Below are 57,671 nucleotides of genomic sequence, written 5' to 3'. Positions count from 1 at the left end.
TCCGCGTCCAGCGGCCGGTCGCGGTCGTAGGCGGCGTCGCCGCCGGGTTTCAGCTCCAGCAGGCGGTGCACGGTCGAGGCCTCGGCCCCGGTCAGCTCCGCCAGGCGCTTGGCGGCCCGCCCGGTCGGCGCGGCGAGCACCACCTTGGCCTTCTTGGCCCGCGCCAGGGCCACCACCGAGCGCACGGTGAAGGACTTGCCGCAGCCGGGGCCGCCGGTGAGGACCGCCACCTTCTCGGTCAGCGCCAGCCGCACCGCCTGCTCCTGCTCGGGTGCCAGGTCGGCGCCGGTGGTGCGGGTGAGCCAGGCCAGGGCCTTGTCCCAGTCCACGTCGGCGAAGACCGGGAGCCGGTCCTCGGGACCGCGCAGCAGCCGCATCAACTGGGCGGCCAGGGAGATCTCCGCCCGGTGGAACGGCACCAGGTAGACGGCCTTGGCCGGCTGCCCGTCACCCTCCCGCGAGGGGACGTCCTCACGGACGACGCCCTCCTCGTCGGCGAGCTCCCCGAGGCAGTCGATGACCAGGCCCGTGTCGACCTGGAGCAGTTTCACCGCGTCGGCGATCAGTTGCTCCTGCGGCAGGTAGCAGTTGCCGCTGTCGGTGGCCTGCGACAGGGCGTACTGCAGTCCGGCCTTGACCCGCTCGGGGCTGTCGTGCGGTATCCCGACGGCCTTGGCCAGCCGGTCGGCGGTCAGAAAGCCGATGCCCCACACGTCCGACGCCAGCCGGTAGGGCTGGTTCTTCACCACCGAGATCGACGCGTCCTGGTAGGTCTTGTAGATCCGCACCGCGATGGACGTCGAGACGCCGACGCCCTGCAGGAAGACCATGACCTCCTTGATCGCCTTCTGCTCCTCCCAGGCGCCGGCGATCAGCTTGGTCCGCTTCGGGCCGAGTCCGGGCACCTCGACCAGCCGGGTCGGCTCGCTCTCGATGACGTCCAGGGTCCCGACGCCGAAGTGGTCGACGATGCGCTCGGCGATCCTCGGTCCGATGCCCTTGATCAGCCCCGATCCGAGGTAGCGGCGGATGCCCTGGATCGTGGCGGGCAGCACGGTCGTGTAGTTCTCGACGGTGAACTGCTTGCCGTACTGCGGGTGGGACCCCCAGCGGCCGTGCATCCGCAGGGACTCGCCCGGCTGTGCTCCCAGCAGCGCGCCGACGACGGTGAGCAGGTCCCCGGAACCGCGCCCGGTGTCCACCCGCGCGACGGTGTAGCCGTTGTCCTCGTTCGCGTACGTGATCCGTTCCAGGACGCCTTCGAGCACGGACAGGTGTGCCGACTCCCCCATCTCCGGCCTCCCTTCCCGGCTGCGGCGGTTGGACGATTCGAAGGTACCGTCCGCCGCGGACAGCGCGCCGGGGCCGCTCCACGAGCCTGTGGACAACCCGCTGCCGCTGCGTCCGTCCCCGGCCCCCGCTCTGCCGCCGGCCGGAGGAGAGCGTCCCGGCAGCGCGCGTCGGGACCCCCGCGTTCAGCGCGGGCGCGAGAGCGGCGGTCCGGGAATGCGCAAGGGGTCCGGCACCGGCCGGACCCCTTGCGCGTTCCCCCCCATACCCCCGAAGCCCCCCTCGGGCGTACTTACCCTCCTGGCCCCCTGAACCCCTCCCTGGAGCCGTGATGCCATGTATGACCGACCACCACCGGCAAGGGTTGTACGCCCAACCAGAAATTTTCCGGGGAACTTTCAGAGCACGTGCCGCCGGTAGCGGTCGACGACCTCGGCCAGGACCTCGCGGCCGTTCCTGGCCCAAAGCGCGGGACTGAAGATCTCGACCTCGATGTCGCCCGCGTAGCCGGCGCCGTCGACCAGCTCACGGAATCCGCGCAGGTCGACGCATCCGTCGCCGAGCTGTCCGCGTCCCAGCAGCACGCCTTCGGGCAGCGGCGTCACCCAGTCGGCGACCTGGAAGCAGGCGATCCTGCCGCCCGCCCCGGCCCTGGCGATCGCCTTGGGCGCCCGGTCGTCCCACCACAGGTGGTAGGTGTCGACCACGACGCCGACCTGGCCGGCGGGGAACAGTTCGGCGATGTCGAGGGCCTGGTCGAGGGTGGAGACCACGCAGCGGTCCGACGCGTACATCGGGTGCAGTGGCTCGATCGCGAGGCGCACGCCGCGCCCGGCCGCGTAGGGAGCCAGTTCGGCGATGGCGTCGGCGACCCGCTGCCGCGCCGCCGCGATGTCACGGTCGCCTTCGGGCAGGCCGCCGGAGACCAGCACCAGGGTGCCGGTGCCCAGCGCCGCGGCCTCGTCGACAGCCGCACGGTTGTCGTCCAGGGCCGCCGCCCGCGCCTTGGGCTCGGACGCGGTGAAGAACCCGCCGCGGCACAGGGACGTGACCGTCAGTCCGCTGTCGCGCATGAGGCGTGCGGCCCGCTCGACGCCGTACTCCTGGACGGGCGCCCGCCACAGGCCGACCCGGGTGACGCCCGCGGCGGCGCACCCGTCGACGAGGTCGGGCAGCGACCACTGCTTGAGGGTCTCCTGGTTGAGGCTGAGGCGGTCCAAATCCCCGCCGGCCGGGGCGCTCACGCGTCCACCCCGTACACCGCGAGCAGGCCGCGCATCCGGGACTCGGCGAGCGCGGGATCGGGGAACAGGCCCAGACGGTCGGCCAGTTCGTAGGCGCGCGCCAGGTGCGGCAGGGAACGCGCGGACTGCAGACCGCCCACCATGGCGAAGTGGTCCTGGTGTCCGGCCAGCCAGGCGAGCAGCACCACACCGGTCTTGTAGAAGCGGGTGGGCGCGCCGAACAGGTGCCGGGACAGTTCCACGGTGGGGTCGAGGAGGGCGCGGAAGCCCGCGCTGTCGCCGGTGTCGAGGGTGCTGACGGCGGCGGCCGCGACCGGTGCGAGCGGGTCGAAGATGCCGAGGAGGGCGTGACTGAATCCGTGCTCGTCACCCTCGACGAGCTCGGGGTAGTGGAAGTCGTCGCCGGTGTAACAGCGCACCCCTTCCGGCAGACGCCGCCGCAGTCCCACCTCCCGTCCGGCGTCCAGCAGGGAGATCTTCACACCGTCGACCTTGTCCGGGTGGGCGGCGATGAGCTCGAGGAGTGTCTCGGTCGCCGCGTCCAGGTCGTCGCCGCCCCAGTAACCGGCGAGCGCGGGGTCGAACATCGGACCGAGCCAGTGCAGGATCACCGGCTCCGCGGCCTGCCGCAGCAGACCCCCGTAGACCTCCAGGTAGTCGTCCGGGCCCTTGGCCACGGCCACCAGCGCCCGGGAAGCCATCAGCACGGCCTGCGACCCGGCCTCCTCCACCACGGCCAGTTGCTCCTCATAGGCGGCGCCGACCTCGGCGAGGGTGGCTGCCGGGGCCGTGAGCTGGTCGGTGCCGACACCGCAGGCGATGCGCCCACCCACGGCACGGGCCTCGGCGGAGGACCGCCGGATCAGCTCGGCCGCGCCCGCCCAGTCCAGGCCCATCCCGCGTTGCGCGGTGTCCATCGCCTCGGCGACGCCCAGTCCGTGCGCCCACAGGTGCCGCCGGAAGGCGAGGGTGGCGTCCCAGTCCACCGCCGCGGGCGCGTCCGCGGCTGTCCGCAACGGGTCGGCCACGACATGCGCCGCGGAGTACACCACGCGGCTGCGCAGCGGCAGTTCCGTCGCACAGGTGACGGGTTCGGTCCTCGGCACATAGGTGCGGGGCTCGCCGGACTCACCGGGCAGCAGGATGCTCACAGCGCCAGCTCCGGGACGTCGAATCGGCGGCCCTCGGCCGCGGATCTCAGGCCGAGTTCGGCGAGCTGCACCCCGCGGGCGCCCGCGGTCATGTCCCAGCGCCAGGGTTCGTCGAGCACGACATGGCGCAGGAACAGCTCCCACTGGGCCTTGAAGCCGTTGTCGAACTCGCCGTTGTCCGGCACCTCCTGCCACTGGTCGCGGAAGGCCTCGGTGGCCGGCAGGTCGGGGTTCCACACCGGCTTCGGTGTGGACGAGCGGTGCTGGACGCGGCAGTTGCGCAGGCCGGCGACGGCCGAGCCGTGGGTGCCGTCGACCTGGAACTCCACGAGTTCGTCACGGTTGACGCGCACGGCCCAGGAGGAGTTGATCTGTGCGATCACCCCACCGTCCAACTCGAAGATGCCGTAGGCGGCGTCGTCGGCGGTCGCGTCGTACGGCTTGCCCTGCTCGTCCCAGCGCTGCGGGATGTGCGTGGCGGTGACCGCCTGCACGGTGCGCACGCGGCCGAACAGCTCATGGAGCACGTATTCCCAGTGCGGGAACATGTCCACGACGATGCCGCCGCCGTCCTCGGCGCGGTAGTTCCACGACGGCCGCTGGGCGCTCTGCCAGTCGCCTTCGAAGACCCAGTAGCCGAACTCGCCGCGCACCGACAGGATCCGGCCGAAGAAGCCGCCCTCCACCAGCCGTCGCAGTTTCAGCAGCCCGGGCAGGAAGAGCTTGTCCTGGACCACGCCGTGCTTGACACCGGCCGCGTCGGCGAGCCGCGCGAGCTCCAGGGCACCGGCCAGGGTGGTGCCGGTGGGCTTCTCGCAGTAGATGTGCTTGCCGGCTGCGATGGCCTTCTTCACCGCCTCCTCACGCGCGGAGGTGACCTGGGCGTCGAAGTAGATCTCGATCGACGGGTCGGCGAGCACGGCGTCGAGGTCGGTGCTCCAGCGCTCGACCCCGTGCTGTTCCGCCATCGCACGCAGGGCGTGGTCGCGCCGTCCGACGAGCACCGGTTCCGGCCACAGGGTGGTGCCGTTCCCGAGGTCGAGGCCGCCCTGGCTCCGCAGTTCGAGCAGCGACCTCACCAGGTGCTGCCGATATCCCATCCGCCCGGTGACGCCGTTCATGGCGATCCGCACTGCTCTGCGTGTCACGGGGAGTCTCCTCGACAGACGGTCGCGGGAAGGCGACATGGCCAGGGGTGCAGTAGAGGGTGTAGCAAGCGCTTTCTGCGCGCTTCACGCTAGCCCGTGGGCGGCCTGTGCGGCAAGGTGCCATCCATAGCCCACCGCGAGTAAGCGCTTTCTGGCTACTGATGAGTCACTCCCCACACCTGCCCCAGGACCGCTCCCGCTCGGGGCCGCTCGGTGAGAGCATGAGCGGCTACAAGCGCGGTCCGCGGGCGGGCGCCGACCGCCGTCGCGCACGCAGTGGCGCGGCAGTGCAGGAGAGGACCGGATCCGGATGGCAGTGACTCTGGCGGACGTCGCCGCGCGCGCCGGGGTGTCCTCGGCGACGGTCTCACGTGTGCTGAACGGCAACTACCCCGTGGCGGGCAACACCAGGGAACGGGTCAAGCGCGCGGTCGAGGAACTCGACTACGTCGTGAACGGGCAGGCCCGCGCCCTTGCCGCCGCCACGTCCGACCTGGTCGGCGTGCTCGTCAACGACGTCGCCGACCCCTTCTTCGGCCTCATCGCGAGCGCGCTCCAGGCGGAGATCGGCGCCGGAGGCGCGGGCCCGGTCGGTGGAAAGCTCGCCGTGGTGTGCAACACCGGCGGCTCACCCGAGGCCGAACTCACCTATCTGACGCTCCTCGAACGGCAGCGCGCCGCGGGCGTGGTACTGACGGGCGGGGCGGTCGAGGACGACACGCACACCGCCGCGGTCGCCGCACGCCTGGCCCGGCTCGCCACCTCTGGAACGCACGTGGTGCTGTGCGGGCGGCCGCCGCTGACGCTGCCCGACGATTCGGGTCAGGTGACGACCGTCGCCTTCGACAACCGCGGCGGCGCCCGGCGGCTGACCGAGCACCTGCTGTCCCTCGGGCACCGCCGGATCGGCTGTGTGACCGGCCCGGTGGAGCGCAGCACGACCCGGCACCGGCTGGAAGGCCATCGGGCCGCGCTGGAGGCACACGGCATGGGACCGGGCACCGGCGAGGGCGACAACGCGCTGCGGCTCACCGTTCACGGCGGCTACGACCGCGCGTCCGGCTACGACGCCACGCTGGAACTCCTGCGGAGGGACCCCGGCGTGACAGCGATAGTGGCCGCCAACGACACGGTGGCGCTCGGGGTGTGCGCGGCACTGCGGGACCAGGGGCGGAGCATTCCGGGCGACGTCTCGGTCGCCGGCTTCGACGACCTCCCGTTCAGCGTCGACGCCGCGCCGGCCCTGACCACGGTCCGCATCCCGCTGCAGGAAGCCGGCGCACGGGCCGGGCGGCTCGTGATGGGCCGGCAGGCCCCGCCGCCGGGCGGTCTGTCCACCATCCCGACCGAGCTCATGGTCCGGGCCTCGACCGCCCCGCCGAGCAACCGTCCCTGAGTTATCCACAGCCTGCTCCCACCCCCTTCCCTCCAGCCCCGCCACCCGCCTACCTTTGACTTAGGCAAAGAAATTCCGCAAGGCCGCGCACCACCGGAGGGGGACATGGCCGTCAAGGAGATCCGCGAGTTCAACCGCTTCTACACCAATCTCATCGGCGCGCTCGACTACAGCCGCCACCTGCACACTCCGTTCACGCTGACCGAGGCGCGCGTGCTGTACGAACTCGCGCACGCACCCCACACGGACGCCGCCGACCTGCGGGTCGAGCTGTCGATAGACGCCGGGCACCTCAGCCGCATGCTCGCCAAGTTCGAGCAGCAGCAACTGGTCACCCGCAGGCCGTCGGAACGGGACGCGCGGCGGCAGCGGATAGAGCTGACGTCACACGGCCGGGAAGCGGCCTCGTTGCTGGAGGAACGCTCCCAGGAAGCTGTGGGCACTCTCGTCGGCGGCATACCGCGCGAGGAGCGCGGCCGGCTGACCGACGCCATGCGCACCGTGCGGGAGATCCTGCGCGAGGACCACCCCCGCGGCGCGGAGGCCCACCCCGCGGTACTGCGGGCTCCCCGCCCCGGCGACCTCGGCTGGACCATCGAGTGCAACGCCGCCGTGTATGCGGAGCAGTTCGGCTGGAACGAGGAGTACGAGGCGCTCGTCGCCACGATCGTCGCCGGGTATGCGACCGACCACGACCCGCAGGCCGAAGCCGCCTGGATCGCCGAACTCGACGGTGAACGCGTGGGCTGCGTGTTCTGCATGCGCGACGACCAGCCGGACACCGCCCGCCTGCGGCTGCTCGTCGTCGACCCCGCCGCTCGCGGCCACGGCATCGGCCGGATGCTGGTGGACACCTGCATCGCCTTCGCCAAGGAGGCGGGGTACCGGCAGATGGTGCTGTGGACCAACGACATACTCGGTGACGCCCGCAGGATCTACCAGCGCGCCGGATTCGAACTGGCCGCGGAGAAGCCGCACCACAGCTTCGGACACGACCTGGTCGGCCAGGACTGGCGCCTTTCTCTGGACGCCACCGCGCCCGGCAGGGACGGCGAGCGGCCCTCGGCCGGCGCAACGCACAACGACGCCTGAGGCACGGCGACGACAAGGGGGAAAAGGATGCCCATCTCACTGGAGAAGGTGGAACAGGCGGCGCCCGGCCTGGTCAGCCTCTACAGGCACGCCGCGGTCAGTCTCGACAAGCACGGGCTGTCCGGGGAGCGCGCCGCCGTCTACCTGGTGCTCGACCGCTCCGGCAGCATGCGCAACTACTACCGCGACGGCTCGGTGCAGCACCTCGCCGAACAGACCCTCGGCCTGGCCGCGCACTTCGACGACGACGGCACCGTGCCCGTGGTGTTCTTCTCCACCGGCGTCGACGGCATCGACGAAGTGTCGCTGACAGCGTACGCCGGACGGATCAGCGCCCTCAACGACAGCTATGGGCACATGGGCCGCACCGACTACGCGGCGGCCATGACCGCCGTCATCGAGCACTACCAGCGGTCCGGCACACAGGCCCCGGGATTCGTGGTCTTCCAGACCGACGGCGGCCCGAGCAGCAAGAGCGCCGCCACCCAGGTGCTGTGCAAAGCCGCCGAGCTGCCCCTGTTCTGGCAGTTCATCGGATTCGGCGACGACGAGTTCCGTTTCCTGCGGCGCCTGGACGACCTGCCGGTGCCCGCCAAACGAGTGGTCGACAACGCGGGATTCTTCGCGGCGGGCAAGGATCCGCGCTCCATAACCGACGCCGAGTTGTACGACCGTCTCATGGCAGAGTTCCCCGAGTGGCTGACGGCAGCCCGCGCCCAGGGCATTGTCAGCGGCTGATCCCGGTTGACCCGGCCGGGAGGGGTGCCTAGCGTCGGCCGAATGAGACTCGCCTTCTCCACCCTCGGGGTCCCCACCATGCCGGTCGACGAGGTCCTCCGGCTGGCATCGGAAAACGACTACCACGGCGTCGAACTGCGTGCGAGCGCCGAAGGCCCGGTGCACACCGGGCTGCCGGCAGCCGAACGCGCCCATATCGCGGAGCAGTTCGGCAAGGCCGGGATCGACGTCCTGACGGTCGCGGCCTACGCCAAGGTCGCCGCTCCCGGTGACGACGGCCCCGTACTGGAGGAGATCGACGCGGCTCTCCAGTTGGCAGCCGACCTCGGGGCCTCGTTCGTGCGGGTATTCCCGGGCGGGGGCGACCAGCCCGCCGAGGAAGCCGATGCCCTCGCGGCGCGCCGGCTGGCCGCGGCGGCGGAGTCGGCGGACCGCCTCGGGGTGCGGGTGCTGCTGGAGACCCACGACTCGCATCGCGCGGGAGTGGACGTCGCCCGGGTGCTGGGTCTGGTCGGTCACCGGGCCACCGGGGCCATCTGGGACGTCATGCACACCTGGCTGGCGGGCGAGCAGCCGTCGGTCACCTACGCGGCGCTGGCGCCCTACCTGGGCTACGTCCAGGTCAAGGACATCGCGTCGGCCGCCGACCCCACCCCGCTGCCGCTGGGCGCCGGTGTGCTGCCGCTGGCCGAGACCGTCGAGGTGCTCAGCCGCGCCGACTGGGACGGCTGGCTGTGCTGGGAGTACGAGAAGCGCTGGTACGAGGCAGCGGCGGACCTGCCGGGTCTGCTCGGCCCTGCCCGGGAGCATCTGACCCGGCTGCTGTCCGAGTCCGCCTGAGGCCGGGCGGCGGGACGTACCGCGGAACGGCAACAGGGGGGCGGGGAGGGGGCGGGGGGGGAGGGGCCCCCAGGGGAGGCTGAGAACGGAGGAGCGGACATGCTGGATCTCGCCCGGCTCAGGGCACTGCATGCGGTGTACACGCACGGTTCGGTGGGCGCCGCGGCGATGGCCCTCGGCTACACCCCCTCCGCGGTCTCGCAGCAGATCGCGAAGCTGGAGCGGGAGACCGGCACGACGCTGCTGGAGCGTCAGGGCCGTGGGGTGGCGCTGACGGACGCCGCCCATCTGCTGGTGTCCACGGCGCAGAAGCTGATGGACATCGTGGAGTCGGCCGAGGTCGCCCTGGAGGAGCAACGAGGGCAGCCGACCGGCCAGTTGACGATGGCGGCGTTTCCGACAGCGGCCTGCGGGCTGATGCCGCCGGTGCTGGCACGGCTCGCGCGGGAGCACCCGGCGCTGAACCTGCGGCTGACGGAGGTGGACAGCCGGCAGTCCGTCGACATGGTCGCGCGCGGCGCCGTCGATCTCGCGGTGACGCACGACTGGGACATCGCGCCCCTGCCCGCCACCGAAGGCGTGGAGCGGCAGGTGATCGGCGAGGACCGGTGCGATGTGCTGGTGCCTGCCGGGCATCGACTGGCCACCCGGACGTCGCTGGTCCGGTCGGACGTGGCGCGGGAGCGGTGGATCTGCCAGCCGCCCGGGTCGACGTGCCACGCCTGGCTGGTGCGCACCCTGCGGGAGGTGAGGACGGAGCCGGACCTGGCCTTCCAGTCCGGGGAGTACGCCACGCATCTGGCCCTGGTCGCGGCGGGTCTGGGGATCGCACTGGTGCCGCGGCTGGGTCGTGGGCCGCTGCCGGAGGGCGCGGTGATGGTGCCGCTGGAACCGGCACCGACGCGGACGCTCTACGCGCTGTGGCGGGCAGGGGCGGCGCGGCGGCCGTCGATCGCGGTGGCCGTACGGATGCTGCGGGAGCAGTGGCAGACCTCGGGAGGGGCACCCGCGCCCGCCTCACCCGGGCACGCGGCGCCTCCCCCTCTCTCGGCGTCCGAGCCCACCTCTGCGCCCGTGGCGGTCTCGGGCTGAGCGGGAGACTGGGCCGTTCGCGTGACTGCCCCGCCCCCGCGGAACCGTGCGGCGGCCGGGCTCGTCCAAGGGGCATGGCGAAGGCAACGGGGCGCAGGGCCGTGTCGGCTGTGGTGCTGGCCGTGTCGGTGGCGGTGACGGCCGCGGGGTGCGGTTCCGGTGGGTCCTCGCAGGGCGCGTCGTCGGACGATTCGGTGCCGGGGTCGCCCGGGTCTCACTCCCCCACGTCGGCCGGCGCCTCGAACCCGACCGGCGCGACAAGCCCAACCGACCCGCCCACGCCCTCGGGCACGCCGGACCCGTCCGGGACCGTAGGTGTGGCCTCCCGCGTGGCGTACTTCTCAGCCTCGGACGCGGCGCCCGGCGATCTGCGTGAAGTGGTGCGGTCGCGAGCTGCGTTGCAGACCCTGGTGGGCCGTGTCGCGGCGCGTGACGGGCGGGCGGCTGCGGCGATCACCGCGGGGACACGCACGACGGACTTCTCGCGTTCGGTGCTGGTGGCGTGGGTGCAGGTCACGGGGTGCAGTCGGGCGACGTCGGCGGGGCTGGGCGTGGTCGGTGACCGGCTGGTCCTGCTCGTGAACCAGCCGAAGCCACTGCCGGAGTGCTTCGCCGCGGACCGCGTGACGGTGGTGTTCGAGGTGCCGAAGGAGCGGGTGCCGGCGCACCCGGTGTTCGCGGCATCAGGTCTCCACTCGCACGGGTAACCGGCTGTGGGCGCGGGCAGCCAGTCACCGGTCGCGGCTCCCGGCGCACCTCCCGCGCTGGGCCGCACCGAGCCGCCCGCCAGCCCACCGGTCCGCCAACCCACAAGCCCGCCGACCCGCAAGCCCGCCCGGGGAGCCTTCGGCAGAAACTTCCCGGATCAGCAGGGCACCCTGGTACTCACTTTCATCCGACGGGCACACTCTTCCCGTCCGGAAGGAGTCCGCCGTGGACCGTCCCACCTCCCTCTCACCCGTCACCTCCCACAACCGCCCCTCCCCTCTGTCCCCTCTGTCCCCTCTGTTCTCTTCACCCGAGACCGAGGCGCCGGGTCCGGGCGGCCTGCCGGTGTCGGGCCTGACCGACACCGAGCGCCAAACGGTCCGCGCGCTGATCGAGCGGATGACGCTGGAGGAGAAGGTCGGCCAGTTGTTCGTGATGCGGGTCTTCGGAGCGTCCGCGACCGAGCCGGACCCTGCCGACGTCGCGGCGAATCAGGCCGACATGGGGGTGGACAGCGCCGCGGAGCTGATCGCCCGCTACCACCTGGGCGGGATCGTCTACTTCGCCTGGGCCCACAACACCCGTGACCCGCACCAGATCGCGGAGCTGTCCAACGGGATCCAGCGGGCGGGGCTGGCCGCCGCCACTCCCGTCCCGCTGCTGGTGGCGATCGACCAGGAGCAGGGCGCGGTCGAGCGGATCGGGGCGCCGGCCACACGCTTCGGCGGCGCGATGGCGCTCGGCGCGAACGGCAGCCCGGACGACGCCTTCACCGCGGCGCGGATCGTCGGCGCGGAACTGGCCGCGATGGGCGTCAACCAGACCTACGCGCCGGTGTGCGACGTCAACGTCAATCCGGCGAATCCGGTGATCGGGGTGCGTTCCTTCGGCGCCGATCCTGACCGCGTGGCGGCGTTGGCCGCGGCGCAGATCCGCGGGTACCAGGCGGCCGGGATCGTGACCGCGGCCAAGCATTTCCCCGGGCACGGCGACACCGTCGCGGACAGCCATGTCGCCCTCCCGGTCATCACCCACTCCCCCGACCGGTGGGAGAGCGTGGACGCGACCCCCTTCCGGGCGGCGGTCGCCGCGGGCGTCGACTCGGTCATGACCGCGCACATCCTGGTTCCGGAGCTGGACGGTTCGGATGATCCGGCGACGCTGTCCCGTCCGGTCCTCACCGGTCTGCTGCGTGAGCGGCTCGGCTACGACGGGGTGGTGGTCACCGACGCGCTGAACATGCGGGGCGTGCGGGAGAAGTACGGCGACGACCGGGTTCCGGTGCTCGCGCTGCGGGCGGGTGCGGACCAACTGCTGGATCCGCCGGATCTGGAGGTGGCGTACCGGAGTGTGCTGGCTGCCGTGCGGTCGGGCGAGCTGACCGAGGAACGCCTGGACGAGTCCGTCGCGCGGCTGCTGACGCTGAAGGTCCGCAGGGGCCTGTTCGACAGGCCGCCCACGACGCGCGAACGGGTCGACGAGGTCGTGGGTTCGCGGCCGCACCAGCAGGCGGCGGACGCGATCACCGAGCGCGGCGTCACGCTGCTCGCCGCCGACGCGGGGGTGCTGCCGCTGACGCGCCATGCGGATCGTGAGGTGCTGGTGGTGGGCGCGGACCCGGCGGCTCCCTCGGGCACGGGCGGTCCCCCGACGGCGGTGCTGGCGCGAGCACTGTCCGAACTCGGGCTTTCCGCTCGGGCGTTGTCCACCGGCGGTGCGCCCACCGGCGACCGGATCGACGCGGCGGTGGCCGCGGCGCGCGACGGCGCGGGGGCCGTCGTCGTCGCCACGTACAACGTGACGGCGGACGGGACCGGGCAGATCGCCCTGGTGGAGGCCCTGGTGGCGACGGGCGTCCCGGTGGTCACCGTGGCGATCCGCAATCCGTACGACATCGCGTTCCTGCCGCCGGTGGCGGCGTCGCTGGCGACCTACGGCTGGACGGACGTGTCGATGCGTGCCGCCGCGCGGGTTCTCGCGGGTGTGGCGTCGCCGGCCGGCCGCCTGCCCGTGGCGGTTCCCCGGGCCGGCGACCCGGACGACGTCCTGCTGCCGGTCGGCTTCGGGTTGACCGCCGGTGCCTGACCGGCGGTCAACCGGGAAGGACGGGTGACCGTCAGGCGGCGGCCGCCACCTCGCCGCTGAAGGTGCGCCACAGTTCGGCGTAGTGGCCGTCGCGGGCGAGCAGCGCCTCGTGCGTCCCGTCCTCGACGACGCGGCCGTGGTCGAGGACCACCACGCGGTCGGCCCGGGCCGCTGTGCTGAGGCGGTGGGCGACGACGAGGGTGGTGCGGCGTATCGCGAGCCGGTCCGCGGCCCGGTTGACCATGGCCTCGGTGGCGAGGTCGAGGGCGGCGGTGGCCTCGTCGAGGAGGAGGATCGCGGGGTCGACGAGCTGGGCGCGGGCGAGGGCGATGAGCTGCCGCTGCCCGGCGGACAGGTTGCGGCCGCGTTCGGCGACCTGGTGGAGGTAGCCGCCGTCGAGGGTGGCGATCATCGCGTCGGCGCCCACGGCCCGCGCGGCGGCCTCCACTTCGGCGTCGGTGGCGTCCATCCGGCCGTAGGCGATGGCGTCGCGCACGGTCCCCGGGAACAGGTAGGGCTCCTGGGGGACGACGCCGAGACGCTGCCGGTAGCCGGTGAGGTCGAGGTCGCGGATGTCGGTGCCGTCGACGACGACCGCGCCCGCGGTGGGGTCGTAGTAGCGGGCGACCATCTTGACGAGGGTGGACTTGCCGGCGCCGGTCTCGCCGACGAACGCGACGGTCTGCCCTGCCGGGATGTGCAGGTCGATGCCGCCGAGGGCCTCGGTGCCGTCGGCGTCGGGGCCGCCGTAGCGGAAGTGCACGTCGCGGAACTCGATGTCGCCGCCGAGGGCGCTGACGGCGCGCGGCGTGGTGGCGGCCGGGGTGGCGGTGGGTTCCCGCAGCAGTTGCCGGATGCGGCCCAGGGACACGCTGGCCTGCTGGTAGCCGTCGAAGACCTGCGAGAGCTGCTGGACGGGCGAGAAGAACAGGTCGATGTAGAGCAGGTAGGCGACCAGGGCGCCCGCGCTCAGGGTGCCGGCGCTGACGCGGTGGGCGCCGACGATCAGCACGAGGGCGGCGGCGACGCTGGACAGCAGCTGCACGAACGGGAAGTAGACCGAGATGAAGAACTGGCCGCGTACGCGGGCCTTGCGGTAGTCGTCGCTGCGGTCGCTGAAGCGCGCGGCGCCGTTCCGCTCGCCGCGGAAGGCCTGGACGACGCGCAGCCCGGCGACGTGCTCCTGCAGGTCGGCGTTGACGACGGCGACGCGCTCGCGGGCGAGTTCGTAGGCCTTCACCGACTTGCGGCGGAAGATCCAGGTGGCGGCGATGAGCACGGGGAGGGTGGCGAAGACCAGCAGGGCGAGTTCGACGTCGATGGCGAGGAGCGCCACGAGGATGCCGGCGAAGGTGAGCACGCTGACCAGGGCGGTGACCAGGCCGGTCTGCAGGAACGTGGACAGGGCGTCCACGTCGGTGGTCATGCGGGTCATGATCCGGCCGGTGAGTTCGCGTTCGTAGTAGTCGAGGCCGAGCCGGTGCAGGTGGGCGAAGATCTTGACGCGCAGGGTGTACAGGACGCGTTCGCCGGTGCGTCCGGTGAGCAGCGTGGAGCCCCATTCGGCGGCCCACTGGGCCAGGACCAGGCCGAGGCCGACCAGGGACGCGACCCAGACGGCGCTGAGGGCCTGGCGGCGCACCCCGGCGTCGATGCCGTGGCGGATGAGGACGGGGAGCAGCAGGCCGGCCAGGGCGTCGACGGCCACCAGCAGCAGGCTGAGCAGGAGGGGGGCGCGGAAGCCCTTCAGCAGGCTGCCGAGGCCGAACCGCTGGTCGGCGGCGCGGGCGGCGTTCTCGTCGATGTCGGGGGTGTCGTCGGCGGGGGGCAGGGCCTCCACCTTGGCGAGCAGCTCGGGGGTGGCGGGCATCCCGGCGAGGGCCCCGGCCATCCCTCCGTGGCCGGGGCCGCCGGCGGGTGCGGGAGTGGCGGGTGAGCCGGGGCGCGGCTCGCCCGTGGGGCGGCGGTCGGCCGGCCACAGTTCGGGGGTGACGCCGCCCGCGAGCCGCCCGTCGCCGGTCCCGGGTCCCGCGCCGGTGGCGGCCTCGATGCCTCCTTCGGCTTCAGTGCTGGTTCCGGCGCCGGTCCGGGCCGCGGCCGCGCCGGCCGGGTCGAGGGTGACGACGTCGGCGCCGAGGGCGTCGGGGTCGGTGAGCAGCGCCCGGTACAGGGGGCTGCGCGCTTCGAGTTCCTCGTGGGTGCCGACGTCGGAGAGCCGTCCGGAGTCGAGGACGGCAATGCGGTCGGCGAGCGCGAGGGTGGAGCGGCGGTGGGCGATCAGCAGGGTGGTGCGGTCGCGCATGACCTCGGTGAGCGCCTCGAAGATCTCGGCCTCGACGCGGGCGTCGATCGCGGAGGTGGCGTCGTCGAGCAGCAGCAGCCGGGGGTCGGTGAGGATGGCGCGGGCCAGGGCCATGCGCTGCCGCTGGCCGCCGGACAGGGTCAGGCCCTGTTCGCCGACGACGGTGGCGTAGCCGTCGGGCAGATCGGTGATGAAGCCGTGGGCCTGGGCGGCCACGGCGGCCGCGGTGATCTCCTCGTCGGTGGCGTCGGGCCTGCCGTAGGCGATGTTGGCGCGGACGGTGTCGGAGAACAGGAAGCTGTCCTCGGGGACCAGGCCGATCACGGACCGCAGGGAGTCGAAGGTCAGGTCGCGGACGTCGGTGCCGCCGATGCGCACGGCGCCGCCGGTGACGTCGTAGAGGCGGGGCAGCAGCAGCGACAGGGTGGACTTGCCGGAGCCGGAGGCGCCGACGACGGCGACGGTCTCGCCGGGTTCGATGGTGAGGTCGAAGCCGTCGAGGACCGGCCGGTCGGCGGTGTAGCCGAAGGTGACGTGGTCGAACTCGACGGTGGCGGGGGCGTCGGGCGCGAGGGTGGTGCCGCCCTCCTGGAGGGTGGGCCGGGTGTCGATGAGTTCGAGGACGCGTTCGACGCCGGCGCGCGCCTGCTGGCCGACGGTCAGCATCATGGTGAGCATCCGGACCGGCCCGGTGAGCTGGGCGAGGTAGGTGGAGAAGGCCACGAAGGTGCCGAGGGTGATCTGGTGGCGTGCGGCGAGCCAGCCGCCGAGCGCCAGCATGCCGATCTGCCCGAACGACGGGACGGCCTGGAGCGCGGGGGTGTAGCGGGCGGTCAGCTTGACGGTGCGCAGCCGTCCGGCGAACAGGCGCCGGCTGACGGTGCGCAGCTTGTCCATCTCCTGCTGTTCCTGGCCGAAGCCCTTGACCACGCGCACGCCGGTGACGGAGCCGTCGACGATGCCGGCGACGGCCGCGGCCTGGCCCTGGGCGTACCAGGTGGCGGGGAAGAGCCGTTTGCGGGACCGGTCGGCGATGAACCACAGCGCCGGCGCGACGGCCAGGGCGATCAGGGTGAGCAGGGGCGACAGGACGAGCATGACGACGAGCGAGAGCAGGAACAGCAGCAGGTTGCCGATCATCATGGGCGTCATGAACAGCAGGCCCTGGATGAGCTGCAGGTCGCTGGTGGCGCGGCCGACGACCTGGCCGGTGCTCAGCTCGTCCTGACGGCGGCCGTCGAGCCGCATGATCGTGCCGAACATCTCGTTGCGCATGTCGTGCTGCACGTCCAGCGCGAGGCGCCCGCCGTAGTAGCGGCGCACATAGGTGAGGACGTACACCACGACGGCCGCGGCCACCAGGGCGACGGCCCAGGGCGCGAGAGGCTTGTCGTGCTTGACGATGACGTCGTCGATGATCACCTTGGGCACCAGCGGCACCAGGGCGGTGACGGCCATGCCTCCGAGGGACGCGCCGAGGGACAGCCATACGTTGCGCCTGTACCGCCAGCAGTACGCGAGCAGCCGCCGCAGCCACCCCGGTTCCGGGGTCTGCTCGGCCGTTCGCTGCGCTTTCGCCGTCCTCACGCGGTCCTCCCACCGATCATCGGGCACTCTCCGTCGGCTGCCCCGCTCACCGCTCTTCTTCACCGAGGCTGGAACACGCCGGGCTGCGCATTTCATCCTCCCCCACCACCATCAACGACCAAGGTCGCACATCCGTGCGACCTTGGTCGTAGTCCTTCGGGGTGATTCGGAGGGTGCGTGCGTTGACGCTCAGGCTCCCGCGGCGCCCGTGGCCGCCGCCCGGCCGGTCTCCGCGTCCGCGGTCGTCGCGGCGGCGGCGATCTGCCGCGTCATGATCGTCGTCAGCTCGTACGCGGTGTGCGAGGCGGCCACGGACGTGATCTCGGCGTGGTCGTAGGCCGGGGCGACCTCGACCACGTCGGCGGACACCAGCCGGCAGCCGGCCAGGCAGCGCAGGATCTCCAGCAGTTCGCGGGAGGTCAGTCCGCCGGCCTCCGGGGTGCCGGTGCCGGGCGCGTGCGCGGGGTCCAGGACGTCGATGTCGACCGAGACGTACAGCGGGCGGTCGCCGATCCGCTCGCGCAGCTGCTGGGCCACCTCGTCGACACCGCGGCGCATCACGTCGGCCGAGGTGACGATGCCGAAGCCCATCTTGGCGTCGTCGTCGAGGTCCTGCTTGCCGTAGAGCGGGCCGCGGGTGCCGACGTGGGACAGCGCGGAGGTGTCGAGGATGCCTTCCTCGACGGCTCGCCGGAAGGGCGTGCCGTGGGTGTAGGCGGCGCCGAAGTAGGTGTCCCAGGTGTCCAGGTGCGCGTCGAAGTGCAGCAGGGCCACCGGGCCGTGACGGCGGGCGACGGCGCGCAGCAGGGGCAGGGCGATGGTGTGGTCGCCGCCGAGGGTCATCAGGCGCGCGCCGGTGCCGAGCAGCCCGTCGGCGGCGGCCTCGATCGTCTCGACGGCCTCGTTGATGTCGAACGGGTTGGCGGCGATGTCGCCGGCGTCCGCGACCTGGGCCAGCGCGAACGGCGAGGCGTCCTGCGCGGGGTTGTAGGGGCGCAGCAGGCGGGAGGCCTCACGGACGGCGTTGCCGCCGAAGCGCGCGCCGGGCCGGTACGACACGCCGGCGTCGAAGGGCACGCCGACGACGGCCACGTCCGCGGTGCCGACCTCGTCCAGCCTCGGCAGCCGGGCGAAGGTCGCCGGCCCGGCGTAGCGGGGGATGCGGGAGGAGTCGACGGGGCCGCGCGGCTGGGCGCTGGTCATGGCAGGCCTCTCTCTGCTCGGGGTTCAGCGGCCGACCCTACGTCTCTGCCCGATCGCGCCGGAATGTACGTTTCCTCCAATCGGCCGGGCCGATTACGCCTCCGCGTCGATCAGGAGGGTGCGCGGACGGCCGCCCGGCGGGGACGGGACAATGTGTGCATGCCACTGGATCCCGCGCCTGCCGCGCCCTCGCGCCGTGACCTCGCCGAGCACCTCGTCCGCACCCGGATAGCCGGGGACGTCGCGACCAGCCGGGAGAACAACCTCGACCACTACCGGGCGCTCGCGGCGGGTGACCGCTACTACTGGCTGGGGCTGGACTTCGGCGACCGCTGGAGCGACCCGTCCGCGGTTCTGGAGCTGATGGTGGAGCGCTGCGGGGTGGTCGCCGACCCGGCGCACCTGAGCGGCCAGGACACCATCGGCCCGCAGCTCACCCTGGACGCGCTGGACCGGATGGCGGACGTGCTGCGCAAGGCGGCGGAGAACCGCTCCCGGGTGCTGCTGGCGACCGGGCACCCGGCCGGGATGTTCGCGGTCCACCATGTGCTGGCGGCGGCGCTGCGGGAGGCGGGCTGCACGGTGGCCGGTCCGGCGGAGCCGCTGTACGCCGACGGCGGGGAGGTGCGGCAGCTGGCGGGCGTGTTCATGCTGCACCGGGGCGGCGGGCTGGTGCACACGCACTCCCCCGAGCCCATGCAGCGGGTCCTGGACGCGCTGGAGCGCGACGGCGAGCCGCTGCCCGATCTCGTGGTAGCCGACCACGGATGGGCCGGGCACGCCGGGTCCCGGGGCATCGAGACGGTGGGGTTCGCCGACTGCAACGACCCGGCGCTGTTCGTCGGGGAGGCCGAGGGCAGCATCAGGGTGAGCGTCCCGCTGGACGACAATGTGGCGCCGCAGCTGTACGCGCCGCTCACCGCCTACCTGCTGACCCGGGCGAGGCTGCCCCGGCCCGCCTGACCCCCAGGGGCGCGGCGCGGCGTCACGGGCTGCTCGAATTCACAGGCCGCGCGGCCTCACAGGGACCGCGGCTTCACAGCGTGCGCGGCACCCTGACCAGGCCCTCCTGGATGACGGAGACCGCGAGGCGGCCGTCCCTGGTGTAGATGCGGGCGGTGCCCAGGCCCCGGCCGCCGGAGGCGGAGGGGCTCTGCTGGTCGTACAGCAGCCATTCGTCGGCGCGCAGGGGGCGGTGGAACCACATGGCGTGGTCCAGGCTGGCGCCGACGACGTCGCCGACGGCCCAGCCGCCGCGGCCGTGGGCGAGCAGCACCGAGTCCAGCAGCGTCATGTCCGACACATAGGTTGCCAGGCAGATGTGCAGCATGGGGTCGTCGGCGAGCTTGCCGCGGGCGCGGAACCACACCTGGGAGCGGGGTTCGCGGGTGACGCCCGCGGTGAGGAACGGCGGGTCCTCGACGTAGCGCAGGTCGATGGCCGCGCGTGCCTCCAGCAGGCGGTCCACGACGCGCCGGTCGGGGAACTTGTCGGCGTGGGCGGGCAGGAGTTCCTCGGCGCTGGGCAGCGTCTCGGGGTCCGGGGCGTCCGGCATCGGCTCCTGGTGCTCCAGGCCCTCCTCGTGGACCTGGAACGACGCCGAGAGATGGAAGATCGGCTGGCCGTGCTGGATGGCGACGACGCGCCGGGTGGTGAAGGAGCGGCCGTCGCGGATGCGGTCGACCTCGTAGACGATGGGCGCGCCGGGGTCGCCGGGCCGCAGGAAGTAGGCGTGCAGGGAGTGCGCGAGGCGCTCCTCGGGCACGGTGCGGCCGGCGGCGACCAGGGCCTGGGCGGCGACCTGGCCGCCGAAGACCCGCGGCACCACCGCGGAACGGCTCACCCCGCGGAAGATGTCCTGCTCGATGCGCTCCAGGTCGAGCAGGGCGAGCAGGGACTCCAGCGGCTGCGGATCGCCGTCCGCGGGGGTGCCGTTCACAGGATGGTCCGTTCGTCGTCGTACGGACTGGCCGTACGGGGGCGTTCCGCTTGTCCTCGGGCCGGATCAGCCGGCGGCGCCGGTCACAGCCCCATCGACTTGGCGATGATCGACTTCATGACCTCGCTGGTGCCGCCGTAGATGCGGTTGACCCGGTTGTCGGCGTACAGGCGGGCGATCGGGTACTCGTTCATGTAACCGTATCCGCCGTGGAGCTGCAGGCAGCGGTCGATGACGCGGGAGGCGACCTCGGTGCAGAACAGCTTCGCGGAGGCGGCGTCGGCGGCGGTCAGCTCGCGCCGGTCGTGGGCGTCCAGGGCGCGGTCGACGACCGCTTCGGCGGCGTCCACCTCGGCCTTGCAGGCGGCGAGTTCGAACTTCGTGTTCTGGAAGGAGGCCACGGTCTTGCCGAAGACGGTCCGGTCCTGGACGTAGTTCTGGGCGAAGCGGATGGCGGCGGCGGCCTGGGCGTAGGCGCCCACGGCGATGGCCAGGCGCTCCTGCGGCAGGTTCTGGCCGAGGTAGGAGAAGCCCTTGCCCTCCTCGCCGAGGAGGTCCTCGACGGGCACCTGGACGTCGGAGAAGGACAGCTCGGCGGTGTCGGAGGTCTTCAGGCCGAGCTTGTCGAGCTTGCGGCCGACGGCGTAGCCGGCGGACTTGGTGTCGACGACGAACAGGGAGATGCCGGCGCGGCGGTCCTCGGGGGTGGCCGGCGCGGTGCGGGCGCAGACGATGACGCGGTCGGCGTGCACGCCGCCGGTGATGAAGGTCTTGGCGCCGTTGAGCAGGTAGTGGGTGCCGTCGGCGGACAGCTTCGCGGTGGTCTTCATGCCCGCCAGGTCGGAGCCGGTGCCGGGTTCGGTCATGGCGATGGCGAACATGGTCTCGCCGCTGACGAAGCCGGGCAGCCAGCGCTTCTTCTGCTCGTCGGTGGCGTAGGCCATCACGTAGGGCAGGCACAGGCCGGTGTGGACGCTGCTGCCGCCGAAGCTGACGCCCGCGCGGGCGCACTCCTCGCTCATGACGGCCTGGAACTTGAAGCTCTCCTCGCCCGCGCCGCCGAACTCCTCGGGGACCTCGATGCCGAAGACGCCCAGCTCACCGAGCTTGTAGTAGAACTCGCGCGGGGCCTGCCCCGCCTCCAGCCACTGGTCGTACACCGGGACGACCTCGGCCTCGATGAAGGCGCGTATCGTCTCGCGGAACGCCTCGTGGTCCTCGTTGAACACCGTACGACGCACAGCGCGCCTCCCATCGACGAGCGAGCGGACCTGGACACCGGATTAAGCAAGCGCTCAGTAAGTTACCGGTCGGTCCGCGGAGCTGTCCAGGGCAGCCCGTCGTCGAGAGTGGCCAGCGCGCCCAGCGCCAGGCGGCGCAGCAGGGCCGCCATCGCAGCCCGGTCCGGCACACTGCTGCGCGCGCCGAGGTGCGGGGTGGAGTTGATCAGGCCGAACACGGCGTGCACGGCCGCCCGGGCCTCCAGCTCGGTGGCCCGCGGGTAGACCCGGCGCACGACGCCGACCCACTCCTCGACGTACTGGCGCTGCAGCTGGCGCACCAGTTTGCGGTCGGACTCGCGCAGCCGGTCCAGTTCGCGGTCGTGCAGGGTGATGAGCGGGCGGTCGTCGATGGCGAAGTCGATGTGGCCGCGGATCAGCGCGTCGAGCGCCGCGACCGGGTCGTCGGTCTCCGCGACCCGCATCCGCCCGGCGGTCAGCAAGCGGTCGCTGATCCCGACGAGCAGTTCGGCCAGCATGGCGTCCTTGCCGGCGAAGTGACGGTAGAGCCCGGGGCCGCTGATGCCGACCGCGGCCCCTATCTCGTCGACGCCGACGCCGTGGAATCCACGCTCGGCGAAGAGCCGCGCGGCCTCCCTGAGGATCTGCTCGCGCCTGCCACCGGCCGTCTTCGTCGGGTTCATACGATCGAGTCTAGACAACCGGGTTAGCGACCGTTAACGTGGAGTCATCACGTTAACGCTCGCTAACATCCGGGGGGCCGAACCATGGCAGCACCCGCCTTGTCCAGCGCCGCAGATCCGGCGTCGGAGGCTTACCGCGTCAACACCCAGGCGCACACCTCGCTCAGCGAATCGCTGCGCGAGAAACTCGCCACCGCCCGCCTCGGCGGCGGCGAGAAGGCCCGCGCACGGCACACCGCGCGCGGCAAGCTGCTGCCCCGCGACCGGGTGGACCACCTGCTCGACCCCGGCTCCCCCTTCCTGGAGCTCGCGCCGTTGGCCGCCGACGGGATGTACGACGGGCAGGCCCCCGCTGCCGGCGTCATCGCCGGGATCGGCCGCGTGGCGGGCCGCGAGGTGGTGGTCGTGGCCAACGACGCCACCGTCAAGGGCGGCACCTACTACCCCATGACGGTGAAGAAGCATCTGCGGGCCCAGGAGGTGGCGCTCGACAACCGCCTGCCCTGCGTCTACCTGGTGGACTCCGGCGGCGCCTTCCTCCCCCGCCAGGACGAGGTCTTCCCCGACCGCGACCACTTCGGCCGGATCTTCTACAACCAGGCCACCATGTCCGCCCGCGGCATCCCGCAGATCGCCGCCGTCCTCGGCTCGTGCACCGCGGGCGGCGCCTATGTGCCGGCGATGAGCGACGAGGCGGTGATCGTGCGGAACCAGGGCACGATCTTCCTCGGCGGCCCCCCGCTGGTGAAGGCGGCCACCGGCGAGGTCGTCACCGCGGAGGAGCTGGGCGGCGGCGAGGTGCACGCGCGGACCTCTGGCGTCACCGACCACCTCGCCGAGGACGACGCCCACGCGCTGAGCATCGTCCGCGACATCGTGGCGACACTGCCGGTGCGCGGCGCGGCGCCGTGGACGGTGCGGCCCGCCGAGCCGCCGGCCGTGGACCCGGCCGGGCTGTACGGGGTGGTGCCGGTGGACTCCCGTACGCCGTACGACGTGCGGGAGGTCATCGCGCGTCTGGTGGACGGCAGCCGCTTCGCGGAGTTCAAGGCGGAGTACGGCACCACGCTGGTCACCGGCTTCGCCCATGTGCAGGGCCATCCGGTGGGCATCGTGGCCAACAACGGCATCCTGTTCGCCGAGTCCGCCCTCAAGGGCGCGCACTTCATCGAGCTGTGCGACCAGCGCGGCATCCCGCTGCTGTTCCTGCAGAACATCTCCGGGTTCATGGTGGGCCGGCAGTACGAGGCCGGCGGCATCGCCAAGCACGGCGCCAAGATGGTCACGGCGGTCGCCTGTGCCCGGGTGCCCAAGCTCACCGTGGTCATCGGCGGTTCCTACGGCGCCGGCAACTACTCGATGTGCGGGCGCGCCTACAGTCCCCGCTTCCTGTGGATGTGGCCCAACGCCAAGATCTCGGTGATGGGCGGCGAACAGGCCGCCTCCGTGCTGGCCACCGTCAAGCGCGACCAGCTCGCCGCGGCCGGCGAGAAATGGGGCGAGGACGAGGAGGAGGCGTTCAAGGCCCCGGTCCGCGAGCAGTACGAGACCCAGGGCAACGCCTACTACGCCACCGCCCGGCTGTGGGACGACGGCGTGATCGACCCGCTGGAGACCCGCACCGTCCTCGGCCTGGCCCTGACCGCCTGCGCCAACGCCCCCCTGCCCACCGCCGACCCGACCGCGCCGGGCTACGGCGTCTTCCGGATGTGAGTGCCGTGACGATCACCCCTGGCGCCACGGCGCCCTCCCTGCTCGACACCGTCCTCGTCGCCAACCGCGGTGAGATCGCGGTCCGGGTGCTGCGCACCCTGCGCGAGCTGGGCGTGCGCTCGGCGGCGGTGTTCACCGACGCGGACGCCGACGCCCGGCACGTCCGCGAGGCCGACACCGCGGTGCGGGTGGGCAGTTACCTGTCGGCCGCCGACCTGGTGCGGGCCGCCGAGGTCGCGTGCGCCCAGGCCGTTCACCCCGGATACGGCTTCCTCGCCGAGAACGCCGCGTTCGCCCGCGCCTGCACCGAGGCGGGGCTGGTCTTCATCGGTCCCCCGGCCGAGGCGATCGAGCTGATGGGCGACAAGATCCGGGCCAAGGAGACGGTCCGGGCCGCCGGGGTCCCGGTCGTGCCCGGCAGCAGCGGCAGCGGCCTGAGCGACGCCGAACTGGCCGACGCGGCACGGGAGATCGGCATGCCCGTACTGCTCAAGCCGTCCGCGGGCGGCGGCGGCAAGGGCATGCGCCTGGTGCGGGACGCCGCCGCGCTCCCCGAGGAGATCGCCGCGGCCCGTCGCGAGGCCCTCGGGTCCTTCGGCGACGACACCCTGCTGGTGGAGCGCTGGGTCGACCGACCGCGGCACATCGAGATCCAGGTGCTGGCCGACGGCCACGGCAACGTGGTGCACCTGGGCGAGCGCGAGTGCTCGCTGCAGCGCCGCCACCAGAAGGTGATCGAGGAGGCCCCCTCGGTCCTGCTGGACGAGGCGACCCGTGCCGCCATGGGCGAGGCGGCTGTACAGGCGGCCCGGTCCTGCGGCTACACCGGCGCCGGCACGGTGGAGTTCATCGTGCCCGGAGCCGACCCCGGCGCCTACTACTTCATGGAGATGAACACCCGGCTGCAGGTCGAGCACCCGGTGACGGAACTGGTCACCGGCCTGGACCTGGTGGCGTGGCAGCTGCGGGTCGCCTGCGGGCAGCCGCTGGACTTCGCCCAGCAGGACGTCACCCTCACCGGGCACGCCGTCGAGGCGCGGATCTGCGCGGAGACCGCGCGGGCGGGCGACGGACGGGTGGACTTCCTGCCCTCGGCCGGCACCGTGCTGCGGCTGCACGACGCGGACGGCCCCGGCGTGCGGGTCGACTCCGGCCTGGCCGCGGGCACCGAGGTGGGCACCGCCTACGACCCGATGCTGGCCAAGGTCATCGCCCACGGCCCGGACCGGGCGACCGCGCTGCGTCGGCTGCGGGCGGCCCTGGCCGACACCGTGGTGCTGGGCCTGGACACCAACACCGGGTTCCTGCGCCGCCTGCTGGCCCACCCGGCCGTGGTCGCCGGAGAGCTGGACACCGGCCTGATCGACCGGGACGCCGCGGGACTGCTGCCGGACGGAGTGCCCACGGAGGTCTACGCGACGGCGGCCCTGCTGCGGCAGCGGGCACTGGAGCCGGCTCCGGGACAGGACGGCTGGACCGACCCGTTCGCGGTGCCCAGCGGCTTCCGGCTCGGCGGCGAACCGGCGTGGACGGTGCACCACCTGCGGGTGCCGGGCCATGACCCGGTGACCGTGCGGGTGCGGCCCGGCCTGGTGCGGATCGGCGACGACGCGCCGTTCGCGGCGACGCTGACGGCCGACGCGGACGGCTCGCGGGTGCGGCTGCACGCCGGCGGCACCGTGACGACTTTCCACCAGGCGGGCGGCGAGTGGCTCGGCCGGGAGGGCGACAGCTGGCGGGTCCAGTCCTACGACCCGGTGGCCGCCGCCCTGCGCGGCGCCGCGGCCGGCGCGGGCGCCGACACCCTGACGGCGCCCATGCCGGGGACCGTCACGGTGGTCAAGGCCGCCAAGGGGGACGAGGTCACGGCGGGTCAGAGCCTGCTCGTGGTCGAGGCGATGAAGATGGAACACGTGATCACCGCACCGCACGACGGGACGGTCGCCGAGATCGACGTCGTGGTGGGGGCGACCGTCGCCATGGACCAGATCCTGGCGGTCGTCACGCCCACGGCGCTGAACGAGGAGGCGTCATGACCGGAACCGGCGCGTCGTCCGCGCTGCCCGCGGGGCTGCCGATGGCCGTACCCCAGGAGGGGCTGCCGGAGCGGGTCCGCATCCACGAGGTGGGGGCGCGCGACGGCCTGCAGAACGAGAAGGCCACCGTGCCGACCAAGATCAAGGCCGAGTTCGTGCACCGCCTGGCGGACGCCGGACTGTCCACGATCGAGGCGACGAGCTTCGTGCACCCCGGCTGGGTGCCCCAGCTGGCGGACGCCGACGAGCTGATGCCGATGCTCTCCGGTCTCGCCGGGCGGGACCCCGAGGTGCGGCTGCCCGTACTGGTGCCGAACGTGCGCGGGCTGGGGCGTGCCCTGGACCTGGGGGTCCGCGAGGTCGCCGTGTTCGCCAGCGCCACCGAGTCCTTCGCCCGGGCCAATCTCAACCGGACGGTCGACGAGGCGCTGGCGATGTCGGAGCCCGTCGTGACCCGCGCCAAGGAGGCCGGCGTCCGGGTGCGGGGCTACCTGTCGATGTGCTTCGGCGACCCCTGGGAAGGTCCGGTGCCCATCGCCCAGGTCGCGGCCGTCGCCCGCCGCCTGTACGCGATGGGCTGCGACGAGCTGAGCCTGGGCGACACCATCGGCGTGGCCACGCCCGGCCACGTCACGGCCCTGCTCGACGCCCTCACCGGCGGCCGCACCCCGGACGGCGCGGATGCCACACCCGTTCCGGTCGAGCACCTCGCCGTCCACTTCCACGACACCTACGGCCAGGCACTGGCCAACACCCTGGCCGCGCTCCGGTGCGGTGTCACGGTCGTCGACGCCTCCGCCGGCGGCCTCGGGGGATGCCCCTACGCCAAGAGCGCCACCGGCAACCTCGCCACCGAAGACCTCGTCTGGATGCTGCACGGCCTCGGCGTCCGCACCGGGGTCGACCTCGACCGCCTCAGCGCCACAAGCGTCTGGATGGCGGAGCAGCTGGGACGGCCCAGCCCGTCCCGTACCGTCCGCGCCCTGACCCACCAGGAGCAGTAGTCATGTCGATCGATCACCGTCTGTCCGACGAGCACGAGCAACTGCGCGCCACCGTGGCGGAGTTCGCCCAGGACGTCGTCGCGCCCAAGATCGGCCAGTTCTACGAGCAGGAGGAGTTCCCGTACGAGATCGTGCGGGAGATGGGGCGGATGGGCCTGTTCGGGCTGCCGTTCCCCGAGGAGTACGGCGGCATGGGCGGTGACTACCTCGCACTCGGCCTCGCCCTGGAGGAACTGGCCCGGGTCGACTCCTCGGTGGCCATCACCCTGGAGGCCGGGGTGTCGCTGGGCGCCATGCCGGTCTTCCGCTTCGGCACCGAGGAGCAGAAGCGCACCTGGCTGCCGAAACTCTGCTCCGGCGAGATGCTGGGCGCGTTCGGGCTGACCGAGCCCGAGTGCGGCTCCGACGCCGGCGGCACCCGCACCACCGCGCGGCTGGACGAGTCCACCGGCGAATGGGTGATCAACGGCACCAAGTGCTTCATCACCAACTCCGGTACCGACATCACCGGCCTGGTCACGGTGACCGCGGTGACCGGCCGCACATCCGAGGGCCGGCCGCGGATCTCGTCCATCATCGTGCCGTCCGGCACCCCCGGCTTCACGGTGTCGAAGAAGTACAGCAAGGTCGGCTGGAACGCCTCCGACACCCGGGAGCTGTCGTTCATCGACTGCCGCGTCCCGGCGGCGAACCTGCTGGGCGAGGAGGGCCGGGGCTACGCGCAGTTCCTGCGGATCCTCGACGAGGGCCGGATCGCGATCTCCGCGCTGGCCACCGGTCTCGCGCAGGGCTGCGTCGACGAGTCGCTGAAGTACGCGCAGGAGCGGGAGGCCTTCGGGCGGCCGATCGGGGCCAACCAGGCGATCCAGTTCAAGATCGCCGACATGGAGATGCGGGCCCACACCGCGCGCCTTGCCTGGCGGGACGCCGCATCCCGGCTGGTGAGCGGGGAGCCGTTCAAGAAGGAGGCGGCGCTGGCCAAGCTGTACTCCTCCGAGGTCGCGGTGACCAACGCCCGTGAGGCCACGCAGATCCACGGCGGGTACGGGTTCATGAACGAGTACCCGGTGGCCCGGATGTGGCGGGACTCGAAGATCCTGGAGATCGGCGAGGGCACCAGCGAGGTCCAGCGCATGCTGATCGCCCGGGAGTTGGGCCTGGCCGCCGGATAACGCCGGGGCCGGGCGACCGGGCCTGGGCGACCGGGCCCTGGGCGACCGGGCCGTGAGAGTCCGGCAAGCGACGTCGCCCGGACACCGAACAACTGAACAACCGCCGCCGGACAGGCACAGCGCGGCGAGGGTGACGGACGGGACCTCCGGGACGTCGAGTTAGGTTAGGCTAACCTAACTCGACCGACCAACGAGAGGTCCGCCCATGCGCTCACACCTGCTCAACGACACCACGACGGAGCACTATCGACGCTCCGTCACCCGGGGAGTCGAGCGGGTGGCGGCCACCCTCGCCGCGACCGACCGGCCGTTCACCGGCATCACCCCCCAGGCGCTCGCACCCCGGATCGACGCGATCGACCTCGACCGGCCCCTGGGCGACACCACCGCCGCCCTGGACGAACTCGAGTCGGTCTATCTGCGGGACGCCGTCTACTTCCACCACCCCCGCTACCTCGCCCACCTCAACTGCCCGGTGGTCATCCCCGCGGTGACCGCCGAGGCCGTGCTGAGCGCCGTCAACTCCTCGCTCGACACCTGGGACCAGAGCGCCGGCGCCACCCTCATCGAACGCCGGCTCGTCGACTGGACCGCGGCCCGCCTCGGCCTGGGCCCGCGGGCCGACGGCGTGTTCACCAGCGGCGGCACCCAGTCGAACCTGCAGGCACTGCTGCTGGCCCGCGACGAGGCGCTCGCCGCCGGCGCCGACCCGGCCCGGCTGCGCGTCCTGGCGAGCGAGTGCGGCCACTTCAGCGTGCAGAAGTCCGCCGCCCTGCTCGGGCTGCCCGCAGGAGCCGTCGTCACCGTCCCCTGCGACGCCGGCAAGCGGATGCGGACCGACGCCCTCGCCGCCGAACTCGAACGCTGCGCCCGCGAAGGCCTGACGCCGATGGCCGTCGTCGCCACCGCCGGGACCACCGACTTCGGCTCCGTCGATCCGCTGCCCGCCATCGCCGCGCTCTGCGGCCGGCACCGCGTGTGGCTGCACGTCGACGCCGCCTACGGCTGCGGGCTGCTGGTCTCCCGCACCCGTCGCCACCTGCTGAACGGCATCGAGCACGCCGACTCGGTGACCGTGGACTTCCACAAGTCCTTCTTCCAGCCGGTCAGTTCGAGCGCCGTGCTGGTGCGGGACGCCGCGACCCTGCGCCACGCCACCCATCACTCCGACTACCTCAACCCGCGCCGGGCCGTGGCCGAGCGCATCCCCAACCAGGTGGACAAGTCCCTGCAGACCACCCGCCGGTTCGACGCGCTCAAGCTGTGGATGACGCTGCGGGTCATGGGCGCCGAGGGCGTGGGCGAACTCTTCGACGAGGTACTGGACCTCGCCGAGCGGGGGTGGCTGATGCTGGACGCGGACCCGCGGTTCGAGGTCGTCACCCGGCCCACTCTGTCCACGCTGGTCTTCCGCTGGATCCCGCCGGAGTCCGACGCCGTGACGGCCGCCGGCACCTCCGCCGCCGTCGCGCCCGCCGGCACCTCCGCCGTCACCCCCGCCGACGTCGACCGCGCGAACCTCCAGGCCCGCAAGGCCCTGGCCGCCTCGGGCGAGGCGGTCGTCGCGGGCACCACCGTGCACGGCCGCCATCACCTGAAGTTCACCCTGCTCAACCCGGTGACCACCACCGACGACATCGCGGCCGTCCTCGACCTGATCGCCGGGCACGCCGCCCGCTGCCTCAACCTGGGAGAGACCCTTGCCCACGCCTCGTGACGCGGCCCCGCGCGAACCGGACTTCATCGGCATCGGCCTCGGACCGTTCAATCTGGGCCTGGCCTGCCTGACCGAGCCGATCGACGGCCTGACCGGCGTCTTCCTGGAGAGCAAGCCCGATGTCGACTGGCACTCCGGGATGTTCATCGAGGGCGCCACCCTGCAGACGCCGTTCCTCTCCGACCTGGTGACGCTCGCCGACCCCACCTCGCCCTACAGCTTCCTGAACTACCTCAAGGAATCCGGGCGGTTGTACTCCTTCTACATCCGCGAGAGCTTCTATCCGCTGCGCGAGGAGTTCAACGACTACTGCCGCTGGGCCGCCGCCCGCCTGCCCTCGGTGCGCTTCGGCAGGACCGTCACCCGCGTCACCTACGACGAGGGCGACGGCCGCTACACGGTGACCACCGGCGACGGCGAGGAGTACCGCGCGCCGCGGCTCGTGCTGGGCACCGGGACCCCGCCGTATGTGCCGCCCGCTGCCGAGGGCATCGGCGGCGACGCCGTGCACGCCTCCGGATACCTGGCCGCCCGGGAGCGGCTGCGCGCCAAGAGCAGCGTCACCGTCGTCGGCAGCGGGCAGAGCGCCGCCGAGATCTACCACGACCTGCTCCAGGACATCGACACCCACGGCTACACGCTGAACTGGGTGACCCGCTCACCGCGGTTCTTCCCGCTCGAATACACCAAGCTCACCCTGGAGATGACCTCCCCGGAGTACGTGGACTACTTCCACGCCCTGCCGCCGGCGGTCCGCGAGCGGCTCGGCGCCTCCCAGAAGAACCTGTACAAGGGCATCAGCACCGAGCTGATCAATGCGATCTTCGACCTGCTCTACGCCAAGAACCGCAAGGGCAAGGTGCCGACCCGGCTGCTCACCAACACTTCCCTCGACCGTGTGCGCCACGACGCCGCCACCGGCGGCTACACGCTGGAGCTGCGCCAGCGCGAGCAGGGCCGCGACCACACGCTGACCACCGAGGGCCTGGTGCTGGCCACCGGATACCGCTACCGGGTACCGGAGTTCCTGACCCCGGTCCGCGACCGCATCCGCTGGGACGCCCAGGGCCGCTACGACGTCACCCGCGACTACGCGATCGACGTCACCGGTCACGGCGTCTACGTCCAGAACGCGGAGCTGCACACCCACGGCTTCGCCGCGCCCGACCTCGGCATGGCCGCCTACCGCAACTCCCGCATCATCCGCGAGCTGCTCGGCGGCCGCGAGCCGTACCGCATCGAGACGGCCATCGCCTTCCAGGAGTTCACCGCATGACCGCCACCCCGGCCCCCCGCCCGACCACGGCCGCGCCCCCGCCGGTATCCGAACGCGCACCCGCCCTCCACTCCCCCGCCGGCTTCACCTTCCGCCCGGTCGACCCGCGCGCCGACGCCGCCCTGCTGCACCGCTGGGTCACGCACCCCAAGGCCGTCTTCTGGCTGATGGCCGACGCCAACCCGTACGACGTGGAACGCGCCTACGCCGACATCGCGCAGGCGCCCCACCAGGACGCCTTCGTCGGCCTGTCCGACGGAAGGCCCGCTTTCCTGATGGAGCGCTACGACCCGGCGCGGGTGGAACTCGCCGGGCTGTACCCGGCGGAACCCGGCGACGTCGGCATGCACTTCCTGGTCGCGCCGGCGGAACAGCCGGTGCACGGCTTCACGCGTGCCGTGATCCGCGCGGTGATGACGGAACTGTTCGCCGATCCGGCGACCCGCCGGGTGGTGGTCGAGCCGGACGTCCGCAACACCGCCGTCCACGCGCTCAACCGGACGGTCGGCTTCGAACCCGCCGCCCGCATCACCACCCCGCACAAGGAAGCCCTGCTCAGCTTCTGCACCCGCGCGCAGTTCGAGGCGACCCGGTGACCGCCGCCCCTGCCGGGACAGTCGACACCGACGGCGCCACCGCCCACCTCACTCCCGAGAGGTGGCAGCGGGCCACCCGCCATCTGATCCGCAAGGCCCTCGCCGAGTTCTCCCACGAGCGCCTGCTCACACCGGTCCCGCTCGGCCCGGCGCCCTCCACCCCCGGCGGGCCCCGCGGCTACCGCGTCACCAGCGACGACGGCCGCACCGCCTACCGCTTCACCGCCGAGCTCCTCGCCCTGGACCACTGGCACATCGACCCGGCCTCGATCACCCGGCGGGCAGCCGGAGAGGCAGCGGAAGAAGCAGGGGACGCCCCGGCCGGCGGGGAGAGCGAACTCCCCCTCGACGCCCTCGCGTTCTTCACCGATCTGCGGGCGACCCTGGGCCTGGGCCACCGCGTACTCCCCCTCTATCTGGAGGAGATCACCGCGACGCTGTCCTCGCTCGCGTTCAAGGACGTCGTGCACCGGCGGACGGCGGCCGACCTGCTGGCGGCCGGGTTCCAGGCCGTGGAGAGCGGCATGACCGAGGGCCACCCCTGCTTCGTGGCGAACAGCGGCCGCATCGGCTTCGGCGCGCGGGACCTGGTGCGGTACGCGCCCGAGGCGGGCGCGCCGGTGCGGCTGACCTGGGTGGCGGCCCGCCGTGACCTCGCGGACTTCAGCGCCGGGGCCGGTCTGGACTACGCGACGCTGATCGCCGCCGAGCTGGATCGGGCGACCCGCGCACGGTTCGCCGCGGTGCTCTCGGCCCGCGGCCTGGACCCGGACGGCTATCTGCTCATCCCCGTCCACCCCTGGCAGTGGGAGCACCGGCTCGCGGTGACCTTCGCCGGCGAGGTGGCCCGGGAGCACCTGGTGCTGCTCGGGCCGGGCGACGACGACCACCTGGCCCAGCAGTCCGTCCGCACGTTCTTCAACGTCTCCCGGCCCGACCGCCACTACGTCAAGACCGCCCTGTCCGTGCTCAACATGGGCTTCCTGCGCGGCCTGTCCGCCGCCTACATGGCCGCCACCCCGGCGATCAACGACTGGCTGGCCGCACTGATCGCGGCCGACCCGACGCTGACCGCCGCACGCTTCTCGATCATCCGCGAGCGGGCCGCGGTCGGTTACCGTCACCGGCCCTTCGAGGAGGCCACGCAGAAGGGATCGCCGTACCGGAAGATGCTGGCGGCGCTGTGGCGGGAGAGCCCAATCGCCGGCCTGGAACCGGGACGTTCGCTCGTCACCATGGCGTCGCTGCTCCACGTCGACGCGGCCGGCGGCTCGCTGGCGGCGGTGCTCGTCGCCCGGTCGGGCCGGTCACCGGAGGCGTGGCTGCGCGGCTACCTGGACGCGTACCTGGTGCCGGTGCTGCACAGTCTCTTCGCCTACGACCTGGCGTACATGCCGCACGGCGAGAACGTCATCCTGGTGCTCGGCGAGGACGGCGGGAGCGTGGAGCGCGCGGTGTTCAAGGACATCGCCGAGGAGATCGTGGTGATGGACCCGGCCGCCGCACTGCCGCCGGAGGTGGCGCGGATCAGGGCGGAGGTCCCGGAGGAGCTGCGGGCGCTGTCGGTGTTCACCGACGTCTTCGACTGCTTCCTGCGGTTCCTCGGCGCGACGCTGCACACCGCGGGCGTGCTGGACGAGGCGGCGTTCTGGCGTACGGTCGCGGACTGCGTGACGGGCTACCAGGAGGCGCATCCGGCGCTGGCGGAGAAGTTCGCGCGCTACGACCTGTTCGCGCCGCGGTTCGCCCTGTCGTGCCTGAACCGGCTCCAACTGCGGGACAACCAGCAGATGGTGGACCTGGCCGACCCGTCGGCGGCGCTGCAGTTCGCGGGGACCCTCGCCAACCCGCTGGCCGCACACCGGCCCCCGGCCCGCAAGGAGGCCCCGGTCTCCCGGTCCGCCTGAAGACCGGCCCGTCCGTCGGCGTCCGTGCCCGTCAGCACGCGTCAGCACACGTCAGCACACGTCAGCACACGTCAGCACACGTCACGGCGCGTCAGTGCCCGCCGCCGCCCAGTCCACCTCGGGCGACCGGTAGAAGCCGATGCCCAGCTCCTGCCACCGCGGTCCCTGCGCGGCCAGCCGCACCCGGTAGGCGTTCCAGTCGTGGGCGGCCGCCGGGGACCAGCCGAGTTCGGCGATCCCCGGCAGCCGCGGGAAGGCCATGTAGTCCACGTCGGCGTCGGTCCTGATCGTCTCGGTCCACAGCGGGGCCTCGACCCCGGCCACCGCGCCCGCGGGCAGGCCGGCGATGAAGGTCGCCGGGTCCCAGTCGTAGGAGGTGCGCACGTCGACGTAGCCCGCCCAGTGCTGGCCGAGCGGGGTGGTGGAGGTGTACTGCATGTCGAGGTAGGCGCGGTTGGCCGGGGACATGATGACCCGGGTGCCGTGCTTCGCCGCGTCCACGACCGCGGTCTCGTTGCCGGCGGTCCCCCAGTACTGGACGAGGGCGCCGGGCACCGGGTGCGCGGAGTCGAGCTGGTGCCAGCCGATGACGGTCTTGCCCTGGGCGGTGACGATCGGCTGGACCTTGTCCATGTACGTGACGTAGTCCGCGGCGCTGGTGGAGTGCGCCTCGTCGCCGCCGATGTGCAGGTACGGGCCCGGGGTCAGCGCGGCGACCTCGCGGATCACCGCGTCGAGGAACGCGTACGTCTCGGCCTTGGGCACGCACAGCGAGCTGAAGCCGACCTTGGTGCCGGTGTAGAGCGGCGGGGCGGTGCCGTCGCAGTTCAGCTCGGGGTACGAGGCGAGGGCCGCGTTGGTGTGGCTGGGGCCGTCGATCTCGGGGACGACGGTGAGGAAGCGGCTCGCGGCGTAGCGGACGATCCGCCGGTAGTCGTCCTGGGTGTAGGAGCCGCCGGGGCCGCCGCCGACCCCGGTGCTGCCGCCGTACAGCGCGAGCCGGGGGCGGGAGCCGATCGCGATCCGCCAGCCCTGGTCGTCGGTGAGGTGCAGGTGCAGCGTGTTGACCTTGTACAGCGCGAGTTCGTCGATGTACCGCTCGACCTGGGCGACGGTGAGGAAGTGCCGGGCGACGTCGAGCATCGCGCCGCGGTAGGCGTACCGGGGGACGTCGCGGATGTCGGCGTCGGGCACCGTCCAGGCGGCGCCGGGCACCGCGGTGCGGCTCTCCACCCGCGCGGGCAGGAGCTGGCGCAGGGTCTGCACGCCGTGGAAGAGCCCGGCGGCGGTGCGGGCGCTGATGGTCACCGCGCGCGGGGTGGTGCGCAGCCGGTAGCCCTCGTCGCCGAGGCCGCGGTCGGTGTCGCCGAGGGCCAGCACGATCGCGCCGGGGGCCGCCGCGGCGGCGCCGCTCCGCGTCCCGGCCGGCACCGGCACCACGGGCAGCGGATAGCCGGTGGAGGGCCGCAGCAGGGCCGCGGCGTAGCCGGCGACCCGGCCGGCGTCGGCGGACCCGCGGGTCACCTCGACGGCGGTGCCGCGGGTGATCCGGAACGTGCCGCCGCCGGCGCGGACGGCGGCCGGGACGGGCACCACCCGGGATCCGACGGTGGCAGCGGCCGGCGCGGCGGCGGGCTCGGAGGAGGAGGCGCTCCTGGCCCCGGCCGCGCCGGCGCCCGCGGCGAGCATCAGCGCGCACAGCACCCGCGGCAGCGTGCCGCGCGCGGTCCGGGCCCGGGCGGGCGGGTCCGCACCGGGGCCTGCGGCGTCCAGTCGTCTCACGCACCACGACTAACCCGCGCGGTCCCGCGCGGTCAAGACGGCCCCGCGGGGACGGCGCCGCGCCACTCCCCTGCCGCGCACAGATCACTCATTTGGCCGCGCTTGTCCGGTCAGCCTGCCCGAAATCGGGCAGAATTCTTGCAAACCAAAGATGATCACACCAGTATCAACGCGTGCTCGAACGCCGGACGTCCTACGAGGACCTGATCGACCACCTGGTGCGCACCACGTCGCTGCACCGCGGCGAGGCCACCCGGGTGGTCCTGGACGTCCTGGCGTACTTCGACGAGACGACCGAGGAGTTCGTCCGCCGCAGACACCGTGAGCTCCAGGCGAAGGGCCTGGTGAACGCGGAGATCTTCGAGCGGATCGCCGAGGAGCTGCCGCACCGGGCGGTGGCCCCCGCGGCACTGTCCCAGCGCCAGCTCCGCCGGATCGTCTACGGCTGAGCCGTTCCCGCCGGGCAGGACCCGGCCGCGGACGGCTCGCGCACCTCGGAGCGGGCAGGGACTCAGGACGAAGCAGGACGACGGAGAGGGACGGCATATGTGCGGAATCGTCGGATACATCGGCAGGCGCGACGTCGCGCCACTGCTGCTGGAAGGTCTGCAGCGGCTGGAGTACCGGGGCTACGACTCGGCCGGCGTCGTCATCAGCGGGAAGTCCGGCGACCTCCGCACGGTCAAGGCCAAGGGCCGCGTACGTGAGCTGGAGGCGCGGATCCCCAAGCGCTTCGCCGGCACCACCGGCATCGCCCACACCCGCTGGGCCACCCACGGCGCCCCGAGCGACGAGAACGCGCACCCCCACCTGGACGCCGAGGGCACCGTCGCGGTCGTCCACAACGGCATCATCGACAACGCCTCCGAGCTGCGCGCCAAGCTGACCGTGGACGGCGTCGTCTTCGCCTCCGAGACCGACACCGAGGTGCTCGCCCACCTGATCTCCCGCTCCGAGGCGGACACGCTGGAGAAGAGGGTCAGCGAGGCGCTGCGCGCGGTCGAGGGCACCTACGGCATCGCCGTGATGCACAAGGAGTTCCCCGACCGGATCGTGGTGGCCCGCAACGGCTCGCCCGTGGTCCTCGGCATCGGCGAGAAGGAGATGTTCGTCGCCTCCGACGTCGCCGCGCTGGTCACCCACACCCGCCAGGTCGTCACCCTCGGCGACGGCGAGATGGCCACCCTCAAGGCCGACGACTTCCGCACCTACACCACCGAGGGCTCGCTGACCACGGCGACGCCGACCACGGTGGAGTGGGAGGCCGAGTCGTACGACATGGGCGGCCACGACACCTACATGCACAAGGAGATCTCCGAGCAGGCCGAGGCGGTCGACCGCGTGCTGCGCGGCCGGATCGACGACCGGTTCGCCACCGTGCACCTGGGCGGCCTGAACCTGGAGCCGGGCGAGGCCCGCCGGGTCCGCCGGATCAAGATCCTCGGCTGCGGCACCAGCTACCACGCGGGCCAGATCGGCGCGCAGCTCATCGAGGAGCTGGCCCGGATCCCCGCGGACGCCGAGCCGGCCTCGGAGTTCCGCTACCGCAACCCGGTGGTGGACCCCGACACACTGTACGTCGCGGTCTCGCAGTCCGGTGAGACCTACGACGTGCTGGCCGCCGTGCAGGAGCTCAAGCGCAAGGGCGCCCGCGTGCTGGGCATCGTCAACGTGGTGGGCTCGGCCATCGCCCGTGAGGCGGACGGCGGCACCTACGTGCACGCCGGGCCGGAGGTGTGCGTGGTCTCCACCAAGTGCTTCACCAACACCGTGGTGGCCTTCGCGCTGCTGGCGCTGCACCTCGGCCGCATCCGGGACCTGTCGGTGGCCGACGGCAAGCGGATCATCGACGGCCTGCGCCGGCTGCCCGGGCAGATCGACGAGATCCTCAAGACCGAGCCGGAGATCAAGCAGCTCGCCAAGCAGTACGCGGACGCCAGGTCGATGCTCTTCATCGGCCGGGTGCGCGGCTACCCGGTGGCCCGCGAGGCGTCGCTGAAGCTCAAGGAGGTCAGCTACATCCACGCCGAGGCGTACCCGGCGTCCGAGCTCAAGCACGGCCCGCTGGCGCTGATCGAGCCGGCCATGCCGACCGTGGCGATCGTGCCCGACGACGACCTGCTGGAGAAGAACCGCGCGGCGATGGAGGAGATCAAGGCCCGCAGCGGCCGCATCCTCGCTGTCGCCCACCAGGTTCAGGAGAAGGCCGACCACACGATCGTCGTCCCGAAGAACGAGGACGAGCTCGACCCGATCCTCATGGGCATCCCGCTGCAGCTCTTCGCGTACCACACCGCGCTGGCGCTGGGCCGGGACATCGACAAGCCGCGGAACCTGGCCAAATCCGTCACCGTCGAGTAGTCGCCGGAGCCGGATCCGTCACCGTCGAGTAGTCGCCGGAGCCGGACGGTACGAGACGGGCCCCGCCGATCGGCGGGGCCCGTCTCGCGCGTGGGCCGTAGCGGGCGCGGGCTTCCGGGGAATCGCACGGACGAATCGCGCGGACGAATCGGGCGGACGTCCAGGGTCAGGGGATGACGACCACGGGCCGCTGGGCGCGGCGGGCCAGCCGGCCGGCGACCGAGCCGAAGATCCGGCCGACGAGGCCGTGGGTGCCGCCGACCACGATCGCGTCCGCCTCGTACTCCCGGCCGACCTCCTCCAGTTCGTGGCAGATGTCGCCGCCGCGCTCCACCAGCACCCAGGAGATCTCCGCCAGGTGGTCGGCGCAGGCCAGTTCGAGGCCGAGCACCTCGGTGCGGTGGTCGGGGACGTCCACGAAGACGGGGGGCTCGCAGCCCGCCCAGACGGTGGCCGGGAGGCGGTTGGCCACATGCACGATGATCAGCGCGGAGTGCGTTCTGCGGGACATGCCGATGGCGTACGCCAGGGCGCGCTCGCTGGAGAGGGAACCGTCGAAGCCCACCACCACGCCGTGCCGGAAGGCAGGGTCGCACGCGTGGTGCAGCGCTGGGGCCTCCTCGGGCAACGCCGACTCGGCGAGCGGCCTGCCGTCGGCGGGCTCGGGAAAGTCATGACCGGCCATGATGCGGATTCTCGGCGAGGGCGGCGCTGACGCGCCGAGCAGCGGACAGGACGGTTCGTGCGGGTCGGGCCGCCGCAGCAGCCGGTTTCGGCCAGTTCGCCACTTCCCGTCCCACTCTCTCCAGGGTACGGCCGTGGGATCCGCCTGCACAGGCTCAGCGGGCCCCTCATGCGTCTCCGTACCCGGAGTTCCCAGGAGAATGCCGGACCCCGGCCCGGAGTGCAACGCCATCACGCCAACCCGTGGCACGGTTCGGCGCATCGGCGCACCGCGGGGGCGCATCACAGACCCCCGGCCGGGCGCCTCCCCGGCGAGGTCAGGGCGCGGGCGGCGGGCCCGCGGCGGCCACGGGGACGACCCCGCAGGACAGGACGACCGGAGAGCGGACCGCCGGCGGACTCCCGGACCGCACACCACCGTTGCAGGCTCCGGCGCATCCGGTGGCGCACTTCGCGCCGGCCGACCACCCGTGCGATGATTTTCGGCCAACTTCCCTTTCTCGCACTGCTGTTGGAGCCCGCACCGGCTAACACCTCCGCGACCTGCGGTTCTACGATGCACATCGGCTCCGGACGGCGCGTCAGGCGTCCGCCGGGGCCGGTGCGACGCGAGGCGTACTTCCCAGCGGGCTCCGTGAGTGAAACGCTTCGTGATCGAATGCTTTACGCCACGTTGTCTTGTCGACTTAGCGTCAGATGTGGAAGTTGTCACTAACGTCCCACCTGGCACAGTAGATTTGATCATGAGGCGGCTGCGCCCAGAAGACGGGGGAGCACGTGCAGGACCGAGGGCACGACGCGTCGATACGAGGGGGGCTAGAGCTCCATGAGCCAGGAGTCCGGTTCCGGTACGGCGACGGACACTTCGTCGCAAGCACCATCCGCATCGCCTCGCGCCATCCGTAAACTCTCCGCGCGGCGCCGGCCCGAGGTCGTCGCGGTGCTGCTCTTCAGCGGTGGCCCGATATTCGAGAGCTCCATACCGCTGTCGGTGTTCGGCATCGACCGCCAGGACGCCGGCGTGCCCCGCTACCGGCTCCTGGTGTGCGCCGGTGAGGAGGGCCCGCTGCGCACCACCGGAGGCCTGGAGTTGACCGCTCCGTACGGCCTCGAGGCGCTGTCGCGGGCCGGCACGGTCGTCGTGCCGACGTGGCGCTCGATCTCGCAGGCGCCGCCGCCGGAGGCGCTGGACGCGATCCGCCGGGCGCACGAGGAGGGCGCCCGCATCATCGGCCTGTGCACGGGCGCGTTCGTGCTCGCCGCCGCCGGACTGCTGGACGGCCGTCCGGCGACCACCCACTGGATGTACGCGCCGACGCTCGCCAAGCGCTACCCGTCGGTGCACGTCGACCCGCGCGAGCTGTTCGTGGACGACGGCGACGTGCTGACCTCCGCGGGCACCGCCGCCGGCATCGACCTGTGCCTGCACGTGGTGCGCACCGACCACGGCACGGACGCGGCGGCCGCGCTCGCCCGGCGGCTGGTGGTGCCGCCGCGGCGCGCCGACTGGCAGACCGGGCAGCGGCACCTCGACAGGTCTTTACCGGAGGAGATCGGGGCCGACCCGCTGGCCGAGGTCGTCGCCTGGGCGCTGGAGCACCTCCACGAGCAGTTCGACGTGGAGGCGCTGGCCGCGCGCGCCTACATGAGCCGCCGCACGTTCGACCGCCGTTTCCGGTCGCTCACCGGCAGCGCGCCCCTGCAGTGGCTGATCACCCAGCGGGTGCTGCAGGCGCAGCGGCTGCTGGAGACGTCCGACTACTCGGTGGACGAGGTCGCCGGCCGGTGCGGGTTCCGCTCCCCGGTGGCGCTGCGCGGGCACTTCCGGCGGCAGCTCGGGTCCTCCCCCGCCTCGTACCGGGCCGCGTACCGGGCCAGGCGGCCGCAGGACGAGCCGGACCGGCCGCTGCCGTCCCCGGAGATCCCGGCGCTGCGCCGCGGCCCCGTGGCGCAGATCCTGGCCGTCCCCGGCAAGGGCGACGGCGAGGCGTACGCGCGGGTGCCGGACCAGCCCGGGCGGGGCGACATGACGGACGGCCCGGGACGTACCAGGCTGCGGACCGCGCGGGGGCTCGGCGCCGCACTGCCCGGCCCGCGTGATCGACCCGTAGGGTGAGACGCATGAACGACCGGATGGTGTGGATCGACTGTGAGATGACCGGCCTCTCTCTGGCGCATGACGCGCTCATCGAGGTGGCCGCGCTCGTCACCGACTCGGAGCTGAACATCCTCGGCGAGGGGGTGGACATCGTGATCCGCCCGCCCGCCGAGGCGCTGGAGTCGATGCCGGAGATCGTCCGGCAGATGCACACCTCCTCCGGACTGCTGGACGAGCTGGCCGGCGGCGTCACCATGTCCGAGGCGGAGAAGATCGTCCTGGACTACGTGCGCGAGCACGTCACGGAGCCGCGCAAGGCCCCGCTGTGCGGGAACTCGGTGTCCACCGACCGCGGGTTCCTGGCGCGGGACATGCCGACGCTGGAGCAGCACCTGCACTACCGGATCGTCGACGTGTCCTCGATCAAGGAGCTGGCGCGCCGCTGGTACCCGCGGGCGTACTTCAACAGCCCCGAGAAGAACGGCAACCACCGGGCGCTGGCGGACATCCGCGAGTCCATCGCCGAGCTGCGCTACTACCGGGAGGCGGTCTTCGTGCCCGCGCCCGGCCCGGACACCGACACCGCGCGGTCGATCGCCGCGCGGCACGTGGTGCCCGCGGAGAAGCCGGCCGGCGGCGCCGCCCACTGAGGACGGCCGCGGCCGCGCTCCCGGGCGCGGCCGGCCCCTCCCCCGAGGGATAGGCGGGCGTCCGCGGACGCCCGCCGGTGCCGGGGCACGACACCGCCCGGCACCACGCGAAAAGCTGTGCGCGACCACCCCTCGCCACCCTGTACACTTTTTCAGGCGGCGCCACCCCGGCAGGGAAAGCGCCGCTGATGGTGGGTGTAGCTCAGCTGGTAGAGCACCTGGTTGTGGTCCAGGATGTCGCGGGTTCGAGTCCCGTCACTCACCCCATACGATCAAGCCCCGGCCTGCGCGAGCAGCCGGGGCTTCGTCGTTCCCCGGGGGCGCCTGCGGCAAGGCGACAGCGGCCGTGCCCGCCACGGCTTCCGGGGCCACCGGCCCGGCAGCGGTCGTGGGCACGGCGCTTCGGCCTGACAGCGGACAACGGTCATGCTCAGCCTCCGGCAGCCCCGGGCACGCCGCAGGCCCGCCCTCCGCACTCTCCGCGGGGGCGGGCCTGCGGGCCCGGGAAAGGGTGGGCGGCGGGCCGGGGGCAGGCAGGGCCGACCCGGGTCATCTCCCCGCCGCCGCCCGTTCCCGGGGGCCGGGGCCGCCGTTCTCACGCGTGCCGGCCGGGCGGCGGGAACCGCCCGGCCGGGACGTCACGCGTTGAACAGCAGCGCGTACGCTCCCATGGCCATGGCGATGTCCGCCTGGGCCCAGAAGCGGTGGTAGGTGAAGGACGGGGCCGCGCCTCCGCTGAGGTACGCCTGCACCTTCGACCAGTTGGGGTCGTTCTTGTAGAAGGACCGCAGCTCGAGGAAGGTCGAGTTGCTGTCGATCTTGTCGCCGTTGGGCATGGTCCCCGTCCAGCCGGACGGGATGTAGACCGGGTCGTTGAACCGGCTGTAGTCGGTCCGGGTCTCCGGCGTGGCGATGCCCAGCGGGTCCTGGTAGTTGTTCCACATGCCGTCGAGCAGCTGCTTGGCCATGGTCTTGGCGGCGGTGCTGCCGGACTTGGCGGCGTAGTAGGCCAGCGTCTTGGCGTAGGCCGCGGTCACCCCGAGGTCGTTGCCGTACGCGGACACCGTCACGTGAAGACCCGTGTTGGCGCCGGGGCTCGACGGGTTCCAGGTATCGGGCTGGCCGGACCACTGCAGGTCGGACGGGATCTTGAAGGTGCCGTCCGCGTTGATGGTGGTCTGCGACATCGCCCAGGTCACCCACTTGTCGAGGATGGCCTTCGCGGTGGCGTTGCCGGTCTGCTGGTAGTACTCCGCGACGCGCTCCATCGACCAGGCCTGCATGCCGAACCACTGGTTCGACGGCGGGTCGTGGTAGACGGGCTCCCAGTCGTACGCCATCCCGTAGAAGGTGGACGTGCCGGCCGGGGGCTGTTCGTACGCGCCGTTCCAGCTGTTGGTGGCGCCGCCGGCGATCGCGCCCTCGCTCGACTGCAGCCAGCGGTAGAACTCCAGCTGCCGCGACAGGCTGGTGGTCCAGTCCGCCTTGCCGGTGGCCGACTTGGGGGCCATCGCCGCGTCGTTGGTCAGCGCGTAGGCCGCCAGCGGGTTCTGGTAGCCGAAGTGCGACGCGCCGTCGCCGATGCGCCAGGCCCAGCCGCCGCCGGAGCCGGACGAGCCGCCCCAGGCGTAGTACCAGGACAGCAGGTAGTGCTCGCTGTCCTTGCCGGTGCCCGCCGCGCAGGTGCTCGGGCTGGTGCAGTTGCCGATCTTCTTGAAGTACTTGTCGAAGAACGAGTACCGCAGGTAGTCGCCCATCTTGCCGGCCTTGGCGACGGTGGCCGCCACGTCCGCGCTCTTGCCTTGCGCCTTGGCCCAGGTGTCGGCCCAGTAGGCGGCCTGGATCGCGCGCGCGTCGGCGTCGGGGGCGTCGGTGTACTTCCACTGCTGGGCGTAGCTGGAGTCCCCGGTGAACAGGTCCAGGTAGCCGTTCTTGCCGCCGTACTTGAAGGCGTCACAGGTCGGCTGCGGCACCGTCTCCCACACCGACTCCTGCGCGCCGCGCTGGAAGGTGTTGATGTACGACGGTCCGGCGGCCGTCGGGCCGAGCTCGCAGCCGCCGCCCGGGGTGTCGCCGTAGCCGTAGACGTTGTCGACGTCCTCCAGCCAGTGCATGCCGTAGATGTCGTCCGTGCCGTAGGCCGACTTCAGCTCCGCGGCGATCGGGTCCACGCCCACCTTGACCGAGCTGTCGAGCTTGGACGGGTAGTCCGAGGGCAACGGGTGCTCGGGGGCGTAGGTGGCCGGTGAACTGGCGTTGTAGAAGGAGTTCGTCGGCTGGTCGGCGTGGGTGGGGATCATGTACTTCTCCATGGTCCCCCAGGCCCCGTTGAACTTGCTCCAGTCCTGGGTGACCTCGCCGTACATGGCCTGCAGCCAGATCATGTACGAGTACGCCTCGGAGGTCGTCTCGTGGCCGTAGTCCGGCGCCTCGACGATCAGTGTCTCCACCGAGTGGTACGGAATGCCCTGCGGCGAGAAGTAGCCGTTCGCCGGGTCGGTGATCTTCCCGTAGAGCGACAGGAAGCGCGCGTTGTAGTCGCTGGTCGCGCCGATCTCGGTGACCGTGACGTCGGCCTTGGCGTAGCCGGTCGCGGTGGCCGAGAAGGTCGCCGTGCCGGTGCCGGAGGCGTCGGCCGCCACCGTGACGTTCTGCGCGGTGCTCCAGTTGCTCGGCGTGAAGGTCAGGCTCGCGCCGGACTGCACGCTCAGGCCGGTGTTCCCGGAGCTGCGGGCGACCGCGACCGTCACGTTGGACGACGGCGCCGCGGACAGCTTCACCCCGAACGTCCCGGTCTTGCCCTGCTGCACCGAGACCTGCGCCGGTGAGGCGACGACGGACGGCCCGGCGGCGACGTGCACGCCCACCGGGGTGGACTCGCCGGACGCGCCGAGGCTGTCGTACGCCTTGGCGTAGACCGAGTAGTCACCGGCGGGCACCGCCGACCAGTTGAGGCTGTAGGGCGCGGTGGTGTCGGTCCCCAGCAGCGTGGTGTCGCTGTAGAACTCCACCTTGGTGATCGTGGCGCTGTCCGCAGCGACCGCGGTAGCGGCCAGCGGGATGGTGGCGCCCGCGGTGTAGGTGGCGCCGGCCGACGGGCTGGTCAGCACGGGCAGCGGCGGCTGGTGGGCGCCGCCGCAGACGGTGCCGTTGACCGCGAACCCGGTCGGCGCCGCGTTGGTGCCGCTGTAGCCGAAGTTGGCGCTGGTGGAGGCGTTGCCGCCGGCCGGGATGGTCTTGGCCCAGTCGGGCGCGACGACCGTGACGTTCTTCCCGGACTGCGACCAGGTGCCGTTCCAGCCGTTCTGCAACGTCTGGTTGCCGGTGTAGGAGTACGTGAGCGTCCAGCCGTTGATCGCCGCGCTGCCGAGGTTGGTGATCTTGGCGGTCGCGGTGAAGCCGGAGCCCCAGTCGTTCGTCGAGTAGTCGACGCTGCACTGCAGCGTGTCGGCGTGCGCGACCGGCCCGCCGCCGGCGGCCGTCATGGCCAGCGGGACGGCGAGCGCCGCCGCGAACGCGGTCGCCAGCTGTCGCAGCCGCTTCCTGAACGGTCTTCCTCTGGGCATGCGAGAGGTCCTCCTCGCGGTTCTCGGTGGGGGGATGCCAGAACTTGCGCTACTGAACCAGTGGGAGCGCTCCCACAATCAAGGCGGGATGAAGGACTGTCAAGAGCTGCGCCCCAAGAGCATGTTCATGACTTGTCTGCAGGGGTGCTCTCCCGTCATTCACCGGGCATTCCCACGGATGTGATGCCTTCGGGACCCGAAGCGATGACACAGGCCCTCTACCGAGCGCGGGCAGGGGCCGCTATGGTCTGGCGCGGACCAGTGGGAGCGCGTCCACGAGTTGTATCCCCCCACCCCCCCACTCACCCCCCACTCACCAGGAGTCGCACATGCGACGACGCACGCGCACCGCGGTGTTCGGCACGGCCGCGGCGACCACCGCGGCGGCCGCTGCCGCACTGCTGCCCACCTTCGGCGCCACCGCCTCCGGCGCCGCCCCCGCCTGCGCGGTCGCGTATTCCGTGACCAACCAATGGGACGCGGGATTTCAGGGCAACGTTGTCATCACCAACAACGCCGCGCCCACGTCCAGTTGGACGCTCACCTTCGACTTCGCCGGTGGCCAGAAGGTGACCCAGGGCTGGAACGGCACCTGGACGCAGTCCGGCACGGCCGTGACGGTGGCGTCCATGTCCTACAACGGGACCATCGGCACCGGGGGCACCGTCAGCGCCGGCTTCCTCGGAAGCTGGTCCGGCAGCAACCCGGTGCCCACGACGTTCAAGCTCAACGGCACGACCTGCAACGTGGACGGCACCACGCCGCCGACCACGCCCCCCACGACCCCGCCGACCACACCTCCGACCACGCCCCCGACCGCGCCGCCCGGCGGCGGCGACACCGCTCCGCCGAAACTGCACGTGTCCGGCAACAAGCTGGTGGACTCCACGGGCAAGCAGGTCCTGCTGCACGGGGTGAACCGCTCGGGCACCGAGTTCGCCTGCGCCCAGGGCAACGGCATCTTCAACGGGCCGGTCGACGACGCCTCGATCAACGCCATCCAGAGCTGGAAGGGCGTCACCGCGGTCCGCGTCCCGCTCAACGAGGACTGCTGGGAGGGGCTGTCGTACGTGCCGGCGGCCGACGGCGGCGCCAGCTACATCGCCGCGGTCACCGACTGGGTCAACCGCCTGGTGGCGCACGGCATCACGCCGATCGTCGAACTCCACTGGACGCACGGCACGTACACCGGCAACTCGGCGGGCTGCTCCGACGTCAACGCGACCTGCCAGAAGCCGATGCCGGACGCCCAGTACGCGATCCCGTTCTGGACCAGCGTGGCCGACACCTTCAAGAACAACACCTCGGTCGTCTTCGAGATGTTCAACGAGCCCTACCCCGACCGCGCCACCTCGACCACCGAGCAGGCGTGGACGTGCTGGCGGGACGGCGGCACGTGCCCGGGCATCGGCTACCAGGTGGCCGGAATGCAGAGCCTGGTCAACGCGGTCCGCGGCACGGGCGCCCAGAATGTCATCCTGCTGGGCGGGCTGGCGTACTCCAACGACCTGACGGGGTGGCTGGCCCACGAGCCGACCGACCCGACGGGCAACCTCGGTGCGGTCGTGCACGTCTACAACTTCAACACGTGCTCGTCGTCGTCCTGCTGGGACTCCCAACTGGCCCCGGTCGCGGCGAAGGTGCCGCTGGTGGCCACCGAGATCGGCGAGAACGACTGCGCGCACGGCTTCATCGACACGTTCATGAACTGGCTCGACGCCCACCAGCTCGGCTATCTGGGCTGGACCTGGAACAACTGGGACTGCAGCTCGGGCCCGTCCCTGGTCTCGGACTGGAACGGCACGCCGACCAACTTCGGCATCGGGTTCAAGAACCATCTGGCATCGTTGAACTGAGTTGAACTGAGTCGAACTCAGTCGAACTCAGTTGAACCGACCTGACGACGGCCCGGCGCGATCCGGGCCCCCAGGACCGGGGCGGTCCCGTGCATGGATGGCGTGCACGGGGCCGTCCCTTCGTGTTGCCCGCGTGAGCTGGGACGCAGGGGCGGCGGTGCCCGTTCGGGACTCGAAACGACCGAGGCGCCAACAGGCCAGTCTGGAACAACTTATTGACGGGACTCTGTGGCGCTTGTAAACATCACCTCGCCAGAGAGCGCTCTCATGTGCGCTCCCGGTCTCCATCACGGACCCCCACCCGGTTGAGGAGTTCACATGTCAGGCAGCACATCCCCGGTGGTGCGCCGACGGCACGGCAGGCACGACAGATCCCGGCCGTATCTGATCCTCGGTCTGCTCTGCGCCCTGCTGGCGGGCATCGCGCTCACCGTCACCGCCCAGAACCCGGCCGGAGCGGCCGGGACCCTGCTCTCCCAGGGCAAGCCGGCCACCGCGTCCTCCACCGAGAACGCCGGCACCCCCGCCTCGGCCGCCGTCGACGGCGACACCGGCACCCGCTGGTCCAGCGCCTTCAGCGACCCCCAGTGGCTCCAGGTCGACCTCGGCTCGACGCAGGCGATCAGCCAGGTGACCCTCAACTGGGAAGCCGCGTACGCCAAGTCGTTCAAGATCCAGACGTCCGCCGACGGCACGAACTGGACGGACGTCTACTCGACCACCACGGGTGCCGGTGGCGTGCAGAACCTCGCCGTAAACGGTTCCGGCCGCTACGTGCGGATGTACGGCACGGCCCGCGCCACCACGTACGGCTACTCCCTCTGGGAGTTCCAGGTCTACGGCGGCACCGGCCCGACGCAGGGCGCCTGCGGCACGGACAACGCCGCGCTGAACCGGCCCGCCACCGCGTCCTCCAGCGAGAACGCCGGCACCCCCGCCTCCGCGGCCGTCGACGGCAACACCGGCACCCGCTGGTCCAGCGCCTTCAGCGACCCGCAGTGGCTCCAGGTCGACCTCGGCGCCTCGCAGGCCGTCTGCGGCGTGACCCTCAACTGGGAGGCCGCGTACGCCACCGCGTTCAGGATTCAGACGTCCGCGGACGGCTCGAGCTGGACGGACGTCTACTCGACGACGACCGGCACCGGCGGCGTCCAGAACCTGACGGTCTCCGGCACCGGCCGCTACGTCCGCGTCTACGGCACGGCCCGCGCCACCACCTACGGCTACTCCCTCTGGGAGTTCCAGGTACACGTCCCGGCCGGGTCCACCACCCCGCCGACCACGCCCCCCACCACCCCGCCGGACTCCTTCTGGGGTGACACCAGCAAGATCCCGGCCGCGAGCAACGTGATGGAGATCGCGGTCCTGAACCGGACGAACGGCCAGTACCCGGACAGCCAGGTGTACTGGAGCTTCAACGGCCAGACGCACTCCATCGCCGACCAGCCGTACTTCGACATGCCCGCCAACTCCTCGGGCCGCATGTACTTCTACCTCGGCTCCCCGGCGAGCCAGTACTACGACTTCATCGAGTTCACCATCGGCCCGAACGTCTTCAACGGCAACACGACCCGCGTCGACGCGTGGGGCCTGCCGCTGGCCATCCGCCTGCACTCGCACTCCGGCCAGGACGTCCAGCTCGGTGACAGCCAGGACCTCTTCAACACCAGCCGCGACCAGGTGTTCCAGCAGTTCCAGAACGCCGTCCCGCAGCAGTTCAAGGTGCTGGCCCAGACCCAGGCGCCGTACCGCATCATCGCCCCCGGCAGCGACCCCAGCTTCCGGGCCGGCGGCGCCAATGCCAACTACTACACCGCGTACGCCAGTTCGGTCGGGGTGAACGAGCCCACGTCCAACATCTTCGGCTGCGCGGGCAGCCTGGCCGGCAACCCGTCGATGTGCGCGGCGCTCAACCGCCACACCGCGACGCTCCCCGCCGACCAGCAGCAGGACCCGACGAAGTTCTACTCGGGCGACCCGGCCAACTGGTACGCCAAGTTCTGGCACGACCACGCGATCAACAAGCTGGCGTACGGCTTCCCGTACGACGACGTGGCCGGACAGGCGGCGTACACCTCCCTGCAGAACCCCCAGTGGATGGAGGTCGCCGTGGGCTGGTGAGCCCGCGCCGCCTCAGGGGAACGTGAGCCATTTTCCCTCCCCCCACCGGCCGCCGGGCCGGGACCACCGCGGTCCCGTCGCCCGGCGGCCGTTCCCTTATTGCGTTGCCGCCGTCCGCGGTCGCGGGCAGGGTGGCCCGAATGAGTACCGACGACGAAGCCGCACGCCAGGCCCACGGCGTGACCGACCTGTTCTCCCACGGCCGCCTGACCTCCGTCCCCCGCCGCCCGGCCCGCCGCGCCCAGCTCCTGGCCTACCTCGCGGCGAGCCTCTTCACCGGCGGCCGCGTGTACACCGAGCAGGAGGTGAACGAGGCGCTGGCCTCCGTCCACGACGACACGTCGGCGCTGCGGCGCTATCTCGTCGAGGAAGGGTTTTTGGGGCGTACGCGGGATGGGGCGGTGTACCAGCGGTTGCGCTGAGGTTTTATGTCGGCATGCGGGGACCATCGTGCCCGGGTTCTTTTGGGCCGGGGGCCGGGGGCTCCGGGGGAGGGGTCCGAAATCGTATATTTACGGCCGTGCGGGTTTTCCGTTTTCGTACCCTCTTGTCGGCCACAAATATACGGCAGCATTTCGGACCCCTCCCCCTGCGCCCCCGGCCCCCTCCGTCGTGCGGAGCGATGGCGGGAAGGCGGGGACAAGGGGAGGGGAGAGGGGAGAGGGGAGAGGGGAGAGGGGAGAGGGGACAGGGCGGGGCAGGGCGGGGGATCGGCTGGAGTCAGAGGGGGCGCCAGGCGGTGCCGCCGGTCCAGTGGTGGCCGGCGGAGAGGTGGGCGAGGACGACGCGCTGGATGGAGGTGCGCGGGGTCAGGCCGGCCGGATCGGCTTCCGGGTCGCCGAAGACGAAGCCGAGGACGGACGCGTCATCAGGTTCGGCGGCCGGGTGGGAAGGCGTCGGATAAACGAGGGTGAAACGGCGCTGGAAAGCCAGGATGCGGGAATCCGGTGGCAGGTGGACCGCGAGTTGCGGGTCCAGGAGCCAGGAATGGCAGATGGCCACCGCATGGGTCTCGCCGGGGAAATGGCGGGGGAAGAACGCCCGGGCCCGGTCGAAGGAGGCGTCGCATTCCCCCGGGTCGAGCGGACCCGTGAAGTCGGGGACGTGGACGTTGAGGACCAGAGTCCCGGGCCCTTCGGCGACGCCGGCGTCGGCGAGCAGCCGCCCGCTCCTGCCGCCGAGGAGGACCCGTTCGAACTGCAGCCGGCCGAGCTGGTAGAGGACGCCGCGGAAGTGGCGTGCCAGCCACCGGGTGTTGGCAAGGCCCGGGGTGCCGTGACGGCGCTGGTGGACCGCCAGGTGGCGGCCGACGTCGGCGAGGGTTCGGCGGCTGATCTCCTCCGGCACGCCGATGCTCCGGTGGTACGCGACGGTGTGCGGCCGGGTCGCGGCGAGGACGAGCAGGGTGAACCACCGGTCGGGGGACGGGAGGGCGTCGAGATCGGGGCCGAGTTGCGGGCCGCCTTCGGGGCCGCCGCCCACCACGCCCATGTCCCGGACGAAGTCCCGCACAGCCCCGCTCAGCAGAGCTGCGGCCTCCTCGTCCCGGGCGAGCCGTTCCGCCGCCGCCAGAACGCCGTTGATCTCCGCATACGGCACCCCCAGGTCCACCAGCGTCTCCGCCAGCACCCTCCCCCGCGGCACCCCCGCCCCTTCATCCCTCACCCGCGCCACCCTAGTTCCCCCACCGGAGTCCCCATCCCCCGGCCCGGCCCCCGCGCACCCGCCGCCCCGAACCCTGAGCTCTGAGCCCCGAGCCCCGAGCCCCGAGCCCCAAAGTCCCGAACCCTAAAGCCCCCATCCGGTCGTCAGACCGAATCGCGCTGGACCAGCTCCGTCGCCAGCACCACATGCCGCCGGACCGACGCCCGCTCGGCGATCTCCTCGAGCAGGACGCGGGCCATCGTGCGGCCCATCTCCTCGGTGGGCTGGCGGACACTGGTGAGCGCCGGGTCCATGTGGCGGGCGATCGCCGAGTCCTCGAAGCCGACGAGGGCGACGTCGTCCGGCACGCGGCGGCCCTCCTCGCGGAGCACCGCGCGGGCGCCGGCCGCCATGACGTCGGAGGCGGCGAAGACGCCGTCGATGCCGGGGCGGCGGGCGAGGAGTTCGCGCATGGCGCGGCGGCCGCCCTCCTCGGTGAAGTCGCCGCGGGCCACGAGGTCGTCGTCGGCTCCGAGACCGGCGGCCTCCACGGCCTGGCGGTAGCCGTCGAGGCGGCAGCGGGCGACGTACATGTCGGTGGGGCCGGTGATGGTGGCGACCTCACGGCGGCCGCGGGCCAGCAGGTGGGCGACCGCGGCGCGGGCGCCGCCGACATTGTCCGCGTCGACGTAGGAGACGGACTCCAGGTCGCTGCGGCGGCCGTTGAGCACCGCGGGCATCTCCAGCTGCTCCAGGAGGTCGGGCAGCGGGTCGTCCTCGTGGACGGAGACCAGGAGGACGCCGTCGACGCGGTGGGCGGTGAGGTACTGGGCGAAGCGGGACCGCTCCTTGGGGGTGCGGATCAGGGTGAGCAGCAACTGCATGTCGGTGTCGGCGAGTTCGGCGCCGATACCGCGGATGATGTCGGAGAAGTAGGGCTCGGCGAAGAGCCGGGTCTCGGGCTCGGGGATGACGAGCGCGATCGCGTCGGTGCGGTTGCCGGCGAGCGCGCGGGCGGCGCGGTTGGGCACGTAGCCGAGCTCCGCGATCGCGGCCTCGACCGCGGCTTTCGCGCGGTCACTCACCCTGGGCGAGCCGTTGATGACGCGCGAGACCGTGCCGCGCCCGACCCCGGCGCGTACGGCCACCTCTTCCAGGGTGGGCCGTCCGCTGTGCCGCCCGTTCATGGCCACTTCCGCCTCCCGCTGCTTCCCGCTGCGCGCCACCTTAGCGCCCGCCCCGTCCCGCGTCCGACAGCGCGTGAGAGCGCTCCCACGATACAAGCCCCAGGCAGGCCGCTCCGTTCAAGAAGTGACGCCCGCTTCGCCCCGGACACGTTCCGGCAACGAAATGGACTTCACATCTTGACACTGACCCCTCCGAGGCGTGAATGTTCCGGAAAGCCTACGTGGGAGCGCTCCCACAAGCGCCCCTCGCAACGGCCCCAATCCGAGCACCTTCCCGGGGACGCACCACCCGCACGCTGACCCACCCTGACAAGGAGAGTGGAATGCGCACTTCCGGCAGAACCCGCAAGGCCGCCGTCATCGCGGTCGCGGGTCTCGCGACCTGCGCGACCCTGATCACCGGCTGCAGCAGCAGCAGCGACTCTGGCAGCAAGGGAGGGTCCACCTCCTCCTCGAACGAGCAGATCACGCTGCACATCGGTGACTTCGGGTCCTTCGGCTACGACGACAAGACGGGCGCCAAGCTCTTCTCGGAGTACGAGGCCCTGCACCCGAACATCAAGATCGTCGAGGACAACGTCTCCGACGGCCAGCAGTACTGGGACTCCCTCAAGCTGCACCTGTCCCAGAACAGCGGCCTGGACGACATCCAGGCGATCGAGATCGGCTACATCGCCGAGGCGATCCAGCCCAACCTCGCGTCGAAGTTCGAGGACTTCAAGACCGTCAAGGGCTTCAACGTCGACGACTGGGTCAGCTACAAGGAGAAGGAGGCCACGACCTCCGACGGCAAGGTGATCGGTGTCGGCACCGACATCGGCCCGACGGCCGTGTGCTACCGCTCCGACCTGTTCAAGCAGGCCGGTCTGCCGTCCGAGCCGGACAAGGTCGCGGCGCTGTGGCAGGGCGACTGGTCGAAGTTCGTCTCGGTCGGCAACCAGTTCAAGCAGCACGCGCCGGCGGGCGTGGCCTTCACCGACTCGGCCGGCGGCCTGTTCAACGCGGTGCTGTCGAGCCAGCCCCAGCAGTACTCCGACTCCAGCGGCAAGCTGGTCTACACCACCAGCGCCGGTGTGAAGACGGCGTGGGACCTGGCCTCCCAGGCGATCCAGGACGGGCTGACCGCCAAGCTGCAGCAGTTCGACTCCAACAACACCTGGTCGGCGGCGTTCAAGACGAACAAGTTCGCCACCGTGGCCTGCCCGAGCTGGATGCTGGGCCAGATCTCCAGTAACGCGGGCCCGGCCAACAAGGGCAAGTGGAACATCGCCCAGCCGCCGCAGGCCGGCAACTGGGGCGGTTCGTTCCTGGCGGTGCCGAAGTCCGGCAAGCACGTGGCCGAGGCGACCGCCCTGGCGCAGTGGCTGACCGCCGCCGCCCAGGAGGTCAAGGTCTTCCAGAAGTTCGGCAACATCCCGTCGAACAAGGCCGGTCTGTCCGACCCCGCGGTGCAGAGCGCGACGAACGACTACTTCGGCAGCACTCCCGCCCCGATCGGCAAGATCTTCTCCACCACCGCCAACAGCATCCAGCCCGCGCCGATCGGCCCGGACGACGGCACGGTGAAGGACATCATCACCAAGAACGGCCTGCTGGACATGGAGCAGCGCGGAACCTCGAAGGACAAGGCCTGGTCGAACGTCCAGGCCCAGGTCAAGGACAAGGTCGGCGACGCCAGCTGACCTCGCTCGGGGCCGCCCGGCAGTGACTCCCACCTGCCGGGCGGCCCGCGTTCCGCTGTTCATCCCCGTGTGAAACCCGCTGAATCCCTACGGGAAGGACGCCACTCGTGGCCACCTCCGTCAGGGCGACGTCGGACGGCGGCCCGCCGCCCTCCGGAACCGCCCCCCGCCCGCCCGGCAGGCGCGGCGCACCCGCCTCCTCCTCCGGATGGCGCTCCCGGCTCTACCGGCTGGACACCAAGGCGTCGCCGTACGCGTACATCGCTCCCTTCTTCCTCTGCTTCGCCGCCTTCGGCCTCTTCCCGCTGATCTACACCGGCTGGCTCTCGCTCAACGAGGTCCAGCTCGGCGGTCACGCCAAGTGGGTCGGTTTCGACAACTACACGTCGCTGTGGGACAACGAGTTCTTCTGGAAGGCGCTGCGCAACACCTTCACCCTCGGTGTGATCTCCACGGTGCCACAGCTCCTGATGGCCCTGGGCCTGGCGCACCTGCTCAACTACCGCCTGCGGGCGCGGGGGTTCTTCCGCGTGGCGATCCTGGCGCCGTACGCGACGTCGATCGCCGCCGCCTCGCTGGTCTTCGTCCAGCTCTTCAACCCCGACTACGGCATGATCAACCAGCTGCTCGGGCACGTGGGCGTCGACCACGTGCAGTGGGCGTCGTCGAAGTGGCCGGCGCAGATCGCCATCTCCACGATCGTCACCTGGCGCTGGACCGGCTACAACGCGCTGATCTACCTGGCCGCGATGCAGGCGGTCTCCGCGGACCTGTACGAGGCTGCGGCGCTGGACGGCGCCTCGCGCTGGCGGCAGTTCATCAGCGTCACCATCCCCTCGATCCGGCCGACGATCTTCTTCACCATCATCGTGTCCACCATCGGCGCGACCCAGCTCTTCGGTGAGCCGCTGATCTACGGCGGCGGCGTCGGCGTCACCGGCGGCACCGACCACCAGTACCAGACGCTGAGCCTGTACATGTACGACAAGGGCTGGCAGGTGGGCGAACTCGGCCAGGCGTCCGCCGTGGCCTGGGTCATGCTCCTGATCCTGCTGCTCATCGGGGCCGTCCAGCTGCTCGTCATCCGGTCCAACCGACGGAAGCTCGGAGGCTGACCCATGGCACAACTCACCGAGCCCGTCGCGTACCCCGGTCCCCGGCACTCCAGCACGCCCCAGCGCCGGACGCGCCGGCTGCGGGCGGGCGGCGCGGGCCAGCAGAACAAGGGCGGCCCGCTGGCCTACCTGTTCCTGATCGTCGCGACCCTCGTCTCGCTGTTCCCGCTGTACTGGACGGTGGTGGCCGCCTCGCGCACGGACACCGAGCTGGTCACGCCGCCCACGCCGCTGCTGCCCGGCAGCCACCTGATCGACAATCTGAAGATCGTCTGGGACCAGGTCGACATGACCAAGGCCCTGATCAACTCGACCATCGTGGCCGGGTGTGTGGCGCTGAGCACGGTGCTCTTCTCCACGCTCGCCGGTTTCGCCTTCGCCAAGCTGCGGTTCCGCGGCCGCAACGCGCTGCTGACGATCGTGGTCGCCACCATGACGATCCCGCCGCAGCTCACGGTGATCCCGCTCTACCAGATCATCACCAACGTCGGCTGGGTGGGCCATCTGCAGTCGGTCATCCTGCCGTCGCTGGTCGCCGCGTTCGGCGTGTTCTTCATGCGGCAGTTCCTCTCCGAGGCGCTGCCGATCGAACTGATCGAGGCCGCCCGGGTGGACGGCGCGCACAGCCTGCGGATCATCTGGCACGTGGTGTTCCCGGTGGCGCGGCCGGCCATGGCCGTGCTCGGCATGCTGGTCTTCGTCCAGTCCTGGAACGACTTCTTCTGGCCGTTCATCGCCCTCAGCCAGCAGAACCCGACGGTGCAGGTCGCCCTGGCCGGCGTCGGATCCGGCAACCACCAGATCGACCACGCCGTCGTGGTGTGCGCGGCGCTGGTCGCCACGCTGCCGCTGCTGCTGGTCTTCGCGGTGCTGGGCCGGCAGATCGTCAGCGGCATCACGGCGGGCGCCGTGAAGAGCTGACACCCCCGTGTCCGCGGCCGCACGCACGCCCCTCCCCCGCGCCTGCGGCCGCCCCGCACCCCCGCTGCCGCCCCTGCTCCACGCGGCCGCTGCCCCGCCTCCCCCCGGCGGCCGGCCGCCGGGCTCCGCCTGCCCGCCGCGCCGGCACCTCCCCCCCCCTCTCACCCCGACGACCCCCTGATTCCCGTGGAGTCCCCGCATGACAGCTGTCCGTTCCGAGAGTGCCGAGCTCTCGCAGAGCCCGGCCTCGTATCGCTTCCCCCCCGGCTTCGTCTGGGGGGCGGCCACCGCCGCCTACCAGATCGAGGGCGCCGCGGCCGAGGACGGCCGCACCCCTTCGATCTGGGACACCTTCAGCCACACGCCCGGCCGCGTCCACAACGGGGACACGGGTGACATCGCGGCCGACCACTACCACCGCTTCCGCGACGACGTCGCCCTGATGGCGGACCTCAACCTGGGCGCCTACCGCTTCTCGGTGTCCTGGTCGCGGGTGCAGCCCACCGGCCGCGGCCCGGCCGTGCAGCGCGGCCTGGACTTCTACCGCCAGCTCGTCGACGAGCTGCTGGAGAAGGGCATCACGCCGGTCGCCACCCTCTACCACTGGGACCTGCCGCAGGACCTGGAGGACGTCGGCGGGTGGACGGTGCGCGACACCCCCGAGCGGTTCGCGGAGTACGCCTCCATCATGGCCGGCGCCATCGGCGACCGGGTGCCGTTCTGGACCACGCTCAACGAGCCCTGGTGCTCGGCCTATCTGGGCTACGGCTCCGGGGTGCACGCCCCCGGCCGCACGGACCCCGAGGCCGCGCTGAAGGCCGCGCACCACCTCAACCTCGCCCACGGGCGCGGCGTCGCGGCGCTGCGCGCGGCGCTCCCGGCCTCGGCGCAGACCTCGATCACGCTGAACCTGCACCAGATCCGCCCGCTCAGCACCTCGCCGGCCGACCTGGACGCGGCCCGCCGGATCGACGCGGTCGGCAACCGGGTGTGGCTCGGCCCGATCCTGGGCGGCGCCTACCCCGAGGACCTGCTGGCCGACACCGCCCACCTCGTGGACTGGAACCGGCTGGTGCGGGACGGCGACCTGGCCGAGATCTCGCGGCCGATCGACCTGCTGGGCATCAACTACTACACGCCGACGCTGGTCTCGGACGGCAGGGCGGACCGCGAGGGGCCGGCCGCCCCGCGCAACGACGGGCACGGCGCCAGCGACCACTCCCCCTGGCCGGGCTCCGAGCACGTGGCGTTCCACCTGCCGCCGGGCGAGACGACCGCGATGCGCTGGGCGGTCGACTCCAGTGGGCTGTACGACCTGCTCATGCGGATCAGCCGCGAGCACCCCGGGCTGCCGATGATGGTCACCGAGAACGGCGCGGCGTACGACGACTACATCTCGCCCGAGGGCACCGTCAACGACCCGGACCGGATCGCCTATCTGCGCGGCCACCTGTCGGCGGTGCACCGGGCGCTGGCCGACGGCGCCGACGTCCGCGGGTACTTCCTGTGGTCGCTGATGGACAACTTCGAGTGGGCGTACGGCTACAGCAAGCGGTTCGGCGCGGTCTACGTCGACTTCGGCACGCAGCGCCGGATCCCCAAGCAGAGCGCCCACTGGTACGCGGCGGTGGCGCGCGACAACGTCCTTCCGGACGTCCCGGAGGAGGACGGGAAGTCCTGAAGGCACGGTGAAAGGAGCGGTGCGGCAGTTCGAGGGTGCTGCCGTACCGCTCCTTTCCTCTTCCGGGCCCCTTTCGGGCCTCTCCCGCTCATCCCGCGTATCCCGCTTCTGCCGCTTCTCCCGCGCTCCTCTCCCGTGGGGGTGGGAGAGGAACGCGGTGCCCGCCGGCCGGGCCGCGCGTCAGCGGCCGTACGCGGCGAACGCCTGGGAGAAGGCGCCGGGGCTCTGCACCACCGAGCTGCAGCTCGCGTCGGCCCAGCTCTGGGCGCCGCCCGCGCACTGCTTGTCGCGGGTCGCCGACCACATCGACAGCCAGGCCAGTCCCTTCGACCTGGCGAAGTCCACCAGCTTGGCGGCGTCCGCCACGGTGAACGTCTCGCTGCTGACGTCGTTGACGCCGATCATCGGGGTGACGGCGATCTTCTGCCAGGCGGCGGTGTCCGACAGCCCGAGCACGCTCTTGACCTGGGCCTGCGTGGCGGTGGCGCCGTCGATCGCGTACTGGCCCATGTCGCCGTCGAAGGACGAGCCGTAGTCCATCGCCATGATGTTGACGGCGTGCACGTCCACGCCGTTGCTCTTGGCGTCGGACAGCAGGTTGATGCCGTCCTGGGTGAGGCCGGTGGGCATCGCGGGCAGGGTGAAGGACACCTCCAGGCCGCTGTGGGCGCGCTGGAGCTGGGCGATGGCCTGTGCGCGGCGGGTGTTGGCCGCGGTGTCGGGCAGCGCCCCGCCCTCGACGTCGAAGTCCACCTTGGTCAGCTTGTACTGGTCGACGGCCTTGCCGTAGGCGGCCGCCAGGTCGGCGGCGCTGGAGCAGGCCGCGGCCAGTTCGGTGCCGTTGGCACCGCCGAAGGAGACCCGGACGTCGCCGCCGGCCGCCCGGACCGCGCCGATCTGCGCGGCGACCGCGTCGCTGCCGAGGTCGGTGACGCCGCCCCACTTCGGGGTGCAGCCGCCGCCGGACACCACGAAGGCGAGGTTGAACTGCTTCACCCCGTTGGCCTTCATCGCGCCGGTGAGGTCGTACGCCGGGTACAGCGAGGTGTCGACGTAGGGGGCGAAGCCGCCGCCGGAGGACGAGCCGCCGCCGGTGGGGGTGGTGGGCGTCGCCGTGGGGGTGGGCGTGGCGGTGGGCGTGCGGGTGGGGGTGGGCGTCGCGG

At 71.9% G+C, this 57,671-nt stretch carries 42 protein-coding genes and 1 tRNA gene (1 of these 43 running past the window's edge); 28 read left to right on the top strand and 15 right to left on the bottom strand.

Annotation, left to right across the window (positions count from 1 at the left end; translation table 11 throughout):
* The 4 genes from recD2 to K7862_RS24795 all read right to left on the bottom strand — a co-directional run.
* A protein-coding gene (gene recD2 / locus K7862_RS24810) for an SF1B family DNA helicase RecD2 (protein WP_222966250.1) crosses the window boundary here: on the bottom strand, nucleotides 1-1,292 show its 5' portion. Its footprint begins 931 nt before the window's first position; the window shows 1,292 of its 2,223 coding nt (coding positions 1-1,292); the start codon lies at nucleotides 1,290-1,292; the stop codon falls past the left edge of the window.
* Between the two features lie 396 nt (nucleotides 1,293-1,688).
* Entirely contained in the window at nucleotides 1,689-2,534 is an 846-nt protein-coding gene (locus K7862_RS24805; protein WP_222966248.1) for a sugar phosphate isomerase/epimerase family protein, read from the bottom strand.
* Nucleotides 2,531-3,685 (bottom strand): dihydrodipicolinate synthase family protein, encoded by a 1,155-nt coding sequence (locus K7862_RS24800; protein WP_222966247.1) that lies wholly within the window; start codon nucleotides 3,683-3,685, stop codon nucleotides 2,531-2,533. The genes K7862_RS24805 and K7862_RS24800 overlap by 4 nt, the downstream gene beginning before the upstream one ends.
* Complete coding sequence (locus K7862_RS24795) at nucleotides 3,682-4,833, bottom strand: Gfo/Idh/MocA family protein (protein WP_222966245.1); 1,152 nt, start codon at nucleotides 4,831-4,833, stop codon at nucleotides 3,682-3,684. Before K7862_RS24795 ends, K7862_RS24800 begins: the two co-directional genes overlap by 4 nt.
* Nucleotides 4,834-5,143: 310 nt before the next feature.
* Between K7862_RS24795 and K7862_RS24790 the strand changes: the two genes are divergently transcribed.
* The 7 genes from K7862_RS24790 (at nucleotide 5,144) to K7862_RS24760 (ending at nucleotide 12,784) form a co-directional block, all read left to right on the top strand.
* Nucleotides 5,144-6,229, top strand: coding sequence for a LacI family DNA-binding transcriptional regulator (locus K7862_RS24790; protein ID WP_222966243.1), 1,086 nt, complete (start codon nucleotides 5,144-5,146; stop codon nucleotides 6,227-6,229).
* A 105-nt stretch (nucleotides 6,230-6,334) separates the two neighbouring features.
* Nucleotides 6,335-7,321, top strand: a complete 987-nt coding sequence (locus tag K7862_RS24785; protein WP_222966241.1) for a bifunctional helix-turn-helix transcriptional regulator/GNAT family N-acetyltransferase — start codon at nucleotides 6,335-6,337, stop codon at nucleotides 7,319-7,321.
* 27 nt (nucleotides 7,322-7,348) lie between these two features.
* On the top strand, nucleotides 7,349-8,059 hold the full coding sequence (locus tag K7862_RS24780; protein WP_222966239.1) for a vWA domain-containing protein: 711 nt from the start codon (nucleotides 7,349-7,351) through the stop codon (nucleotides 8,057-8,059).
* A 42-nt stretch (nucleotides 8,060-8,101) separates the two neighbouring features.
* Nucleotides 8,102-8,899 (top strand): sugar phosphate isomerase/epimerase family protein, encoded by a 798-nt coding sequence (locus K7862_RS24775; RefSeq protein ID WP_222966236.1) that lies wholly within the window; start codon nucleotides 8,102-8,104, stop codon nucleotides 8,897-8,899.
* Nucleotides 8,900-8,998: 99 nt separating this feature from the next.
* Nucleotides 8,999-9,991: a LysR family transcriptional regulator gene (locus K7862_RS24770; protein ID WP_222966234.1), complete on the top strand. Its 993-nt coding sequence runs from the start codon at nucleotides 8,999-9,001 to the stop codon at nucleotides 9,989-9,991.
* A gap of 329 nt (nucleotides 9,992-10,320) precedes the next feature.
* Nucleotides 10,321-10,698: a hypothetical protein gene (locus K7862_RS24765; RefSeq protein ID WP_222966232.1), complete on the top strand. Its 378-nt coding sequence runs from the start codon at nucleotides 10,321-10,323 to the stop codon at nucleotides 10,696-10,698.
* 289 nt (nucleotides 10,699-10,987) lie between these two features.
* Nucleotides 10,988-12,784: a glycoside hydrolase family 3 protein gene (locus tag K7862_RS24760; protein WP_372461661.1), complete on the top strand. Its 1,797-nt coding sequence runs from the start codon at nucleotides 10,988-10,990 to the stop codon at nucleotides 12,782-12,784.
* A gap of 31 nt (nucleotides 12,785-12,815) precedes the next feature.
* Here K7862_RS24760 and K7862_RS24755 read toward each other — a convergent pair whose 3' ends face one another.
* Together K7862_RS24755 and speB are read right to left on the bottom strand one after the other, a co-directional pair.
* Nucleotides 12,816-16,769, bottom strand: coding sequence for an ABC transporter ATP-binding protein (locus K7862_RS24755; RefSeq protein WP_222966230.1), 3,954 nt, complete (start codon nucleotides 16,767-16,769; stop codon nucleotides 12,816-12,818).
* Between the two features lie 93 nt (nucleotides 16,770-16,862).
* Nucleotides 16,863-17,876: an agmatinase gene (gene speB / locus K7862_RS24750; RefSeq protein WP_222966228.1), complete on the bottom strand. Its 1,014-nt coding sequence runs from the start codon at nucleotides 17,874-17,876 to the stop codon at nucleotides 16,863-16,865.
* Between the two features lie 159 nt (nucleotides 17,877-18,035).
* Between speB and K7862_RS24745 the strand changes: the two genes are divergently transcribed.
* Entirely contained in the window at nucleotides 18,036-18,839 is an 804-nt protein-coding gene (locus tag K7862_RS24745; protein WP_222966226.1) for a phosphatase, read from the top strand.
* A gap of 73 nt (nucleotides 18,840-18,912) precedes the next feature.
* On the opposite strand, the gene tesB is transcribed toward K7862_RS24745, so the two are convergent.
* The 3 genes from tesB to K7862_RS24730 all read right to left on the bottom strand — a co-directional run bounded on the left by tesB (nucleotide 18,913) and on the right by K7862_RS24730 (nucleotide 21,739).
* Complete coding sequence (tesB, locus tag K7862_RS24740; RefSeq protein ID WP_308012161.1) at nucleotides 18,913-19,815, bottom strand: acyl-CoA thioesterase II; 903 nt, start codon at nucleotides 19,813-19,815, stop codon at nucleotides 18,913-18,915.
* A gap of 83 nt (nucleotides 19,816-19,898) precedes the next feature.
* A complete protein-coding gene (locus K7862_RS24735) occupies nucleotides 19,899-21,056 on the bottom strand; it encodes an acyl-CoA dehydrogenase family protein (protein WP_222966224.1) in 1,158 nt (385 codons plus the stop codon).
* A 62-nt stretch (nucleotides 21,057-21,118) separates the two neighbouring features.
* Nucleotides 21,119-21,739 (bottom strand): SACE_7040 family transcriptional regulator, encoded by a 621-nt coding sequence (locus K7862_RS24730; RefSeq protein ID WP_222966222.1) that lies wholly within the window; start codon nucleotides 21,737-21,739, stop codon nucleotides 21,119-21,121.
* An 84-nt stretch (nucleotides 21,740-21,823) separates the two neighbouring features.
* Between K7862_RS24730 and K7862_RS24725 the strand changes: the two genes are divergently transcribed.
* From K7862_RS24725 to K7862_RS24690, 8 genes are all read left to right on the top strand, one after another.
* A complete protein-coding gene (locus K7862_RS24725; protein WP_222966220.1) occupies nucleotides 21,824-23,452 on the top strand; it encodes a carboxyl transferase domain-containing protein in 1,629 nt (542 codons plus the stop codon).
* Nucleotides 23,453-23,490: 38 nt separating this feature from the next.
* Nucleotides 23,491-25,488, top strand: a complete 1,998-nt coding sequence (locus K7862_RS24720; protein WP_222966284.1) for an acetyl/propionyl/methylcrotonyl-CoA carboxylase subunit alpha — start codon at nucleotides 23,491-23,493, stop codon at nucleotides 25,486-25,488.
* Nucleotides 25,485-26,492 carry a hydroxymethylglutaryl-CoA lyase gene (locus tag K7862_RS24715; RefSeq protein WP_222966218.1) on the top strand — a complete coding sequence of 336 codons (1,008 nt, stop codon included), beginning with the start codon at nucleotides 25,485-25,487 and terminating at the stop codon, nucleotides 26,490-26,492. Before K7862_RS24720 ends, K7862_RS24715 begins: the two co-directional genes overlap by 4 nt.
* A 2-nt stretch (nucleotides 26,493-26,494) precedes the next feature.
* Nucleotides 26,495-27,664, top strand: a complete 1,170-nt coding sequence (locus K7862_RS24710; RefSeq protein ID WP_262413739.1) for an acyl-CoA dehydrogenase family protein — start codon at nucleotides 26,495-26,497, stop codon at nucleotides 27,662-27,664.
* A 205-nt stretch (nucleotides 27,665-27,869) separates the two neighbouring features.
* Complete coding sequence (locus K7862_RS24705; protein WP_222966216.1) at nucleotides 27,870-29,381, top strand: pyridoxal phosphate-dependent decarboxylase family protein; 1,512 nt, start codon at nucleotides 27,870-27,872, stop codon at nucleotides 29,379-29,381.
* Nucleotides 29,365-30,657, top strand: a complete 1,293-nt coding sequence (locus K7862_RS24700) for a lysine N(6)-hydroxylase/L-ornithine N(5)-oxygenase family protein (RefSeq protein ID WP_222966214.1) — start codon at nucleotides 29,365-29,367, stop codon at nucleotides 30,655-30,657. Before K7862_RS24705 ends, K7862_RS24700 begins: the two co-directional genes overlap by 17 nt.
* Complete coding sequence (locus K7862_RS24695; protein WP_222966212.1) at nucleotides 30,654-31,253, top strand: GNAT family N-acetyltransferase; 600 nt, start codon at nucleotides 30,654-30,656, stop codon at nucleotides 31,251-31,253. The genes K7862_RS24700 and K7862_RS24695 overlap by 4 nt, the downstream gene beginning before the upstream one ends.
* Entirely contained in the window at nucleotides 31,250-33,160 is a 1,911-nt protein-coding gene (locus tag K7862_RS24690) for an IucA/IucC family protein (RefSeq protein ID WP_222966210.1), read from the top strand. Before K7862_RS24695 ends, K7862_RS24690 begins: the two co-directional genes overlap by 4 nt.
* Nucleotides 33,161-33,241: 81 nt before the next feature.
* Here the strand turns inward: K7862_RS24690 and K7862_RS24685 are convergent, their stop codons facing one another.
* Nucleotides 33,242-34,849 (bottom strand): beta-N-acetylhexosaminidase, encoded by a 1,608-nt coding sequence (locus tag K7862_RS24685; protein WP_222966282.1) that lies wholly within the window; start codon nucleotides 34,847-34,849, stop codon nucleotides 33,242-33,244.
* A 266-nt stretch (nucleotides 34,850-35,115) separates the two neighbouring features.
* Between K7862_RS24685 and K7862_RS24680 the strand changes: the two genes are divergently transcribed.
* Together K7862_RS24680 and glmS are read left to right on the top strand one after the other, a co-directional pair.
* On the top strand, nucleotides 35,116-35,391 hold the full coding sequence (locus K7862_RS24680; RefSeq protein ID WP_222966208.1) for a hypothetical protein: 276 nt from the start codon (nucleotides 35,116-35,118) through the stop codon (nucleotides 35,389-35,391).
* Nucleotides 35,392-35,488: 97 nt separating this feature from the next.
* On the top strand, nucleotides 35,489-37,303 hold the full coding sequence (gene glmS / locus K7862_RS24675) for a glutamine--fructose-6-phosphate transaminase (isomerizing) (RefSeq protein WP_222966206.1): 1,815 nt from the start codon (nucleotides 35,489-35,491) through the stop codon (nucleotides 37,301-37,303).
* A 166-nt stretch (nucleotides 37,304-37,469) separates the two neighbouring features.
* Here glmS and K7862_RS24670 read toward each other — a convergent pair whose 3' ends face one another.
* Complete coding sequence (locus K7862_RS24670; protein ID WP_222966204.1) at nucleotides 37,470-37,988, bottom strand: universal stress protein; 519 nt, start codon at nucleotides 37,986-37,988, stop codon at nucleotides 37,470-37,472.
* An 825-nt stretch (nucleotides 37,989-38,813) separates the two neighbouring features.
* On the opposite strand from K7862_RS24670, the gene K7862_RS24665 reads away from it, so the two are divergent.
* From K7862_RS24665 to K7862_RS24655, 3 genes are all read left to right on the top strand, one after another.
* A complete protein-coding gene (locus K7862_RS24665; RefSeq protein ID WP_222966202.1) occupies nucleotides 38,814-40,103 on the top strand; it encodes a GlxA family transcriptional regulator in 1,290 nt (429 codons plus the stop codon).
* A 5-nt stretch (nucleotides 40,104-40,108) separates the two neighbouring features.
* On the top strand, nucleotides 40,109-40,735 hold the full coding sequence (orn, locus tag K7862_RS24660) for an oligoribonuclease (protein WP_222966200.1): 627 nt from the start codon (nucleotides 40,109-40,111) through the stop codon (nucleotides 40,733-40,735).
* Nucleotides 40,736-40,926: 191 nt separating this feature from the next.
* Nucleotides 40,927-41,002, top strand: a tRNA-His gene (locus K7862_RS24655).
* Between the two features lie 371 nt (nucleotides 41,003-41,373).
* Here the strand turns inward: K7862_RS24655 and K7862_RS24650 are convergent.
* Complete coding sequence (locus tag K7862_RS24650) at nucleotides 41,374-44,301, bottom strand: glycoside hydrolase family 48 protein (RefSeq protein ID WP_222966198.1); 2,928 nt, start codon at nucleotides 44,299-44,301, stop codon at nucleotides 41,374-41,376.
* 329 nt (nucleotides 44,302-44,630) lie between these two features.
* Between K7862_RS24650 and K7862_RS24645 the strand changes: the two genes are divergently transcribed.
* From K7862_RS24645 to K7862_RS24635, 3 genes are all read left to right on the top strand, one after another.
* Complete coding sequence (locus K7862_RS24645) at nucleotides 44,631-46,157, top strand: cellulose binding domain-containing protein (RefSeq protein WP_222966196.1); 1,527 nt, start codon at nucleotides 44,631-44,633, stop codon at nucleotides 46,155-46,157.
* 318 nt (nucleotides 46,158-46,475) lie between these two features.
* The gene (locus tag K7862_RS24640) at nucleotides 46,476-48,278 is read left to right on the top strand and encodes a discoidin domain-containing protein (RefSeq protein ID WP_222966194.1); all 1,803 of its coding nucleotides are present in this window, start codon (nucleotides 46,476-46,478) and stop codon (nucleotides 48,276-48,278) included.
* A 140-nt stretch (nucleotides 48,279-48,418) separates the two neighbouring features.
* Nucleotides 48,419-48,700: a DUF2087 domain-containing protein gene (locus K7862_RS24635; protein WP_222966192.1), complete on the top strand. Its 282-nt coding sequence runs from the start codon at nucleotides 48,419-48,421 to the stop codon at nucleotides 48,698-48,700.
* A gap of 298 nt (nucleotides 48,701-48,998) precedes the next feature.
* On the opposite strand, the gene K7862_RS24630 is transcribed toward K7862_RS24635, so the two are convergent.
* Nucleotides 48,999-49,943: an acyltransferase domain-containing protein gene (locus K7862_RS24630; RefSeq protein ID WP_308012160.1), complete on the bottom strand. Its 945-nt coding sequence runs from the start codon at nucleotides 49,941-49,943 to the stop codon at nucleotides 48,999-49,001.
* A gap of 143 nt (nucleotides 49,944-50,086) precedes the next feature.
* Nucleotides 50,087-51,109 (bottom strand): LacI family DNA-binding transcriptional regulator, encoded by a 1,023-nt coding sequence (locus K7862_RS24625; protein WP_222966190.1) that lies wholly within the window; start codon nucleotides 51,107-51,109, stop codon nucleotides 50,087-50,089.
* Nucleotides 51,110-51,432: 323 nt separating this feature from the next.
* Here K7862_RS24625 and K7862_RS24620 point away from each other — a divergent pair, with 323 nt between their 5' ends.
* From K7862_RS24620 to K7862_RS24605, 4 genes are all read left to right on the top strand, one after another.
* Nucleotides 51,433-52,791, top strand: coding sequence for an ABC transporter substrate-binding protein (locus K7862_RS24620; RefSeq protein WP_222966188.1), 1,359 nt, complete (start codon nucleotides 51,433-51,435; stop codon nucleotides 52,789-52,791).
* 107 nt (nucleotides 52,792-52,898) lie between these two features.
* Nucleotides 52,899-53,906 carry a carbohydrate ABC transporter permease gene (locus K7862_RS24615; RefSeq protein ID WP_222966186.1) on the top strand — a complete coding sequence of 336 codons (1,008 nt, stop codon included), beginning with the start codon at nucleotides 52,899-52,901 and terminating at the stop codon, nucleotides 53,904-53,906.
* A gap of 3 nt (nucleotides 53,907-53,909) precedes the next feature.
* Nucleotides 53,910-54,827, top strand: coding sequence for a carbohydrate ABC transporter permease (locus K7862_RS24610; RefSeq protein WP_222966184.1), 918 nt, complete (start codon nucleotides 53,910-53,912; stop codon nucleotides 54,825-54,827).
* A gap of 199 nt (nucleotides 54,828-55,026) precedes the next feature.
* Complete coding sequence (locus K7862_RS24605) at nucleotides 55,027-56,508, top strand: GH1 family beta-glucosidase (protein ID WP_222966182.1); 1,482 nt, start codon at nucleotides 55,027-55,029, stop codon at nucleotides 56,506-56,508.
* A gap of 180 nt (nucleotides 56,509-56,688) precedes the next feature.
* Here K7862_RS24605 and K7862_RS24600 read toward each other — a convergent pair.
* Nucleotides 56,689-57,671: chitinase (locus tag K7862_RS24600; protein ID WP_222966180.1), on the bottom strand; the 983-nt coding region annotated here is incomplete at its 5' end.

Origin of the sequence: Actinacidiphila acidipaludis (assembly GCF_019890725.1) — a bacterium.
GTDB lineage: Bacteria > Actinomycetota > Actinomycetes > Streptomycetales > Streptomycetaceae > Actinacidiphila > Actinacidiphila acidipaludis.
Note: the sequence above shows the minus strand (reverse complement) of the source record. Positions and strands in the feature narration are given on the sequence as shown.

Excerpts from the sequence above, each read along its gene's own strand:
- K7862_RS24790 (WP_222966243.1), top strand. The coding sequence starts at position 5,144 with ATGGCAGTGACTCTGGCGGACGTCGCCGCGCGCGCCGGGGTGTCCTCG.
- K7862_RS24785 (WP_222966241.1), top strand. The coding sequence starts at position 6,335 with ATGGCCGTCAAGGAGATCCGCGAGTTCAACCGCTTCTACACCAATCTC.
- K7862_RS24780 (WP_222966239.1), top strand. The coding sequence starts at position 7,349 with ATGCCCATCTCACTGGAGAAGGTGGAACAGGCGGCGCCCGGCCTGGTC.
- K7862_RS24775 (WP_222966236.1), top strand. The coding sequence starts at position 8,102 with ATGAGACTCGCCTTCTCCACCCTCGGGGTCCCCACCATGCCGGTCGAC.
- K7862_RS24770 (WP_222966234.1), top strand. The coding sequence starts at position 8,999 with ATGCTGGATCTCGCCCGGCTCAGGGCACTGCATGCGGTGTACACGCAC.
- K7862_RS24755 (WP_222966230.1), bottom strand. The coding sequence starts at position 16,769 with ATGAAATGCGCAGCCCGGCGTGTTCCAGCCTCGGTGAAGAAGAGCGGT.
- speB (WP_222966228.1), bottom strand. The coding sequence starts at position 17,876 with ATGACCAGCGCCCAGCCGCGCGGCCCCGTCGACTCCTCCCGCATCCCC.
- K7862_RS24745 (WP_222966226.1), top strand. The coding sequence starts at position 18,036 with ATGCCACTGGATCCCGCGCCTGCCGCGCCCTCGCGCCGTGACCTCGCC.
- K7862_RS24730 (WP_222966222.1), bottom strand. The coding sequence starts at position 21,739 with ATGAACCCGACGAAGACGGCCGGTGGCAGGCGCGAGCAGATCCTCAGG.
- K7862_RS24725 (WP_222966220.1), top strand. The coding sequence starts at position 21,824 with ATGGCAGCACCCGCCTTGTCCAGCGCCGCAGATCCGGCGTCGGAGGCT.
- K7862_RS24715 (WP_222966218.1), top strand. The coding sequence starts at position 25,485 with ATGACCGGAACCGGCGCGTCGTCCGCGCTGCCCGCGGGGCTGCCGATG.
- K7862_RS24710 (WP_262413739.1), top strand. The coding sequence starts at position 26,495 with ATGTCGATCGATCACCGTCTGTCCGACGAGCACGAGCAACTGCGCGCC.
- K7862_RS24705 (WP_222966216.1), top strand. The coding sequence starts at position 27,870 with ATGCGCTCACACCTGCTCAACGACACCACGACGGAGCACTATCGACGC.
- K7862_RS24695 (WP_222966212.1), top strand. The coding sequence starts at position 30,654 with ATGACCGCCACCCCGGCCCCCCGCCCGACCACGGCCGCGCCCCCGCCG.
- K7862_RS24685 (WP_222966282.1), bottom strand. The coding sequence starts at position 34,849 with ATGCTCGCCGCGGGCGCCGGCGCGGCCGGGGCCAGGAGCGCCTCCTCC.
- glmS (WP_222966206.1), top strand. The coding sequence starts at position 35,489 with ATGTGCGGAATCGTCGGATACATCGGCAGGCGCGACGTCGCGCCACTG.
- K7862_RS24670 (WP_222966204.1), bottom strand. The coding sequence starts at position 37,988 with ATGGCCGGTCATGACTTTCCCGAGCCCGCCGACGGCAGGCCGCTCGCC.
- K7862_RS24665 (WP_222966202.1), top strand. The coding sequence starts at position 38,814 with ATGAGCCAGGAGTCCGGTTCCGGTACGGCGACGGACACTTCGTCGCAA.
- orn (WP_222966200.1), top strand. The coding sequence starts at position 40,109 with ATGAACGACCGGATGGTGTGGATCGACTGTGAGATGACCGGCCTCTCT.
- K7862_RS24650 (WP_222966198.1), bottom strand. The coding sequence starts at position 44,301 with ATGCCCAGAGGAAGACCGTTCAGGAAGCGGCTGCGACAGCTGGCGACC.
- K7862_RS24645 (WP_222966196.1), top strand. The coding sequence starts at position 44,631 with ATGCGACGACGCACGCGCACCGCGGTGTTCGGCACGGCCGCGGCGACC.
- K7862_RS24640 (WP_222966194.1), top strand. The coding sequence starts at position 46,476 with ATGTCAGGCAGCACATCCCCGGTGGTGCGCCGACGGCACGGCAGGCAC.
- K7862_RS24635 (WP_222966192.1), top strand. The coding sequence starts at position 48,419 with ATGAGTACCGACGACGAAGCCGCACGCCAGGCCCACGGCGTGACCGAC.
- K7862_RS24625 (WP_222966190.1), bottom strand. The coding sequence starts at position 51,109 with ATGAACGGGCGGCACAGCGGACGGCCCACCCTGGAAGAGGTGGCCGTA.
- K7862_RS24620 (WP_222966188.1), top strand. The coding sequence starts at position 51,433 with ATGCGCACTTCCGGCAGAACCCGCAAGGCCGCCGTCATCGCGGTCGCG.
- K7862_RS24610 (WP_222966184.1), top strand. The coding sequence starts at position 53,910 with ATGGCACAACTCACCGAGCCCGTCGCGTACCCCGGTCCCCGGCACTCC.
- K7862_RS24605 (WP_222966182.1), top strand. The coding sequence starts at position 55,027 with ATGACAGCTGTCCGTTCCGAGAGTGCCGAGCTCTCGCAGAGCCCGGCC.